The organism is Arthrobacter sp. FW306-1B-G06A (assembly GCF_058781765.1).
Map to the genome: position 1 here is coordinate 1 of NZ_JBYSXB010000022.1, position 55213 is coordinate 55213.

General features: G+C 62.0%; 57 protein-coding genes and 3 pseudogenes (1 of these 60 cut by a window edge). 34 read left to right on the top strand and 26 right to left on the bottom strand.

Annotation, left to right across the window (positions count from 1 at the left end):
* Positions 1 to 39: 39 nt before the first annotated feature.
* The 4 genes from AC3WJM_RS12665 to AC3WJM_RS12680 form a co-directional block, all read right to left on the bottom strand.
* On the bottom strand, positions 40 to 804 hold the full coding sequence (locus tag AC3WJM_RS12665) for an SRPBCC family protein (RefSeq protein WP_492272024.1): 765 nt from the start codon (positions 802 to 804) through the stop codon (positions 40 to 42).
* A 54-nt stretch (positions 805 to 858) separates the two neighbouring features.
* A complete protein-coding gene (locus AC3WJM_RS12670) occupies positions 859 to 1137 on the bottom strand; it encodes a hypothetical protein (protein WP_492272025.1) in 279 nt (92 codons plus the stop codon).
* 278 nt (positions 1138 to 1415) lie between these two features.
* Positions 1416 to 1937, bottom strand: coding sequence for a DUF6328 family protein (locus AC3WJM_RS12675; protein ID WP_307053972.1), 522 nt, complete (start codon positions 1935 to 1937; stop codon positions 1416 to 1418).
* A complete protein-coding gene (locus tag AC3WJM_RS12680) occupies positions 1934 to 2143 on the bottom strand; it encodes a hypothetical protein (RefSeq protein ID WP_284755563.1) in 210 nt (69 codons plus the stop codon). The genes AC3WJM_RS12675 and AC3WJM_RS12680 overlap by 4 nt, the downstream gene beginning before the upstream one ends.
* 72 nt (positions 2144 to 2215) lie before the next feature.
* Between AC3WJM_RS12680 and AC3WJM_RS12685 the strand changes: the two genes are divergently transcribed.
* The 3 genes from AC3WJM_RS12685 (at position 2216) to AC3WJM_RS12695 (ending at position 4609) form a co-directional block, all read left to right on the top strand.
* Positions 2216 to 2947: a DUF72 domain-containing protein gene (locus AC3WJM_RS12685; RefSeq protein WP_059389215.1), complete on the top strand. Its 732-nt coding sequence runs from the start codon at positions 2216 to 2218 to the stop codon at positions 2945 to 2947.
* Between the two features lie 60 nt (positions 2948 to 3007).
* The gene (locus AC3WJM_RS12690; protein ID WP_492272026.1) at positions 3008 to 3964 is read left to right on the top strand and encodes a cation diffusion facilitator family transporter; all 957 of its coding nucleotides are present in this window, start codon (positions 3008 to 3010) and stop codon (positions 3962 to 3964) included.
* A 201-nt stretch (positions 3965 to 4165) separates the two neighbouring features.
* The gene (locus AC3WJM_RS12695) at positions 4166 to 4609 is read left to right on the top strand and encodes a hypothetical protein (protein ID WP_306959745.1); all 444 of its coding nucleotides are present in this window, start codon (positions 4166 to 4168) and stop codon (positions 4607 to 4609) included.
* Positions 4610 to 4624: 15 nt separating this feature from the next.
* On the opposite strand, the gene AC3WJM_RS12700 is transcribed toward AC3WJM_RS12695, so the two are convergent.
* The 4 genes from AC3WJM_RS12700 to gad all read right to left on the bottom strand — a co-directional run bounded on the left by AC3WJM_RS12700 (position 4625) and on the right by gad (position 8187).
* The gene (locus tag AC3WJM_RS12700; protein ID WP_306959747.1) at positions 4625 to 5515 is read right to left on the bottom strand and encodes a helix-turn-helix transcriptional regulator; all 891 of its coding nucleotides are present in this window, start codon (positions 5513 to 5515) and stop codon (positions 4625 to 4627) included.
* Between the two features lie 116 nt (positions 5516 to 5631).
* On the bottom strand, positions 5632 to 5784 hold the full coding sequence (locus AC3WJM_RS12705; protein ID WP_172465612.1) for a hypothetical protein: 153 nt from the start codon (positions 5782 to 5784) through the stop codon (positions 5632 to 5634).
* Positions 5785 to 5873: 89 nt separating this feature from the next.
* Positions 5874 to 6740, bottom strand: coding sequence for a class II glutamine amidotransferase (locus AC3WJM_RS12710; RefSeq protein WP_284988148.1), 867 nt, complete (start codon positions 6738 to 6740; stop codon positions 5874 to 5876).
* 46 nt (positions 6741 to 6786) lie between these two features.
* On the bottom strand, positions 6787 to 8187 hold the full coding sequence (gene gad / locus AC3WJM_RS12715) for a glutamate decarboxylase (RefSeq protein ID WP_492272085.1): 1401 nt from the start codon (positions 8185 to 8187) through the stop codon (positions 6787 to 6789).
* 219 nt (positions 8188 to 8406) lie between these two features.
* On the opposite strand from gad, the gene AC3WJM_RS12720 reads away from it, so the two are divergent.
* The 5 genes from AC3WJM_RS12720 to pgsA all read left to right on the top strand — a co-directional run bounded on the left by AC3WJM_RS12720 (position 8407) and on the right by pgsA (position 13914).
* On the top strand, positions 8407 to 10005 hold the full coding sequence (locus AC3WJM_RS12720; RefSeq protein WP_492272027.1) for a S53 family peptidase: 1599 nt from the start codon (positions 8407 to 8409) through the stop codon (positions 10003 to 10005).
* 110 nt (positions 10006 to 10115) lie between these two features.
* Complete coding sequence (locus AC3WJM_RS12725) at positions 10116 to 10400, top strand: YegP family protein (protein ID WP_332602165.1); 285 nt, start codon at positions 10116 to 10118, stop codon at positions 10398 to 10400.
* Positions 10401 to 10645: 245 nt separating this feature from the next.
* Positions 10646 to 12655: a threonine--tRNA ligase gene (gene thrS / locus AC3WJM_RS12730; RefSeq protein WP_492272028.1), complete on the top strand. Its 2010-nt coding sequence runs from the start codon at positions 10646 to 10648 to the stop codon at positions 12653 to 12655.
* 28 nt (positions 12656 to 12683) lie between these two features.
* On the top strand, positions 12684 to 13292 hold the full coding sequence (locus AC3WJM_RS12735; RefSeq protein ID WP_059389209.1) for an HIT family protein: 609 nt from the start codon (positions 12684 to 12686) through the stop codon (positions 13290 to 13292).
* On the top strand, positions 13285 to 13914 hold the full coding sequence (gene pgsA / locus AC3WJM_RS12740; protein WP_284988145.1) for a phosphatidylinositol phosphate synthase: 630 nt from the start codon (positions 13285 to 13287) through the stop codon (positions 13912 to 13914). The genes AC3WJM_RS12735 and pgsA overlap by 8 nt, the downstream gene beginning before the upstream one ends.
* A 73-nt stretch (positions 13915 to 13987) precedes the next feature.
* Here pgsA and AC3WJM_RS12745 read toward each other — a convergent pair whose 3' ends face one another.
* Together AC3WJM_RS12745 and AC3WJM_RS12750 are read right to left on the bottom strand one after the other, a co-directional pair.
* Positions 13988 to 15787, bottom strand: coding sequence for an HNH endonuclease signature motif containing protein (locus AC3WJM_RS12745; RefSeq protein ID WP_492272029.1), 1800 nt, complete (start codon positions 15785 to 15787; stop codon positions 13988 to 13990).
* Between the two features lie 93 nt (positions 15788 to 15880).
* Positions 15881 to 16204 (bottom strand): hypothetical protein, encoded by a 324-nt coding sequence (locus AC3WJM_RS12750; RefSeq protein WP_492272030.1) that lies wholly within the window; start codon positions 16202 to 16204, stop codon positions 15881 to 15883.
* Between the two features lie 137 nt (positions 16205 to 16341).
* Between AC3WJM_RS12750 and AC3WJM_RS12755 the strand changes: the two genes are divergently transcribed.
* Positions 16342 to 16491 carry an ATP-binding protein gene (locus AC3WJM_RS12755; RefSeq protein WP_492272031.1) on the top strand — a complete coding sequence of 50 codons (150 nt, stop codon included), beginning with the start codon at positions 16342 to 16344 and terminating at the stop codon, positions 16489 to 16491.
* A 164-nt stretch (positions 16492 to 16655) separates the two neighbouring features.
* Positions 16656 to 17159 (top strand): mycothiol transferase, encoded by a 504-nt coding sequence (locus AC3WJM_RS12760; RefSeq protein ID WP_492272032.1) that lies wholly within the window; start codon positions 16656 to 16658, stop codon positions 17157 to 17159.
* 7 nt (positions 17160 to 17166) lie between these two features.
* Here AC3WJM_RS12760 and AC3WJM_RS12765 read toward each other — a convergent pair whose 3' ends face one another.
* On the bottom strand, positions 17167 to 18576 hold the full coding sequence (locus tag AC3WJM_RS12765) for an MFS transporter (RefSeq protein WP_306962258.1): 1410 nt from the start codon (positions 18574 to 18576) through the stop codon (positions 17167 to 17169).
* A 115-nt stretch (positions 18577 to 18691) separates the two neighbouring features.
* Between AC3WJM_RS12765 and AC3WJM_RS12770 the strand changes: the two genes are divergently transcribed.
* The 14 genes from AC3WJM_RS12770 to AC3WJM_RS12835 all read left to right on the top strand — a co-directional run bounded on the left by AC3WJM_RS12770 (position 18692) and on the right by AC3WJM_RS12835 (position 30212).
* A complete protein-coding gene (locus AC3WJM_RS12770; protein WP_059388091.1) occupies positions 18692 to 19240 on the top strand; it encodes a TetR/AcrR family transcriptional regulator in 549 nt (182 codons plus the stop codon).
* Between the two features lie 319 nt (positions 19241 to 19559).
* Entirely contained in the window at positions 19560 to 20393 is an 834-nt protein-coding gene (locus AC3WJM_RS12775; RefSeq protein ID WP_492272033.1) for a glycoside hydrolase family 25 domain-containing protein, read from the top strand.
* Between the two features lie 200 nt (positions 20394 to 20593).
* A complete protein-coding gene (locus AC3WJM_RS12780; RefSeq protein WP_307054056.1) occupies positions 20594 to 20905 on the top strand; it encodes a hypothetical protein in 312 nt (103 codons plus the stop codon).
* An 83-nt stretch (positions 20906 to 20988) separates the two neighbouring features.
* Positions 20989 to 22356, top strand: a complete 1368-nt coding sequence (locus AC3WJM_RS12785) for an MFS transporter (RefSeq protein WP_492272034.1) — start codon at positions 20989 to 20991, stop codon at positions 22354 to 22356.
* Between the two features lie 658 nt (positions 22357 to 23014).
* Positions 23015 to 23647: a hypothetical protein gene (locus tag AC3WJM_RS12790; RefSeq protein WP_492272035.1), complete on the top strand. Its 633-nt coding sequence runs from the start codon at positions 23015 to 23017 to the stop codon at positions 23645 to 23647.
* Positions 23648 to 24059: 412 nt separating this feature from the next.
* Positions 24060 to 24584 (top strand): hypothetical protein, encoded by a 525-nt coding sequence (locus AC3WJM_RS12795; RefSeq protein WP_307054059.1) that lies wholly within the window; start codon positions 24060 to 24062, stop codon positions 24582 to 24584.
* 8 nt (positions 24585 to 24592) lie between these two features.
* The gene (locus tag AC3WJM_RS12800) at positions 24593 to 24802 is read left to right on the top strand and encodes a response regulator transcription factor (RefSeq protein WP_307054060.1); all 210 of its coding nucleotides are present in this window, start codon (positions 24593 to 24595) and stop codon (positions 24800 to 24802) included.
* Positions 24803 to 25070: 268 nt separating this feature from the next.
* Complete coding sequence (locus AC3WJM_RS12805) at positions 25071 to 25457, top strand: hypothetical protein (RefSeq protein WP_306962270.1); 387 nt, start codon at positions 25071 to 25073, stop codon at positions 25455 to 25457.
* A gap of 177 nt (positions 25458 to 25634) precedes the next feature.
* Positions 25635 to 26075: a hypothetical protein gene (locus AC3WJM_RS12810; protein WP_148667453.1), complete on the top strand. Its 441-nt coding sequence runs from the start codon at positions 25635 to 25637 to the stop codon at positions 26073 to 26075.
* A 48-nt stretch (positions 26076 to 26123) separates the two neighbouring features.
* Positions 26124 to 26627: a hypothetical protein gene (locus AC3WJM_RS12815; protein ID WP_306962273.1), complete on the top strand. Its 504-nt coding sequence runs from the start codon at positions 26124 to 26126 to the stop codon at positions 26625 to 26627.
* Between the two features lie 180 nt (positions 26628 to 26807).
* Positions 26808 to 27413 carry a DUF1326 domain-containing protein gene (locus tag AC3WJM_RS12820; protein WP_306962333.1) on the top strand — a complete coding sequence of 202 codons (606 nt, stop codon included), beginning with the start codon at positions 26808 to 26810 and terminating at the stop codon, positions 27411 to 27413.
* 77 nt (positions 27414 to 27490) lie between these two features.
* Complete coding sequence (locus tag AC3WJM_RS12825) at positions 27491 to 28240, top strand: DUF2182 domain-containing protein (protein ID WP_492272036.1); 750 nt, start codon at positions 27491 to 27493, stop codon at positions 28238 to 28240.
* A gap of 46 nt (positions 28241 to 28286) precedes the next feature.
* Positions 28287 to 28703 carry an ester cyclase gene (locus AC3WJM_RS12830; RefSeq protein WP_059388081.1) on the top strand — a complete coding sequence of 139 codons (417 nt, stop codon included), beginning with the start codon at positions 28287 to 28289 and terminating at the stop codon, positions 28701 to 28703.
* A 117-nt stretch (positions 28704 to 28820) separates the two neighbouring features.
* Positions 28821 to 30212, top strand: coding sequence for an APC family permease (locus AC3WJM_RS12835; protein WP_492272037.1), 1392 nt, complete (start codon positions 28821 to 28823; stop codon positions 30210 to 30212).
* Positions 30213 to 30225: 13 nt separating this feature from the next.
* On the opposite strand, the gene AC3WJM_RS12840 is transcribed toward AC3WJM_RS12835, so the two are convergent.
* Complete coding sequence (locus AC3WJM_RS12840; protein WP_492272038.1) at positions 30226 to 31569, bottom strand: DUF2254 domain-containing protein; 1344 nt, start codon at positions 31567 to 31569, stop codon at positions 30226 to 30228.
* A gap of 108 nt (positions 31570 to 31677) precedes the next feature.
* Here AC3WJM_RS12840 and AC3WJM_RS12845 point away from each other — a divergent pair, with 108 nt between their 5' ends.
* A complete protein-coding gene (locus tag AC3WJM_RS12845; protein ID WP_492272039.1) occupies positions 31678 to 32217 on the top strand; it encodes a flavodoxin domain-containing protein in 540 nt (179 codons plus the stop codon).
* 103 nt (positions 32218 to 32320) lie between these two features.
* The gene (locus tag AC3WJM_RS12850) at positions 32321 to 32884 is read left to right on the top strand and encodes a YceI family protein (RefSeq protein ID WP_306962285.1); all 564 of its coding nucleotides are present in this window, start codon (positions 32321 to 32323) and stop codon (positions 32882 to 32884) included.
* 37 nt (positions 32885 to 32921) lie between these two features.
* Here AC3WJM_RS12850 and AC3WJM_RS12855 read toward each other — a convergent pair whose 3' ends face one another.
* A complete protein-coding gene (locus AC3WJM_RS12855; RefSeq protein WP_492272040.1) occupies positions 32922 to 33587 on the bottom strand; it encodes a response regulator in 666 nt (221 codons plus the stop codon).
* Between the two features lie 216 nt (positions 33588 to 33803).
* On the opposite strand from AC3WJM_RS12855, the gene AC3WJM_RS12860 reads away from it, so the two are divergent.
* The 3 genes from AC3WJM_RS12860 to AC3WJM_RS12870 all read left to right on the top strand — a co-directional run bounded on the left by AC3WJM_RS12860 (position 33804) and on the right by AC3WJM_RS12870 (position 36714).
* Complete coding sequence (locus AC3WJM_RS12860) at positions 33804 to 34661, top strand: ABC transporter ATP-binding protein (RefSeq protein WP_284991789.1); 858 nt, start codon at positions 33804 to 33806, stop codon at positions 34659 to 34661.
* A gap of 26 nt (positions 34662 to 34687) precedes the next feature.
* A complete protein-coding gene (locus AC3WJM_RS12865) occupies positions 34688 to 35542 on the top strand; it encodes an ABC transporter permease (protein ID WP_284991788.1) in 855 nt (284 codons plus the stop codon).
* Between the two features lie 65 nt (positions 35543 to 35607).
* Positions 35608 to 36714 (top strand): ABC transporter substrate-binding protein, encoded by a 1107-nt coding sequence (locus AC3WJM_RS12870; protein WP_492272041.1) that lies wholly within the window; start codon positions 35608 to 35610, stop codon positions 36712 to 36714.
* Between the two features lie 284 nt (positions 36715 to 36998).
* Here AC3WJM_RS12870 and AC3WJM_RS12875 read toward each other — a convergent pair whose 3' ends face one another.
* The 3 genes from AC3WJM_RS12875 to AC3WJM_RS12885 form a co-directional block, all read right to left on the bottom strand.
* A complete protein-coding gene (locus AC3WJM_RS12875) occupies positions 36999 to 37349 on the bottom strand; it encodes a hypothetical protein (RefSeq protein ID WP_492272042.1) in 351 nt (116 codons plus the stop codon).
* A 150-nt stretch (positions 37350 to 37499) separates the two neighbouring features.
* Entirely contained in the window at positions 37500 to 38474 is a 975-nt protein-coding gene (locus tag AC3WJM_RS12880) for an aldo/keto reductase (RefSeq protein WP_492272043.1), read from the bottom strand.
* A 140-nt stretch (positions 38475 to 38614) separates the two neighbouring features.
* Complete coding sequence (locus tag AC3WJM_RS12885; protein ID WP_492272044.1) at positions 38615 to 39160, bottom strand: hypothetical protein; 546 nt, start codon at positions 39158 to 39160, stop codon at positions 38615 to 38617.
* A gap of 209 nt (positions 39161 to 39369) precedes the next feature.
* Here AC3WJM_RS12885 and AC3WJM_RS12890 point away from each other — a divergent pair, with 209 nt between their 5' ends.
* Positions 39370 to 40305, top strand: coding sequence for a 2-hydroxyacid dehydrogenase (locus AC3WJM_RS12890; protein WP_492272045.1), 936 nt, complete (start codon positions 39370 to 39372; stop codon positions 40303 to 40305).
* 39 nt (positions 40306 to 40344) lie between these two features.
* Here AC3WJM_RS12890 and AC3WJM_RS12895 read toward each other — a convergent pair whose 3' ends face one another.
* Entirely contained in the window at positions 40345 to 40569 is a 225-nt protein-coding gene (locus tag AC3WJM_RS12895) for a hypothetical protein (protein WP_492272046.1), read from the bottom strand.
* A 137-nt stretch (positions 40570 to 40706) separates the two neighbouring features.
* Here AC3WJM_RS12895 and AC3WJM_RS12900 point away from each other — a divergent pair, with 137 nt between their 5' ends.
* Positions 40707 to 40871 carry a hypothetical protein gene (locus AC3WJM_RS12900; protein ID WP_492272047.1) on the top strand — a complete coding sequence of 55 codons (165 nt, stop codon included), beginning with the start codon at positions 40707 to 40709 and terminating at the stop codon, positions 40869 to 40871.
* Here the strand turns inward: AC3WJM_RS12900 and AC3WJM_RS12905 are convergent.
* The 5 genes and pseudogenes from AC3WJM_RS12905 to AC3WJM_RS12925 all read right to left on the bottom strand — a co-directional run bounded on the left by AC3WJM_RS12905 (position 40868) and on the right by AC3WJM_RS12925 (position 47083).
* Positions 40868 to 41101, bottom strand: coding sequence for a hypothetical protein (locus tag AC3WJM_RS12905; RefSeq protein WP_492272048.1), 234 nt, complete (start codon positions 41099 to 41101; stop codon positions 40868 to 40870). The two genes, AC3WJM_RS12900 and AC3WJM_RS12905, sit on opposite strands and share 4 nt — an antisense overlap.
* A 198-nt stretch (positions 41102 to 41299) precedes the next feature.
* Positions 41300 to 42931 (bottom strand): SIR2 family protein, encoded by a 1632-nt coding sequence (locus AC3WJM_RS12910; RefSeq protein WP_492272049.1) that lies wholly within the window; start codon positions 42929 to 42931, stop codon positions 41300 to 41302.
* A gap of 437 nt (positions 42932 to 43368) precedes the next feature.
* A pseudogene (locus AC3WJM_RS12915) lies at positions 43369 to 45016 on the bottom strand (IS1634 family transposase).
* Between the two features lie 240 nt (positions 45017 to 45256).
* On the bottom strand, positions 45257 to 45697 hold the full coding sequence (locus tag AC3WJM_RS12920; RefSeq protein WP_492272050.1) for a very short patch repair endonuclease: 441 nt from the start codon (positions 45695 to 45697) through the stop codon (positions 45257 to 45259).
* A 27-nt stretch (positions 45698 to 45724) separates the two neighbouring features.
* A complete protein-coding gene (locus tag AC3WJM_RS12925; protein WP_492272051.1) occupies positions 45725 to 47083 on the bottom strand; it encodes a DNA cytosine methyltransferase in 1359 nt (452 codons plus the stop codon).
* 65 nt (positions 47084 to 47148) lie between these two features.
* Between AC3WJM_RS12925 and AC3WJM_RS12930 the strand changes: the two genes are divergently transcribed.
* The 3 genes and pseudogenes from AC3WJM_RS12930 to AC3WJM_RS12940 all read left to right on the top strand — a co-directional run.
* Positions 47149 to 48564: an ATP-binding protein gene (locus AC3WJM_RS12930; protein ID WP_492272052.1), complete on the top strand. Its 1416-nt coding sequence runs from the start codon at positions 47149 to 47151 to the stop codon at positions 48562 to 48564.
* Positions 48564 to 49454 carry an O-methyltransferase gene (locus tag AC3WJM_RS12935; protein ID WP_492272053.1) on the top strand — a complete coding sequence of 297 codons (891 nt, stop codon included), beginning with the start codon at positions 48564 to 48566 and terminating at the stop codon, positions 49452 to 49454. The genes AC3WJM_RS12930 and AC3WJM_RS12935 overlap by 1 nt, the downstream gene beginning before the upstream one ends.
* 690 nt (positions 49455 to 50144) lie before the next feature.
* Positions 50145 to 50192: pseudogene (locus AC3WJM_RS12940) on the top strand (hypothetical protein); the annotation flags it as partial.
* A 420-nt stretch (positions 50193 to 50612) separates the two neighbouring features.
* On the opposite strand, the pseudogene AC3WJM_RS12945 reads toward AC3WJM_RS12940, so the two are convergent.
* The 4 genes and pseudogenes from AC3WJM_RS12945 to AC3WJM_RS12960 form a co-directional block, all read right to left on the bottom strand.
* A pseudogene (locus AC3WJM_RS12945) lies at positions 50613 to 51596 on the bottom strand (IS1634 family transposase); the annotation flags it as partial.
* 136 nt (positions 51597 to 51732) lie between these two features.
* Entirely contained in the window at positions 51733 to 52362 is a 630-nt protein-coding gene (locus tag AC3WJM_RS12950) for a hypothetical protein (protein WP_492272054.1), read from the bottom strand.
* Positions 52359 to 53162, bottom strand: a complete 804-nt coding sequence (locus AC3WJM_RS12955; RefSeq protein ID WP_492272055.1) for a hypothetical protein — start codon at positions 53160 to 53162, stop codon at positions 52359 to 52361. The genes AC3WJM_RS12950 and AC3WJM_RS12955 overlap by 4 nt, the downstream gene beginning before the upstream one ends.
* Positions 53163 to 53322: 160 nt before the next feature.
* On the bottom strand, positions 53323 to 55213 hold the 3' portion of the coding sequence (locus tag AC3WJM_RS12960; protein ID WP_492272056.1) for a type I restriction endonuclease subunit R. The gene runs 1244 nt beyond the window's last position; only the last 1891 of its 3135 coding nucleotides appear in the window; its start codon lies beyond the right edge, outside the window; it ends in the stop codon at positions 53323 to 53325.

The window sequence follows — 55213 nt, forward strand, 5'->3', positions numbered from 1 at the left end:
TCCGTGGGGCCGGCCAGCTCGTGGCCGACCCCACGGGGCTCAGCGGTCCGACGGACGAGGACCTGTTTCTGTGCCCGGACCGGCTTCCGTGGCAGGCCACGCTCCGGCGCCGCGTTCCACGGAAGGGTCACGAGGCGTTTCTTCCGTGGTGTAGTCGCCTTCGATCCGCTCGGCGGGCAGATCCGCGACCCGCTCCGTGCCGTAGTCGCCCTCGGTGTATTGTCCGACGCGGGTCGCGTCACCGCCGTCGGCCGCTTCCATAGCGGCAGGGGCCGTCAAATCAGGGTCGACGGCGGGCAGCTCCGACGTGGCCTCAACAGGGGTGGCTGCTGAGCCGGAGTCGTCGACGTCGCCGGCGGCCACGGAACCGCGCCAAGCGCCAGTCTCGTAGCCTCGCTCCTCGATGAATTTCTTGAACTTGTCGAGGTCGGCTGAAACCCGCATATCGTCGATGCCCACCATCGAGCCGGCCTTTTCGGCAAAGCCCTCCGGCTCCCATTCGATCTCCACACTCACGCGGGTACGGTCCGCGCCAAGTGGTTCGAAGCTTACGGTGCCGGCGTTCCTTGGTCCGTCGACGCTGGCCCAGCTGACCAGGGAATCCGGGACCTGCTCAAGGATTTGGGCGTTAAAGCCGCGCTTGACGCCGCCGACGTTGGTGGAAAAATGCAGGGCTGTCTCGTCGATTTGTTCGACCGCTTCGACGCCCTTCATGAATTCCGGGAACGACTCGAACTGGGTCCATTGGTTGTAAGCCACTGAAACGGGAACTTCCACGTCGATTGTTCGGTTGACCGTAGCCATGTTCATTCTCCTTGCTAGCGCTTGTTCCTGCGGATGTAGCTGGGCTTTGGCGATCTAGCCGGCGTCGAATGTTTCGCCGTCGTCGTCTTTCGGGGACTTATCCTCGGGCAGTCCTGTCGCATCGCCCTTCGGTTCGGATGAGAAGGAAGTCCCTGCCTTGCTTCCCTCGGAGTTCGACTCATCCAGCTCGGCGTCGGCCGATGGCACCGCGGCTGATCCGTTGTGCCCGCCCTGATTCGCCTGCCGGGCCCCCTGTCCTGCTGTTTCTTGTTCCGGCGTCGGAGTTCCGTAGCCTCCGGCTGCCTCTTCCTCGGCTCCATGCTGCTCGTCCATTTCCATGCCGTCCTTCCGTATTGGTTGAACTTGTTGGTGGAAAATCATGACCCGCTACCCAGGACGGCTTCCGTCGGTGACCGGAAGCCGGCCTTGGATGCAGGCCCATGGCCCCGGACAGAAGGCCTCCGGCCCTCTGTCGACGCCCGTTCAAGCCTGTTACCACATCGAAACTAGTAGGCCGGGAGGTCACTTGTCCATGGATTCGGGAAAATTGATCAGCAAACTTACTATGTCGATCGAGAAGGCCTAGACTAGGCCGGCGTCAGGGCCTCGAACTATCGTTTCTGCCCGGCCTTCCGGCGCCGGGGAGACCAGGAAAGCAGCGGGTACAGCAGCACGAGCGCCGCGAGGGCGACAAGGATGCTGCCGCCCGCGGCGAGGCCGGCCTCAGGCCCCACGGCAACGCTGAAGATCAGTCCGGCGCACCCGGCGATCAGCAGGGACACACACGCCACGACGGCCTTGACGATCTTGTCGCCTGCAGCCACCAGCCGGTACTTGACGTGATGCTGGAAGAGCCGCCGGTGCAGGCTTACCGGAACGAGCATGAGCCCGGTGGTCATGGTCGCCAGGACAACCAGCAGGAGAAACCACCATTTTTGCATCTCTGTGAGCGTGCCGAATCGCTGCTGGAACGGCAGGGTCAGCAGGAAGCCGCCGATAATCTGCACGCCCGTCTGGAGGACGCGCATCTCCTGGAGCAGCTCATTCCAGTTTCGGTCCATCCGTTGGTCCTCGGACTCGTGCCTGGTGTCGGGAGCCGGCCCGGGGAACAGGGGATCTTCCGGTCCGCTCACGACGGCCGCGGCAGTTCGCAGCCTGCCACGGGATTCAGTCCCATGTAGTTCAAGGGACCGGCAACAATATTCAGGCTAATCGTTGCGAACTGGGAGCACTGCGCCGGGACGGCGCTGAAGTAGCCTCGCTGTCCGGCCGCTACTGCTCCTATGACGAGCCAGATCACCACGATCAGCCCGAAAATCGACCCGAATCGCATGGCCATCGACCAACCTCTCATCGATTCCGAATATCAATCAGCTTACTTATTCGGCGACTTCGACCATAGGCTGGCCGGATGGCAACCCACGTAGGGACGTCGGGGTGGAGTTACGACCACTGGGACCACGTGCTCTATCCCGCCGGCACCCCCTCCCGCAACCGGCTCGATTACTACGTGCAGCAATTCGAGACCGTCGAACTCAACGCGAGTTTCTATCGTTGGCCGCGCGATTCATCGTTCGCCAGTTGGCGACGCCGCCTACCTGAAGGGTTCGTGTTTTCGGTCAAGGCGCCCCGTGGGCTCACCCATGGCAAGCGCCTTTACGCACCCGAAGCCTGGATCGGCAGGATCACCTCGGCGTGGCATGAGCTCGGGGACAGGCGTGGGGTCCTGCTGGTCCAGTTGCCGCCGGGAATGGAGCGCGACGACGGCCGGCTGGCCTATTTCCTTGGCCTCCTCCCCGAGTGGATCAAGGTCGCCGTCGAATTCCGCCATGACAGCTGGCATGACGAGGCTGTCTACGAGTTGCTTGAAAAGCACCGGACGGCCTATTGCATCATGAGCGGGGCGGAGCTCCCGTGCGTCCTCCGAGCGACGGCGCCGTTTGTCTACATCAGGATGCATGGGCCGGATCACCACCACCTTTATGGAGGTTCATACTCCGATCAGGACCTGCGCTGGTGGACCGACCGAATTGCGGAATGGGAGACGGCGGGCAAGGAGGTTTTCGTCTATTTCAATAACGACGGCGGCGGTAACGCGGTCCGTAATGCCCGCACCCTCCGTTCCTTCCTCGGCAACCACTAGGCGTGGACTCCATGGTTGTTGGGTACGGTAGTTTCCATGGTTGAAACCAAGAAGGTCAGGATGCCAGCTTCATCCCTCATGACCGTGATCTTGGCTTTTGCGGCAAACCTTCTTGTTGCGGTCGCAAAGACTGTCGCCGCCGTGCTTACCGGCTCCGCTTCGATGATCGCTGAGTCCGCCCACTCCTGGGCGGACACGGGAAACCAGGTCTTCCTGCTGGTGGCCGAGAGGAGATCCTCGAAGAAGCGGGACGTGGCCCGTCCGATGGGCTACGGCAGGGAAGCATACGTGTGGTCGATGTTTGCCGCCTTTGGCTTGTTCACCGCAGGCGCCGTTGTTTCCGTGATGCACGGCATCCAACAGCTTTTCGCGCCGGAGCCCGCCGGTGATTTCGCGGTCGCCTATATTGTCTTGGCGGTATCGTTCGTCCTGGAAGGGGGTTCGTTCGTCCAGGCATTCCGGCAGGCCCGCAAGTCCGCACGGGAGCTCGAACGCCGGACCTTGGAGCAAGTGCTCAAGAGTTCAGATCCCACCATGCGTGCAGTCTTCGCGGAGGATAGCGCCGCGCTCATAGGCCTGCTCATTGCCTTCTTGGGAATCTTCCTGCACCAGCTCACTGGATCACCACTTCCGGATGCGCTCGGATCCATATTTGTCGGCATTCTTCTCGGTGTCATCGCCGTAGTACTAATAGATCGCAATCGTCGCTTCCTTGTCGGCCAGGGCGTCACTCCGGAACTCGAGAAGTCGATGGCGATCAGGGTCATGGAACACCGCGAAATCGAGCGCCTGACATATCTTCACCTGGAGTTTGTCGGTCCGCGCAAGTTGTACCTCGTGGCCGCAGTGGATATCACCGGCGACCTCCGGGAACACGAAGTGGCCATCGCGCTGCGCCGCGTGGAACGGGAACTCGAGGACGAGGAGACCGTCGAGGAGGCCGTCCTGACCCTCGCTACCCCCGACGAGCCCTCGCTGTCCTTCGGCGTTCGGCGTCCGTCGCCGGCCGTGGAGTAAACCAGGACCGTCAGTCCGCTTGAACCTCCGGGGAAAACAAGTACAAGCTACTCGTGTCATGGTTCACACAAAGTTGTTGACTCAAGGGACCAGCATCCGCGCGCTGTCCGAGGACGCCGATCCCGGCTGGCCAACGGCAGGGTCGGCCGATCGATAACACCGGCGTTGCGGAGGCGCAGTCAATTTTCGAGGGGAGTTCCAATGGATGGTCAACTTTGGATTTGGATCGTGGTGGCGGTCGTGATCATCGCGGTGATCGTCGCCGTCGTCGTTTATGGGCGCCGCGCGAAGAACGCCGCTAACCGCAAGCGCGCTGCGGACCTCCGCGAGAAAGCCCGTGCCGACGCCCTCGGAGCTCATGAGCGCAGCGCCGAGGCCGCTCGGGCGGCCGCAGACGCCGCGCGCGCCGAGAGCGAGGCGGAACGCTTGCACCGGGAGGCCGCGGACAAGCAGAAAGCCGCCGAGCGCGCCAACGAAGTCTCGCAGGACAGGTTGCGGCGGGCAGAAGAGTTGGACCCGGATGCCGGCAAACGCTCGGATCCGGATAGTGCGGGAAGCCGCCGGGACCGGGACGACGACGAAATCCGACGGGAACGGGACGACGACCGAGGCGACGGGGAGGGGCGCCGGGACCCGAGACCATAGGCTAACCGGTTGCGATCACGCCCCACCTGCCGTAGGTGCGGCTTGAGGTTGCTCCGCCACTTCCTGGGTGGCTGCCCAGCTCGCGAGGAGGCGCAGGGCGTCTGCAGAGGGGGAGCCAGGTTCTGCAGGGTAGATGAACAGCGAGAGGCCGGTGTCCGCCGACAATTCCATTGCCTCGAAAAGTAGGCGGAGTTCACCCACCACGGGGTGGTGGAAATGCTTGAAACCGCTGTAGTGGCGGCGCACGTTGTGCGCGGCCCAGCGAGTGCGGAATTCATCGCTTCGGGTGGAAAGCTCTCCTACAAGGTCGCTCAGCCCGCGGTCGAAGGGGTCGCGGCCGGCCTCGGTGCGGAGGATGGCAACCATATTGTTGGCGGCGAGTTCCCAATCCGGGAAGAACCGCCGGGCCCGTTCTTCATCCAGGAATATGAAGCGTGCGTAGTTGGCGGGCCGGACTGGGTTGACGTACATCTCGGAATGCAAAGCAAGGCCGAGTTTGTTGGCGGCAAGGATGTCCATGCGGGCGTTGCGGACGAATGCCGGCGCGTCAGTAATGGCGTCAAGGGCGAACTGCACACTTGGCCGGACCTGCTGTGGTGCGGATCGACGCTGCCTCTTGCTTGTTCCGGCGGTACGCGCCAGATCGAACAGGTGCGCACTCTCAGCCTCGTCGAGTTGGAGGGCCCTCGCCAGTGCCTCCAAGACGCTCTCGGACACTCCCGCAAGGTTCCCGCGTTCGAGCCGGGTGTAATACTCAACGCTCACTCCGGCGAGGGTCGCGACTTCGCCGCGACGGAGCCCTGGTACTCGCCGATTGCCGCCCGACGTCGGCAGCCCTGCCTGTTCGGGGGTGATCTTCGCTCGCCGGGACGCAAGGAAGTCGCGAGCGTCGTTGCGGTTGTCCATGCGATCAACGATAGTGACCTCGTAGCGCCCTGAGGGAGTCCCTGACAGTACCTCTATCAACGACACCTCCCGGCAGCGGTGAGGACCCCGACGTCGTCCGGGATCCGGGCGTCGTGCTAGAAAATATGGAAATCGCCCGCATCGGCGTTCGCGGACGGATAGACCACGGGTTCCCGCCCCAACTCCAGCAGGACGTCGTTGATGCTCATTTGCCCGTCGAGTTGGACGGCCGGGACGAAGGCGGTTTCGGATTCGACTTCAGCGGTCATGGATCGATCTTATGTGCGGCAGGGCCCACGGGCGCGATGAACACGCGAGCTCCAGGCTAAGTCGCCGGGCGACGTTTTGTGTTCGAGGATCACGGTTTCTGGGATGCGGCCGCGGAGGGGGAGAGATCGGCCAGCGTAAGGGGATGTGCGGGAGCCTCCGGGAAGGGGTGGCTGATGGTCACAGCCAGATCCGGACTGACGTGGACCAGGGCACCACCGGGAAGCGCTCTCCACTCGGGGTTGTCATCCATCGGCTCGGTGGCGATGAGGACGTGTCCTGCACGCGAGGCCTCCCTACTGTGGGCGCGGATCCTGGAGCTCCGCGCGTCCAGGGGAGCCGCCTCGGCCGAGCGGGCAGGAAGCCGTTCCAGAATGTGAAGCTCATGCGTGTCCGGATACCTGACTGCCCAAACGTCGCTCGCCGTCGTCAGGATGAGGTTCAAGCTGAACACCGGCAGTTCCTTGGCGATCCAGCTGATCGCTCGGATGATACCTTCGCCGACGTCGCCATCCGCTCTTCTGCTCTCCGCGGTGATCAAGGCGAAGAGGCGCTCACTGTCTGTTTGGCCCTTCACCAGATCCGCGACACCGGACTCCGCCAGCCGCTGGTCCAACCGCTCAAGATCGCCGAAGGCACCGTTGTGGGCGAACAACCTCCCGTCCTGCTCGAAAGGGTGCGTGTTGACCATGGTGTGCGCGCCGGTGCTGGCATATCGCACATGGGCCAGGAATGTCGTGCTCTTCAGGACCCGTGCTTCACGTGCAAAGGCGTGGTCCTCCCATGCGGCGAGTGGCTGCTTGGCGACATGGGCCTTGCCGTCACCGTCAAAGGTGCCTATGCCGGCGCCGTCGGGCTCGCGCCGGCTCTGGTCAGCGAGGCTGTCCGGGGCGTCCAAAAGCCAGAAAGTGGCCCGGACTGCTTGCGAACCGGCATGCAAGCCGAACAATCGGCACATGGCACGCATCCTTCCTTCAATCGTCTGGCGGCGAAGCTGCTGCTGGCTAGTGGTGGAACGCCTGGGTCTGCCCACCGGCGGGCATCGGTGCCGTGAGGCCGTCCAGGTAGGCGACTTCTTTCTTGAGATCGGCCAGGAAACTGGATGCGAGGTCGCGGGTGAATCCGTTGCGGACAACGATCCGTTGGACTGTGATCTCGCTCAATCCTTCCGGCATGGGGTAGGCGGGGACGAGCCACCCATTCATCCGCAGCCTTTCGGACAAGTGGTGAAGGTTCCACCTCTCGGTGTAGCCGTCGGTGAGTTGCCAGGCAAAGACAGGAATGTCGGATCCGTCGCTCCACAAAGTAAACGCCTCCATTGCCCCTATTTCACTGGAGAGATAGAGTGCCACGTCCCGGGAGGTTGCCTGGACGGATTTGTATCCCTCGTATCCGAGCCGGAGGAACAGGTAGTACTGAAGGAGCACCTGGGCGCCGGGGCGTGAGAAGTTCAGGGCGAAGCTCGGCATGTTCCCGCCCAGGTAACTGACATGGAAAATCAGGTCCTCCGGGAGTGCCTGCTCGTCACGCCAGATAATCCAGCCGAGGCCGGGGTAGACCAAGCCGTACTTGTGGCCGGAGGTGTTGATCGAGGCAACCCGCGGCAGGCGGAAGTCCCAGACGGTCTCCCGTTGCAGGAAAGGTGCAACCATGGCTCCGGAGGCGCCGTCGACGTGGATCGGAATATCAAGGCCCCGCTTTGCCTGGATCTCGTCCAACGCCGCCGAGATCTTCTCGACGGGTTCATAGACCCCCGTGTAGGTCACGCCCATGATCGCGACAACGCCGATGGTGTTCTCATCGACGTACTTGTCCAGCTCGTAGCCGTCCAGCATTTGGTGTTCCTGCGACACCGGAACGAAGCGGGCCTCCACGTCCCAGTAGTTGCAGAACTTCTCCCAGCACACTTGGACGGCCGAGCTGAGGACCAGGTTGGGTTTGTCCGTGGACAGGCCGGCCGCCGTCCGAGCGTGCTGCCAGCGACGCTTCAAGGCAAGGCCGCCCAGCATGCACGCTTCGGAAGAACCGATCGTTGAGGTCCCGACTGACTTGGCGGGATCGGGTGCGTTCCACAAGTCTGCGAGCATCCGCCAGCAACGGGTTTCGATCAACGCCGTCTGCGGGTACTCGTCCTTGTCGATCATGTTCTTGTCGAACGTCTCGGCGTACAGCTTCGACGCTTCCGGTTCCATCCACGTTCCAACGAATGTGGCCAGGTTCAGGCGGGAGTTGCCGTCCAACATGGCTTCGTCGTGGACAACCTGATAGGCGGTCGACGGAAGGGACTCACCGTCCGGAATGGTGAAGCGTGGAAAAATACTGGATTCTCCCGGTCGGCTGAAGACGGGGTTCAGCTCTACTGCAGTGTCGGGTTCATGGGCTGATGTTCGGTGTGACCTATTGATGGTTCGCTCCTTTGACTCGCCGCTGCGCGAGCCGCTGCGGTGGCATGGCCCGCCAAGGCCCCACGCTACCGCGTGCGTACGCCGTACCCAAGCACTTTCGGGAGCCGCCATCGTTCAGATCGTCGCAGCCTGTGGCCTTCCAGGCCATGGTGCCAAAGTGACTCCTGGTGCATAATCGCAGGGGACGGAGCTCTGTCACCCTGAGGCTAGGAGGCACCAATGTCGATGCAGGACACTCCAGAAGATCGTCGGCCGGGGGAGACGCAAAGCGTTCCGCTGCCAGGATCGGACAGGGCTCCCGCCCCGGGCCTCCGGGACATTCTCGGCCCTGTCGATCCTTCCCATCGGATCGAAGCGACAGTCATCCTGAGGCGCCAGGAAGAAATGCCCGAGGTGCCGTCCGCTGTGCTTTCGCGGGACGAACTTGCCTCCCGATACGGCGCATCGGCCGCAGACCTGGATCTTGCTGTAGGCACTTTCACCAACCTTGGTCTCGACGTCGTGGAGTCGGACGCGGCCAGCCGCAAGATTCGGCTGGCCGGAACCGTGGAGCAGATGAGCAGCATTTTCGGGACATCCCTGGACGAGCTGACCAGCCGAAGCCCGGACGGTACCGCTATCACCCACCGGCACCGCACCGGAGGCCTCCACGTCCCTGCGGCCCTCGACGGCGTCATCGTTGCCGTCCTCGGCCTTGACGACCGGCCGCAGGCCCGCGCCCAATTCCGCGCCATTCCCCTCGCTGCGGCCGCTGCGAGCTACACCCCGCCGCAGCTGGGAAGGATCTACAATTTCCCTGCGGGAACGGACGGGACGGGCCAAACCGTTGCCATCCTCGAGCTGGGTGGCGGCTACGGGCAGCAAGACCTTGACACGTACTTCCTGGGCCTTGGTATCCCCACGCCAAGCGTCACCGCAGTAGGAGTCGACGGCGGGGCGAACCAGCCGGGGCAGGATCCGTCGGGCGCCGACGGGGAAGTCCTGCTGGACATCGAGGTGGTCGGCGCCTTGGCGCCGAAGGCCAACATATTGGTCTATTTCGCCCCCAACACCGACGCCGGGTTCCTGGATGCGATTATCGCTGCCTCGCATGCAACCCCGACGCCGGCCGCGATCAGCATCAGCTGGGGCCAGAGCGAAGACGCCTGGACCGGCCAAGCCCGGACGGCTTTCGACCAGGCCATGGCCGACGCCGCGGCCCTCGGCGTGACGGTGACAGCGGCAGCCGGGGACAACGGCAGTGCCGACGGCGCAACCGACAACAAGGATCACGCCGATTTCCCGGCGTCGAGCCCTCATGTGCTGGCCTGCGGCGGAACCAGACTTCAAGCGGACACCGCAACAGGTGTCATCAGGGCGGAAACGGTCTGGAACGACGGACCCAACTCGGCTACCGGCGGAGGATTCAGCGACGTCTTTCCGGCGCCCTCCTGGCAGTCGGGGATCCCGGGGCACGCCAAGCACAAGCCTGTGCCCAAGAAGGCCGGAAGGGGCGTCCCCGATGTCAGCGGCGTTGCCGACCCGCAGACCGGCTATCAGGTGCGCGTCGACGGGAAAGACATGGTGATCGGTGGAACAAGTGCGGTGGCGCCGCTCTGGGCGGCCCTCGTCGCCCGGCTCGCCCAGGCCACCAACAGGCGCTTCGGCCTGATCCAGCCGCTGCTTTACCAAAACGGCAAGCAACCGGCGTCGGGCTTCCATGACATCATCTCAGGCTCCAATGGAAGCTACCATGCCGGGATCGGTTGGGATCCCTGCACAGGCCTGGGCAGTCCGGACGGCAGTGCCCTCCTTGCGTTGCTCCAAGCCAAGGCTTAGTGGAGCTGCCGGAGCCATTGCGGCGGTCCAAAAACCCGCCACCACATGGCTTTGACTCGGTAAACTGGTTGGTGTCCTTTACAACCTCAGGTTTCAAAGGAGGCTCCACAATGGCTGGATACTTTGAGCTGGTCGATGGACCCAACGATGGGTACAGGATTGCACTGCGCGACGGTGAAGGCCAGATCCTGGCGATGTCTACGACCTTTGCCACCAAACAATCGGCTGTCCGCGGGATATCCACACTCCGGGAGATCGCCGGAACGGCCCTCATCAAGGACAGGAGCCACGGACGGTGGACGCCGTCCCTTGAGCGTCAGGCACTCCACTTGCATCTGTTCCACCAACCCGCATGGCGGAAGCACGAAGTGAGAAGCGCAGCAGGCCGCTTGTAGCCCTGCGATAGCGCGGGTTCGCAAACCGCCCCGCACTCCAGTTCCCACAGGGCCCTCCGTTACGGATTGAACGGGCTGCAATGACGCATGCCGAAAATGCCGTCCCGCCAAGTGTCCTCAGGGGAAAACGGCACGCCTGCGCCTGCTTTGGCTGCCCCAGCCCGAGCGGATACGATGGACGATGGCTGGCTGTGGTCCCCGTACGCCACAAGCTATGAAGCCTTATCAATGAATAGGAGACACCCGTGTCAGATGCCCAGCAGATCACCCTCATCGTCGATGGCGAAGAGACCAAGGTGACGGAGGGGACCACCGGCGCGGAACTCTTCTTTGAGCGCCGCGACGTCGTTGTGGCCCGAGTCGACGGCGAACTCAAGGACCTCGACCAAGTGCTGCCCGAGGGTGCCCAGGTTGACGGCATCACCATCGACTCGCCGGACGGCCTGAACGTCCTCCGCCACTCCACCGCGCACGTGATGGCCCAGGCTGTGCAGCAGCTTCGTCCGGACGCCAAGCTCGGAATCGGTCCCTACATCACAGACGGCTTCTACTTCGATTTCGATGTCGCCGAGCCCTTCACTCCTGAAGACCTGCGGCAGCTTGAGAAGATGATGCAGAAGATCATCAACCAGAACCAGAAGTTCGTGCGCCGCGTCGTCACCGAGGACGAAGCCCGCGAGGCCATGAAGGGCGAGCCTTACAAGCTTGAACTGCTGGGCAAGAAGAACGACGCCGCCGACGCCGGAGAGGGCGTCAACGTCGAGGTGGGCGCAGGGGACATCACCATCTACGACAATGTGGATCGCAAGAGCGGCGACAGCGTCTGGTGCGATCTCTGCCGAGGCCCGCACCTGCCCAACACCAAACTGATCTCCAACGCTTTCGCCCTGACCCGCTCCTCGGCGGCGTACTGGCTGGGCAGCCAGAACAACCAGCAGTTGCAGCGTATCTACGGCACCGCTTGGCCCACCAAGGATGCGCTGAAGGCGTACCAGGAGCGCATCGCCGAGGCCGAGCGCCGAGATCACCGCAAGCTCGGCGCGGAACTTGACCTGTTTTCCTTCCCGGATGAGCTGGGCTCCGGACTGCCGGTGTTCCACCCGAAGGGCGGGATCATCCGCAAGGCGATGGAGGACTATTCGCGCCAGCGCCACGTGGACGCCGGATACGAGTTCGTCTACACCCCGCATATCACCAAGGGACACCTCTACGAGGTCTCCGGCCACCTTGACTGGTACAGGGAAGGCATGTTCCCGGCGATGCACATCGACGCGGAACTGAACGACGACGGCACCGTGCGCAAGCCCGGCCAGGACTACTACCTGAAGCCGATGAACTGTCCGATGCACAACCTCATCTTCCGTTCGCGCGGCCGCTCCTACCGGGAACTGCCCCTGCGGCTCTTCGAATTCGGCTCTGTGTATCGCTACGAGAAGTCCGGTGTTGTCCATGGTCTGACCCGCGTGCGCGGCATGACACAGGACGACGCCCACATCTACTGCACCCGCGAACAGATGAAGGACGAGCTCACCACCACCTTGAACTTTGTCCTTGGCCTCCTCAAGGACTACGGACTGGACGACTTCTACCTTGAACTGTCCACCAAGAACGAAGACAAGTTCGTTGGGGAAGACGCCGCCTGGGAAGAAGCCACACGCACCTTGGCAGAAGTAGCCGAGGCCTCGGGGCTGGAACTTGTTCCGGATCCGGGTGGAGCCGCGTTCTACGGCCCCAAGATCTCCGTGCAGGCGAAGGACGCGTTGGGCCGCACTTGGCAGATGTCCACCATCCAGCTGGACTTCAACCTGCCTGAGCGTTTTGAGTTGGAGTTCCAGGCTGCCGACGGCACACGCCAGCGCCCCGTCATGATCCACCGCGCGCTGTTCGGCTCGGTAGAGCGTTTCATGGGCGTCCTCACCGAGCACTACGCGGGAGCTTTCCCCGCGTGGCTCTCGCCCGTGCAGGTGGTCGGCATTCCGGTGGCTGAGGCGTTCAACAACTACATGTTCGACGTCGTTGGCCAGCTCAAGGCTGCGGGTATCCGTGCCGAAGTGGACATTTCCTCGGACCGCTTCCCAAAGAAGATCCGCACCGCGAGCAAGGACAAGATTCCGTTCGTCCTCATTGCCGGCGGAGAGGACGCAGAGGCCGGTGCGGTGTCGTTCCGCTTCCGTGACGGCAGCCAAGACAACGGTGTGCCCGTTGCCGAGGCCGTCCGAAGGATCGTGGACGCCGTCAAGAACCGCGAGAGCTGACGAGTCGGACACCGCGGGGGCCAGGAAAATGCAGGAGAACACGGGCGTGACAGCTGACTATCCGGGCGATGCCGAAGTGACTGACGACTTCGGCCTGGCAGGTGTTCCTGATGCCTTCCAACGCCTGTGGACTCCGCACCGCCTGGCCTACATCAAGGGTGGGCAGAACCAGTTCAAGAACGAGGACGACTGCCCGTTCTGCGTGGCTCCGAGCCGCACGGACAAGGAATCCCTCATCGTGCGCCGCGGCAAGACGTGCTACGTGGTCCTCAATTTGTTCCCTTACAACCCCGGTCACTTGCTCGTGTGCCCGTACCGGCATGTTCCGGACTACACGGACATTACCGTGCAGGAAACGGCGGAAATGGCGGAGCTCACGCAGACCGCGATGCGGGTGCTGCGCAAGGTGGCCAACCCGAGCGGCTTCAACCTGGGCATGAACCAAGGTGTGGCCGGCGGGGCGGGCATCGCAGCCCACCTGCATCAGCACGTAGTTCCGCGCTGGGGCGGGGACGGTAACTTTTTCCCCATCATCGCCCAGACGAAGGCTGTCACCCAGACCCTTGACGAGGTCCGCCAGCAAGTGGCCGACGCCTGGCCAGAAGAGTCGGATCTGTCCGGGGAGCCGGATGCTTAATCGGCACGCCCGCGGGTTCTTCACCGGGCTGTTCTCGCCCCTGGCCCGGTTCCTGCTCAAGGTGGGGGTCTCGCCCGACGCCGTTACCGTCGTCGGGACCGCGGGCGTAGTTCTCGGGGCCCTGATTCTCTACCCCCTGGGCCAGCTCTGGTGGGGTTCGCTGCTGATCGCCGTTTTCGCGCTGTCCGACGTCGTGGACGGCATCATGGCAAGGGAACAGGGACGCAGCGGCCCGTGGGGAAACTTCCTCGACTCCACGCTGGACCGGCTGGCAGACGGCGCCATTTTCGCCGGCGTCGCAATCTGGTTCTTCACGGGAGGCGGGAACAGCGCGATTGCTATCGCGTCCCTGGGCTGCCTGGTGCTCGGGATGGTGGTTTCGTACGCCCGCGCCAAGGCTGAATCATTGGGCTTCTACGCCAATGTGGGCATCGCCGAGCGCGCTGAGCGGCTTATTTCCGTGCTCCTCGTCACCGGTCTGACCGGGCTGGGGCTGCCCCCCGTCGTCTTGCTGGTGACCCTTGTCATCCTCGCCGCCGCAACGGCAGTCACCGTCGTCCAAAGGATGGCCGCCGTCCGCGAACAGGCAATGGCAGACGTCGACGGCGGGACGCCCGCTTAAGCGGTGATTAGCCCGTAGCAGGCCCTGCTTTTGCGCGACGGCGGTCAACCCCCGTGTCTCATTCCGGGCGGGTTTATGTCCGGGTGGGTCTGAAGTGGTGGTTGCGTCGGGGTGTTTGGCGGGGGTCGAGGTGGGGTGGTGGTTTGAACCATGCGGTGCCGTTGTCCAGGGTGATGGTCCAGTGTTCTTTGTGGATGACGTGGTGGTGGTGGCTGCAGAGCAGGGTGCCGTTGTCGGTTCCGGTGGTGCCTTGGTTGGACCAGTAGGTGATGTGGTGGGCTTCGCACCAGGGTGCGGGGATGGTGCAGTCGGGGAAGGCGCAGCCTTGGTCGCGGGCGATGATGGCTTTGCGGATGTGGGGCGGGAAGATGCGGGTGGTACGGCCGATGTCCAGGACGCGGCTTTCGCTGCCGAGCAGGACGGGGATGATGTCCGCGTCGCAGGCGATCTTGCGGATGACCGTGGGGTGGATGGGGCCCTGGAACGTGGACGCGCCGCTGCTGAGGCGCGGGCCGGGACCGGTGGCGGTGCGCGTTTCGTGTTCGAGGTGTTCGAGGTGTTCGAGGTGTTCGAGGTGTTCGAGGTGTTGGAGGCGGCCGAGGAGGTCTTGGTAGTCGATGGTGACCATGACCTGGGGCCGGAGGCCGCCGTTGGCGGGCAGTTGCCCGGTGGTCAGGGCCGCTGCGCAGGCGCCGGTGAGTCCGTCGAGGAGTTTCTGGGCCCGGGAGCGGCGGTCCAGGGCGGTGTCGGCCGCGCCGCCGTCGTCGGCTGCGTTGGTGTCGGTGGTGTGCTGGAGGCGGGGGTTGGTGGCGGTGTTCATGGCGGTGGCGAGGGTTTCGTATTGTTCGGCGGTGGCGAAGACTTCCAGGTGGTGCAGGCCGTGGCGGGGTTTGCGGATGAACGCTCCCTGGCGGTGGCGGAGTTCTTCTTCGCCGGGTTCGGTTCCGTCCTGGTCGATGGCGTCGACCCAGCGTTTGGCCGTCCGGTGCACGAAGTCGGGATCGCTTTCCAGAGCGGTGCGGGTGAGGGAGTGTTCCATCTGCCGGGCGGTGTCCGGGTCGGCGTGGTGGCGTACCTGCTCCAGGGCCGTGCTGATGATCGTGGCCGAGCGGGTCGGCACGGCTGCGGTGGACAGGGCCGCGGCGAGGACTTCGTGGCGTGCGGGGAGGTCTTGTCCGGTGAGTCCTGTCTGCGGGAGCACGCCGGAGGCCAGGGCGAGCCGGCGCCGGGCTTCGCCGATGCCGATCCGCAGCCGGGCGCGCAGGAATTCGGCGGCGTTCCGGTAGCCGTCGTCGACCGCGGCCGCTGCCGTGGGGCCGGGCGCGGACCCCGGCGCATCCGCCGCGTCCGGCGCGTCTGCCGGAAGTCCCGCGTCCGCTGCTGCGATTCCCGTATCGGTAGCAAGTTCGGTAGCAAGTTCGGTCCAGCCGGTCCGCCAGCCCGGCGCCGGGGACGGCCGGCGGGAGGCCTGGGCTTCGCTGCGGGTCCGTTCCACGGCGTGGGCCGCGACGAGCTGCAGGAACTCGACCGTCCGGGAGATCTCTTCGACCGTGCCGGCGAAATCCGCGGCATCAAGGAAACCGAACGAGCGGGCGTCGGCGACGGCGGTTGAGCGCAGTGCATCCATCGCCGCGACCGCCAGGTCAAGGCCACCCGCGGCGGTCGGCACGGCGGCCGGGTTTTGGAGCCGGGAAGGGTTTTGGAGTCGGGAAGGGTTTTGGAACTGGGAAGGGTTTTGGAACTGCGCTGCGAATTGGAACTGCGCGTGCCGGGCGGGGACGGGCTTCAGCCGGCGGGACAGGCGTCCCGGCGACGGGATTCCGCCGTCGGGCGCGGCCGCCCGAGGTGCGACGAGTTGACCGATGCCTTCCATGAATAAACCCTGTCACGGGGGTCGGACATTTTTACCTCCCGCACGGCCGTTCGGCGTCGCGAAAAGCGAAACAAGGAAAACACGTGCCAAGAATCAGGTGCTGAGCTCCCAATGAACCCGGATCGCCTCGGCGATCGGGCCGGCGGTGACGTCAACTTGGAAGGCCACGGGGGCGGTCCCTGTCGCTTCAATGACGGTGTCGTGGTAAACCCGGCCGCAGGACGGACACAAGGTGTAGAGGTCCTCATCGTCGGGCCACGGGGCGAGTCCGGCGGGCATGGGCTTGTCGGCCCCGGCGAAAACAGGGACGCCCTGCGAGTTGGCCTGAATCAATCCCTCTTTGCTGACGGTGTTTCCGCACAGGCAAGTGATCGTCGCGACATCATGACCGATGACATCAGCGAATTCAGTGTCCATTTGAGCTCCCCGGCGTCGGAAGAGACGTTCTGCTTGTAGCTTATGCCCGCGGATCGCCTCCCGTCGCTGCATACGTGGTCATTTTGAATACCCGGGCAGGGTGCGCCCGATCTGCCGCCTAGACTCCTTGGATGGCTATGGACCTTGAGAGTGTTTTCCTCAACGGCACGGTTGGTGCCGGCAAGACGACCACCGGCGAAGCCTTGCACTGGCTTCTCGCCGACGACGGAATCAGCAACGCCGTGATTGACCTCGAAACAGACACGAGCCGAACAGCCAGGAGCTGACCTGGCACCTGGATCGCAGCGTGGAGCTCGGTGAAATCCTGAGCGAGACCCAAGTCGAAACTCATGTGGTGCCGACGGGATCACGAACCCCACAACAGGTTGCCCAGGCGGTTCGGGCTCTGATTGGGTGGTAGGCGTAGCCAACGCACCACTGAAAGGACGCGATGAGATCCAACGAACTGCTGCTGGATTCCTTTGGCCGGATCCGTGACGTCGTGGCCGCAACGCTGGAAGGGGTCGACGACGAGTCCTTGATCCGCCGGCCCGCCGGCAGCGGAAACTCGATTGCGTGGTTGATCTGGCACCTCAGCCGCGTGGAGGACGTCCAAGTCGCGTCCGCCGCCGGCGTCGAACAGGTGTGGACTTCGCAGGAGTTTGCCGGCCGCTTCAGGCTGCCGCTACCCGAACGCGACACCGGCTATGGCCACTCGAGCGATAAAGTCGATGCGGTTCAAGCTCCGCCGGAGCTGTTGCTCGAATACTACGACGCCGTGCACCGGCAGACGGTTGCGTTCCTGAAAACGCTCGGTGACACGGACCTTGATCGCATCGTCGACACCCGCTCGGATCCGCCCGTCACTCTCGGCGTGCGCCTGGTCAGCACGATTGCGGATTGCCTTCAGCATGCGGGTCAGGCCGCCTACGCCAAAGGCCTAGGCGGCCGGTAAAGACCGTTCATACAGCTTTCCGGGGTTTGAAGATCAACCCCAGGACGGCTGCCAGCGCGAGCGCGGACAGGACAGTTGCAGACCAGAACCCGGCCCGCCCGCCGGTCAGGAAGTCGCCGGGGATCGCGAAGGCCGCGTAGATCGAAGCCACGATGGCCAGGCCGACAGCTCCGCCCAGCTGCTGCATCGTCTGGAAGAGTCCGGACGCAGACCCTGCGTGCTCGGGTTCGACGTTGCGCAGCGCGAGCGTGGTGAGCGGCATGAACGTCATCCCGGCCGAGATTCCAGTGCCCAGCAGTGCAAGCAAAACGAGGGCGAGCGGGGTGTCCGTGTTCAGTTGCGTCAGCGGCAGGAAGGCGACGACGCGGAGAGCGGTACCGAAGATGACCAGCCGGACGGCCCCGAAGCGCTCGAGCAGGCGCGGGACGATGCGCGACATCGCGAAGATGCTGAGCGGCATCGGCAGGAACGCCAGTCCGGTGACCATCGGCGTGAGGTGCAGATCGTCTTCGAGGTACTGGACCATGAGGAAGAACATGGCCAGCATCCCGCCGTAGGTTGCTGCCATCGCTGCCAGCGCAGCCACTCGGCTCGGGCTGCGCAGCAGTTGCGGACGAAGCAGCGGGTGGGCCACCCTCCGCTCGGTAACGGCGAGAATTGCGATCAGTGCGGCCCCGACAACCAGGCCGCCGATCGTGCGCGGGCTGGACCATCCGACGTCGCCCGCTTGAATGAGACCCCACACGATGGCGATGGCGCCGCCCGTGGCGGTCACGGCTCCGAGGATGTCGAAGCGTCCGGGCCGCCGGGGAGTTTCCGCGACGAGGCGCGGCACCGCAATGAGGACGACGACGCCGATCGGCACGTTGATGAAGAGCGTCCACCGCCAGCTGGTGGTGTCGGTGAGGAGCCCTCCGAGGATGAGCCCGAGCGCGCCACCCATTGAGGCAATGGCGGAGAACAGGGCGAGCGCCCGGTTCCGCGCGCCGTCGTCCTTTGCGCTGGTGGTGATGAGCGCGAGAACGCTCGGGGCGGCGAAGGCGGCGCCGAGGCCCTGGAGTGCGCGTGCGATAACAAGGAGGAGGGGCGAGGTGGCGAGGCCACCAAGCAGGGAGAAGAGCGTGAAGGCTGCGACGCCCACCAGGAAGGTGCGACGGCGGCCCATCACGTCTCCGATCCGTCCGCCGAGCAGCAGGAGGCCGCCGAAAGCGACGGCGTAGCCGTTCAGGACCCAGCTGAGCTCGGCCCGGTCGAAGTGGAGGTCGGTGGCGATGTGGGGGAGCGCGACGTTAACGACGGTCGCGTCGAGGACAAGCATGAGTTGGGCCAGCATGACCAGCCAGAGGCCAATGCTGCCGGCGCGACGGCCGGATGTAACGATCCCGGCTGGGGCGCGTGTGGCGATTGTGGGTGTCATGGGAGGTGTCCTGTTCTAGCCGAGGGGGCTGACGTACACTAAGAGGAGAGTTGCTCCGTTTAGAACTATACGGAGACACTCTCCGTTTTTCAAGGGTGAATCGAAAGGTGTTTCTGTGCGCGCTGACGCTCAACGCAACCGCGACCGGATCGTGGAGGTTGCGCGTGCACTCTTCCGCGTCAAAGGCTTCGAAGCCGTTTCGATGGACGAAGTCGCCAAAGCGGCCGAGGTGGGACCCGGCACGCTCTACCGGCACTTCCCCACCAAGGAGTCGTTGTACGACGCCGTCCTCGAGGCGTGGGCAGAGAAGGTCCGCACCGCCGTCGACCGGGCCCTGTCCCTCGACGCCCCCGCACGGGAACGGTTGTTGAGCTGGCTAACCGACTATGCGTCGATGCTGACAGAACACAAAGGGGCCGCCGCTCGGATCACCGCAGCGCTGGGCGACCCCGGATCCCCGTTTGCCGCGAAGTGCCAGACCTACCTCGGCGCCAATCAGCGCGTGATCGAGGCGTTGGACTCGGCCTTGCGCCCCGGAGTCGATGCGATGCAGATCAGCAGGCTCGTCGGCGGCGTGGCCGCGGTAGTGGACAACAGCGAACTTCCCGCCGACGCGGCAGCATCAATGCTGGCGGTAGTCGCAGATGGACTCGTCGCTTCCTGACCGAGGTCTGGCGCAGAGCTGAGTACTCCGGCGTCTGAGCTGTACTCCAAGTGCACCACGCCACTTACTCGCAAATTCGTTAACCAAGTCCAGTAGAGATCACTCAAGGCTGCCCAGAAGCCCGTCCGTAGGATCCGTAGTGAGCCGAAGATGGCTCACTGCCATTGCTTTTGGGATGCAATGTGCGGCAGTACCAACCCCGGCAGGGCCCTGAACCATGCCAAGGACGCACATCATGAAAACTGCAAAAATCATGGCCGTTGCTTGCCTCTTGTTAGCTACGACCGCCACACCATTATCCGCCGCTAATGCCGCTCCCATGGAAGTTTCTGGGATCTCCTTGGGCAGCGACATTTCCTGGCCCCAATGTGGTGGCGGACTTCCTTCCGGCCAGGCGTTCGGAATTGTCGGCGTGAACGGCGGCCGTCCGGGCACCGCGAATCCCTGTTTCGCCGAGCAGCTGGGCTGGGCCAGCGGCTCGGCGGGCGGGACAAGCCAACCCGCAGCCGCTGTGTACGTCAACACCGCCAATCCCGCGGGCTATGGCGCGTGGTGGCCCGGATCCGATGCGGAGGTGGGTCTGGCCGGGCCCAACCCGTATGGGAGCTGCGACGGGTCAGCTTCGGCGGCGTGCGCCTACCTTTACGGTTACGGAATGGCCTTCGACGCCGTCACCCGGTACGGCGTGCCCGATCCCGCCAAGCGCCTGTGGTGGCTGGATGTGGAGACCGGGAATGCATGGTCTTGGGACGCCGTGGCCAACGCCGCCGACATTGAAGGCATGGCCGCGTTCCTGCAAAGCATCGGCGCCCAGGTTGGCATCTACTCAACCTCGTACCAGTTCGGGCTCATCGCCGGCCAGCTTCATCCCGATAGCAATCTGAACGGACTTAAGAGCTGGCTTGCCGGAGCAACATCACCAGAGACTGCGGCGGAACTCTGCTCGGCCCCGCCCCTGACTGCTGGCGGCGTGGTTGTGCTCACCCAATTCACCACGGACTTCGACTACAACTACTCCTGCCTTCCGCCCGTACCGCCGCCACCACCACCGGCACCTGCTCCCGTAGTGGCCCCGCCGAAGCCTCCGGCCCCGACGCTGACCCAAGACGCCAGCGGCAAAAAGAAGCCGGTACTGTCCGTAGCGCAGAGCTGAGGGCCCGGCATCGAGGGTCCGGGGCTGGACTAGCGCAGCACCACAGCAAGATTTCCCGAAGATTGACCTAGTTTGCACCGTCGGCAGCGGTAGCTAAGTAACTTCGATCGGGGGGACGAACGACGGGGCCGGTAAACGCGGTTGACGGGCGACTCCCGACATTGCTATTCGCAGCGACAAAGCCGTCGAAAGGTCTCGAAATGTCCCAGCCAAACTACAACCAGCCTTACCAATACCCGAACTACCCGAACGTCCAGCAGAACAACTCCCTTGAGCACTTTCAGGGGAGCAAGTTCAAAGAAAAGTCGATAATCTTTGGGGTCATCGGTTTCTTTTTCCTGGGCATTGTTTTCGGGCCGCTGGCGATTTCCAATGCACGAAAGGCCGAAGCCCTGCACCATTCGGCAACCTTGGGGAAGGTCCTGGGTTGGGTCGACACAATCGCTTCCGTGTTGGGGCTTCTGGTCTTCCTTCTCCTTTTCCTTCCGGCGGCGTTCCGCGGGGGACACTAACCCTGCGGGCCTGATGGCCCGGCAGCGAGGTTCGTGACGCGCCGTTTCGTGACCTCAGGCAACGATGGACCAGACTTAGGGACGTGACCAACAAACCCCGCCCCGGCCTAGCGATCGCTGCACTGAGTCTCGGGACGGCGCTGAATCCGCTGAACTCGTCGATGATCGCGGTCGCACTGGTGGTTCTGCGCCAGGACTTCGCGCTCGACGTCGCCACCGTCACCTGGGTGATCACGTCCTTCTACCTCGCCTCGGCGGCTGGCCAGCCGCTCATGGGCCGGCTCGCGGACCGCTTCGGTCCGCGAAGGTTGTTCACCTTCGGTATGGCGGTGGTCGCCGTTTCCTGCCTTCTGGCGCCGTTCTCGCCGAACTTCGCACTGGTCTGCGTGGCCCGCGCGCTCATGGCGGTAGGGACCGCGACGGCGTACCCGTGCGCCGTCGTCATGGTCTCGACGCTCAGCCGGCAGGCGAACATCAGCTCAACCCGACCCCTGGGGCGGATCCAGATGGCGAACACGTCGGCAGCGGCGGTGGGACCCGTCGTCGGCGGCCTCCTGGTGAGCCTGGTCGGCTGGCAGGCGCTGTTCGCGATCAACGTGCCGATCTCGCTTCTGGCCCTCATTGTGGTGCAGCGGGTGGCGCCGCCCGACGTCGGGCGCGAAAGCGGTAAGCTCTCCGCCCTCCTGCGCGATTCCGACATTCCGGGCATCTTGGCGTTCATCGCCTCACTGACGCTCGCGATGATGGCGCTGCTTAACGTGATGCCGGCTTATCGTTGGTGGTTCATCGCCGTCGCTGTTGTCCTTGCGGGGCTGTTCGCGTGGCGCGAGTTCCGGTTCAGTCCGCCGTTCCTGGACTTGCGGCTGCTCGGCCGGAACCGGCCGCTGCTGCTGTTGTACCTGGGTTTCGCGGTGTTCAGCGCGGTCTACTATTTTGCCTTCTTCGGGCTTCCGCAGTTGCTGCAGCAGGCGGGAAAGTACGACGCCGGCGTGGTCGGCCTGCTCATGCTTCCCCTTGCTGCCATGTCGGTATTCATCACGCCGGTGACGGTACGGTTCATTGAGCGGTTCGGCGTCCGGTCCGTGATGATCGCCGGCGTGGTGCTTTTGGCGCTGGCTTCCGGCGCGCTCGGGGTGCTGACCCTGTCCTTCTGGCCACCGATGGTGCTCGTGCTCACTGCGCTGATGGGTGTTCCATATGGCGTGGTCAGCACGGCCTCGAACCAAGGCCTGTACGTGTCCGCGCGGCCGGAGGACAGGGGAGTGGCTGCCGGGATTTTCCAGACGTGCAGATACCTCGGGGCCATCACGGCAACGGTGCTCATTGGCGTGCTGTACGGTCCCGGAGTCAACCAGGCAAACTGGGGGCTCATGGTCTTGGTGATGCTGGGGTTGAGCGCGGTGGTGTTTGTGTTGGCGCTGGCTTGGCGGAAGCCGGGGGCAGTGGGTTAAGTCCCGTCGAGCGGCTCCGAAACCCGCTGCGGCTCTCGAGAGACCCCTATACCTACTCCGACCCACCTTGCCCACTCATTTTCAGTGCAATGCACACTGAGTGATCATTTTCGCCCGTTGCGTTGGATAGATTGTCAGGCTAGGGCTCTGGGGGCGCTCTCCGCAGATTTGGAAGGCCACTAGGCTCTCACATTTCAAAGCTGCGTTAGGAGTTGGGAGTTGTTCGAAGAGGAAACCCGACGGGCACTCGACTACGTGTCTCGCGGCGTGAGCGTACGGATCGTCGGCGGCCCCGGAAGTGGAAAATCAACGGTCCTGCAGTCGATCGCCGCTGGCTTTGAAAAGGCCGGTGTCACGGTCTACAGCCTCTCGGGTTCGCGGCTCCTGAATGAGACTCCGTTCGCAGGGATTGGCGCACTCGGACTGGAAGGGCGCGGGCAAGAGAATGGGCCGCTAGGAGTCGCGAACGTGCTCGCCGAACAGTTGGCTCGGCGAGGCCGCCGGGCACTCGTTGGTGACAATGGACGATCCCCCAGTGCACTCAGGGGGCTCTGTGTTCACGCCTGCCCGATGGCCGGAGGCAACGATACGACTCTGTCCTCTTCACTACGATCAAGTCAACAAACTCCTGGCCCAGACGCTCGGGTCGCCGCCGGACGTGGACTTGACCACTGCCGTGCTGATGAAATCCGGTGGCAACCCGCGGCTCGTGGTCAGGATCGCCCAAAGCGCGGAGCTGAGCAAGCAGCTTGAACTCCATAACGGACAGTGGAGCATGAGTGGGCACACACTCTGGAATGAATATCTCCAAAGCACCGTGCAGGCGCTCCTTCACGGAGTAAGCGCCGATGAGCGGAGGGCTTTGCATACCCTGTCCGTGGTGGGAACCCGGCCGCTGGGGTCCCTGAAGCCGGTAGTTGAGGCAGATATCCTGGACAGGCTCGAGGTGCGGGGGCTGGTTGCGCTGACCGAAGACAGCGGCGGAGCCATATGGGTAAGCGTCAGTCCGCACGTTGGTGCCGACTATTTCCGGGACCCTTACGTGCGATCCTCCCGCAGGGTGCTGGCGGATCGGAGTAACCGGGTGATCGATTCCCCCTCCCGGCGGGTAAAGAGTCCCTCTCTTGAGCTTCTGGCCGCGTTGATCAGAGACCTGCGGAGTGAAGCCGGCGACGGCACGGCTGCGACGCTGCATTTCCAGGAACAGCTACGGGAACTGGAGGAATCACAATTCAGCGTCTGGGAGTCCGAAAAGACCATGTCCAACGCAGCGTTCCTCAAGTTCTACTGAGGTGGGCCGATCGATCCCTCACGCATCGAACAAGTCTTCAGCGAAACTGAGGCGGTAGGAGCTGATTCCGGCGATCACTTCTTCTTCGCCATGACCCGGGCGCTGTGGGCCATAGTCAACGGCGGCCAGTTAGCTGTGGCGACGGACATACTCCAGGCGATCGGCCAAGCTCACCCCGATTGGAAAGCAGAAGCCCAGGCGTTCGCACTCTACTTGAAGGCGTCGTTTGACCGAATGCCTTTGAACCTCGACGAGACCCTGGACAGGCTATGCAGCCGCCACCCCAAGAGTGGCGTTCTGCCAGTCATCAGGGGCATTCTGGAGCTCTACCGCTTCGATGCGCAGGCCGCCCTCCGGGCCCTTGATTCAGCAGATGGCTTCGACCTTGCCGCTGGCATGGAGCCGTTTGTCCGTGGACTCGCTCTCCAGCAAGAATGTCCACTCGCTGGGGATTCAGGCGCGCAAAGACGTCGCCGACATCGGGCCCCTGCCTGGAACCGGAAAAGCAGTCTATGAGCTCGTTACCCGGAAATACGCCGATCCAGCCGAATTTGATGAAAAGGCTGCCGACCTTCTGGAACAACAACTAGACCGGGGTTACATCACCGAAGCCGTGTATGCCTCACTGTTCATGCTTTCCCTCTATCCCGGGCATAAGATCCTGGAGATCACGCAACGGTTACTGCAAGAGAACGCGGTGACATCGCATGCCAAGTTCATCGCCATCGCCGGTGCCGTCCGTGACCGCGACCACCAACTGCTAAAAATCCTGTTGGACCAATATGAAGCCGACTCCGACCTTCCCGCGATCACCAGGCTGCTGAAAGGCGTGGTGAAGGATCACCTCCTCAAACGCCACCGGGGAGTGGCCAAGACCTTTCATCAGATCATCTCGACTTTCGAAAACCGCTTCCCGGCACAAAAGGGGTACAACTGACCCTCGACATGGGAGGGCATCCCCAGGGTCTGACTCCTTGCGAGAGGGAAGTTGCCCTCCTGGCAGCCAGCCAACGCACCCCAGAAATCGCTGCCCTCCTGGGGATCAGTCCCCGGACCGTGGAAAACCACATCTCCAGGGCCCTTGCCAAGACCGGAACCACTACGCGCCAGTCCCTTCATACGCACGCTCGAAACTCCCAAACAAACGGCGGATAATTGGACGCCCGGCTGTAGCTCCTCGGCTGCGCCCGCCACGGTGAGTACGGGCCCTGCCTGAGTTGGGGCTTGACTCACTCCCTATCTGCCGGTGTCAAGCGTTTTGCCTTTAATGAGTGGTGAGTACTCGAAATTGAGTATGTAAGGACCTCAAATTGAGTGGTCCCAAAGCCGGAATTGAGTATTAGCGAAGCCCGCACGGACGCAATAATCAATTCTGGTTCTGACCTTAAAATTAAAGTCCTCCATCGGCTATTGATTTTTTATATTGATTGCAAATATTGTTGATGAACAAGCTTTTGGCTTACCTTTTTGGGGGAGATTCGTTATGTTCAATTTCCGCAAGACACTTGGCTCAATCGCGCTTTCTTCAGTGTTGGCCTTTTCGGGCACCAGCGTCGGTATCGCCACCGCCGCCCCGACTACGGGCTTTGCTGGCGCCGTTGTGGATGCAACCATGGAGCCGCAGGTTGCCCTTGTTTGGAACGTCTGGCAAGACAACTTCTACAGTAAAGAGACGTGTAAAAGGGCTTCCTTCGCAGTCCTGAGCATGCACGGCTATATTCGTGACTATGACTGTCTTCAGAATCGTCCCGGCACCTTCAACGCCGGCCGCTGGTCGCTCTGGGTGTTGGTTCCTGATTCCGTGCGGTAACTACGCCCTATGAATAGAAACAGATCATCAAACAGCGGCCAGCAATTGCTTTCTGTCCAAGACGGAAGCTTGGTCGAAGCGCGCGGTCGCCTGTTCACGGGAGCCGACGGACGTGCTTATGTGCGGCCGAGAATGCACCCCGATGAACCGCATATCGGTTTGCCCGAGCAGGCTCAAATGGACACAACAACACTAAGAATCAGGGTCACGGGCCTTGAAACTGGTGAATCCGTGCTTGGTAACCTAGAGGGTTCCTGGCATACCATCCGAGGCGTTCTAAGCGGGATGAGGATCGAAGTAACTGCTGTGCTCGATACCCCTGCGCAATGGCTCGACTCGTGGGAGGAAGCGGACCCAAGATATGCAGAGTCGAAGCCTGATGCGCCGTCGGAGTGGTTCCTTAGTCCAGACCGCCAGAAGCTTCTGGAAGGAATCTTTGCCAGCTTTGATGAGCACAAGGACTTCTATCCCCTTATTTCATTGGGACTTAACGGCACCTACGAAGGCACCTTCCGCGCCAAGTTGTACATGCTTGCGATCAACGAGAGCTTCGCATTGTGGGCAGAGAATTACAGTCCCGGTGATCTCCTTGTTAGATCGTTCGTGAGGGCCTTGTAGCTGGCGGGTGTTGTGCGTTGGAGAAGCAATGCAGGCATAGTTTCAGCGATGCTGATCTGCGGAGACGCGTTGACTGCGTGCGACAAGGGTGTCCAACGTCATGCCGGCTCAATACGAGTTACGGATCCGGTCCAGATTACCGAAGCGGCACCGCAGGACGGGGCGCTGGCGTCAGCGGCAAGCCTCCTCACCAAAGAGTTGAGCGGCGACCCCAACTTCGGGTCAGTCGCCCTTGGACAGGGGAAGCTCGTCATCACGTGGCACGGCCCGGAGAACGACCGCATCGCACTTTTGCGCGACCAACTCCCCGGCGTTGATATCTCGCTCCGTTCCGCAGCGTGCGTTCCGGGAACTGCCATGGACCGGGCGGGAACCCTTTTAGCAGAAGATGTAAGAGTCAGGGTCGTCGGGATGGCCAATGACGGATCCCATGTGGTGGCCACTGTTTCAGAGGGCGCAGACAGCAGTGCCCTTGCCGCCGCTTACGAAGCCCGGCTCGGCTACCCGGTCCGCCTCGAAACAGGGGGCGTGGTCCCGGCCACGGGGAACTGAAGGGCTTCTTTGAGACGCTCGCGTTGTGGCTTAGCAGAGCTTGTTGACACCCCTATCCGGTGGGAATAATCTCGGCCTTACGAGGTTCGTGGGTCTCATAGTGAGTGTTTTCGGCGCTGCCTCTGGGGGAGCTCCGCTAGTCGAATGAACTAGCGAGGAGAGTCCTCAATGTCTTGGGAAATGTCCGGAAAATATGTTGCCAATTGCAGTTGCGCTTTGATCTGTCCCTGTCCGGTGGACGGCAGACCCAACAGTGCCAACGGCGAATGCCGCGGCGTGGCAGTGTTCCATGTTGCGAACGGGAAGCTCGATGACACCGACCTTTCGGGTGTCGACTTCGCCTTCGTCAATTTCTTCCCGTCGAACCTCACAGCGGGCGGCTGGAAGATCGGCGTCGTCGTCGATGAAGGCGCTTCCGATGGGCAGACGACCGCCCTTGAAAGCATCCTGCACGGCGAGGTCGGCGGACCGTTCGGGGATCTGGCGGCCCTGTACGGCGAATGGCTGGGCGTGCAGCGGGCCGCTGTCGCGTTCTCGGATGGCGATAACCCGTCCGCCTCGGTGGGAGACAGTGTGAACTACGCACTGGAAACGCTGCCCGGACCGGGTGGCAGCGTCACTACCGTCAAGAACGCGATGTACGCCTTCGCGTCCGACTACATGATCGGGAAGGCGCCCGGTCACTCGGATCTCTTCGGCCTGGACTTCGATGGGATCTACGGCGAGAGCGGAGAGTTCGCCTACGCAAGCGAAATGGCTGAAGGCGCCCCCAAGGGCAGGGCATGACAGCCGGGAACCTGCCTCGTAGAAAGTTGATTCGGGGAGCTGTGGCGGCCGGTACGCCGCGAGCCACAGCTTTCAGGATGGATCCACGCGAAGCCGGTCTGGTTGCTGTATTGCTGATCCTCGCGGCCGTGAGCTGGATCGTTTCTGCGGCGCAAACGTCCGGGATGGACATGGGGCGCTGGACAGATCCGGGACCGCTTGGCTTCTTCCTCACCACCTGGGTGGTCATGTTGGCGGCCATGATGTTTCCGTCGGTGGCGCCCATGGTGGTTGCTTACGCCCGGATCACCCACCACCGTCGGGAGACCGGACGCTATGCCCCGGCAGGTTCCACGGCAGTCTTCGTGGCCGGCTACCTGATCTCCTGGACGATCTTCGGCCTCGCCGCGTACGCGCTCCACGCGATGGTCGCGTCCCTCGTCCCCGGTTTGTTTTCCTCCGATCCGGGCGGTCGCTACTTGGCGGCCGGAGTGATTTTTGTGGCGGCCGTCTACCAACTCACGCCAGCCAAGAACGTCTCCCTGATGAAATGCCGGACGCCGATGGACTTCATCCTGCGCCGCATCCGCTATGGACGGTTTGGCGCGCTGCGTCTTGGACTCGAGCACGGCGCATGGTGCGTTGCCTGCTGCTGGGCGCTGATGGTGGCACTCTTCGCGCTCGGCGTGATGAGCGTCGGCTGGATGGCTGTGGTGGGGGCATTCATTGCCTTGGAGAAGATGCTTCCGTGGAGACGGATCGCCAACCGATTGGTCGCCGTCGCGCTGGCCCTGATCGCGGTGGCGATCGCCGTTGCAACGGGGACGGTGCCCGGCGTCGGGATGTAAGTGCGGGGGAAAAAATGGGACGGTCTCGTTCATTAAGGAGACGGAAATGACTGATGGCACTGGACTGATCGGGCGCTTTTACAAGGAAATCATCGAGGGTGGAAACCTCGATCTCATTGATGAACTGGCCACGGACAACCTGGTGGACCACGAAGAGGCTCTCCCCGGGCAACCGCCCGGGAAGGAAGGCGTCCGGTTCTTCGTCACCGCCATCCGGGCGGCGTTCCCGGACATCAAGGTCAAGACGATAGAGCCGTGGCTGACTGACGGACGATTGGAGGCGTGCCACGTGGTGATGACGGGTACGCACCGCGGGGACATGGCGGGCGTTCCGGCGTCGGGCAACACCGTCGAATTCGGCGGGACCGACATCATTCGCGTCGAGGACGGCAAGGTTGCCGAGCACTGGGGATCTACTGACACCCTCAGCCTCATGCAGCAGATCGGCGCTATTCCCCAGTAGCGATTCCGCGATAGCGTCTCCCGCCCGCGCTCCTAGCTGTGGGCGGGAGGCATTCGGAGGTGAGCCGGGAAGTCTGGTCGGCAGCTCGATAAGGCTGTCATGGAACCGGAGATCCCAGTGAAAATTCCGAGCGGAACGTCCCCCGGAGGTGGACTGGGAAGAGGCCTGCGTTCCCGCACCGCACTTCTCTTGGCGTTTGCCTTCGCGGTCATGGCCGACCCCGTCTCCTCCGTGGCGTACGCCATCGAAGCGGCCCTGCGCGCCCTGGACGGCGATTTGGCGTTGCTGGTCCCGGCGATGGTCCTGGTGGTAGCCATCGTCGCCTTGGTGATCGTGAACTACCGGCAACTCGTCGCGCGCTACCCGAGAGGTGGCGGGGCGCCGGCCGCGGTGGGTGAGGCCTTCGGAGACGGCTGGTCCTTCATCCCGATCGGCGCGCTGGTGGTGGACTTCCTGCTCACCATCGCGATCAGCGTCTCGGCGGGATCCTCGGCGGTGATCGCCTATTTCCCCGCCCTTGCTCCCTGGCGTTTGTTGCTCGGACTCGGCTTGGTGGTCCTCGTCGGTGCGGCGACTTGGTTCGGTCACCTTGGCAGGTTGGTCTTCGCGGCGATGACAATGGCCTTTATCGTCGTTTCCTTTGTCGTCCTTCTCTACGGCCTGGGCGCAGCACCTAAACCGCTCAGTACGATCGCCGGCGCTCCCGGGCATCCACCGGTCCTTGCCGTGGTGCTTGCGTTCCCGGTCGCCATGGCGATGGCCACCGGTGTGGAAGCGGCGACCTCGGCGGTTGCCCAGCTCGGACAGCTCGACAATGACGGGAAGCGACGCTTCGGCCAGCTCACTCTCTGGCTGACCCTCGGCATCGTCGGCTCCATCACGCTGGGCCTCGCCGTGGAGGCCGCGCAGCTGCACATCGGCATTCCGCCGAAGGACAGCACACAGATCGCCGAACTCGCCCGCCTCGCTGCCCCGGCGCCCGTGTTCGCCGCTTTCCAACTCGTCACTGCCCTGCTGCTCCTCGCGGCCGCTTCCTCGGGTTTCCAGGCGGGACCGGGATTGCTCAAAGCCCTGGCGCGCCACATCAACCCCCACGGTGAGACCGTCGGCGTCCTTCCGCTCTCCCTAGGCCGTACCAACCACCACCACACGCCCTATTGGGGCGTGGCGGTATTCATCGTCCTGGCCGGTGCAGTGACAGCCATCGCCGGCGGCGACGACCAGGAGCTTGTCCTGTTCTACGCCGTCGCGGTCTTCCTCAGCTTCCTCGGCGGCCTGGTTTCCATGGCACTCTTGGCCCGGAGGGACCGCCAGCCGGGAGCCGTCATCCTCAACACCGTCGGAGCCTTCGCTGTGGCCTTCACCCTCGTCGCCAATCTCTCCCGCGGCTTCCCGATCGTCAGCCTCGCCGCCGCCCTCGCCGTCGCAGGCCTCCTCTACCGGCTCTGGACCAAAGCGGGACGCCCCCGAGGCATCCGCAACGTAGCCGCGGAAGCAGAAATCGAGTGACGCCCGCACCGAGCTAGCTGCCGGCGTCGCCCGCGTTGCCCGTGCCGTCCGCGACGTCGAACGCTTGGAGCAGCGCCGCGCCCTCCGCGAGGAGGGGTTCGCGATCGGCGGGCTGGGCCACGAGCCGGGTCACGTCGCTCATGAGGGTCTCGACGTAGCGCCGCACGACGGCGTGGTGGGCCGCGTCGCCGAACCACACGAGCTCACGGCACACGCGCAACAGGGCCCTGACGACGCGAGGCTCGTTCGCGCCGTACCGTCGCACCTGTCCGAGGGCCAGATCCACGAGATAGGCGAAATCGCGGCCCGGGACGTGCAGCCTGACCGTGCCTTGCGCGTCCGCCACGGCCTGCGGGCCGTGCTGCCGGAGTGAGAGGGCGGCGAGGATCGAGCCGAGGTGGTCCACCGCTTGGTTCGCGGTGTAGGGATCGTTGATGGCGGGCGAGAGCGCTTTGGACGCGACGTCGGCGAGTTGCCGGATCCCGAAGGCGACGTCTTGCTCGAGGGTCCGTTCGTAACCGATCCGCACGCTCTGGGCGAGCGCCCGGCGCAGTTCAGTGCCGCCGTCGGGGGCTAGGGGACGCACGCGCTCGCCGGTGGTCTCCCACACCCAGGCGAGCGGGGAACCCGCGACGACGTGCCGGCCGATCATGGGCACCATCAGGGCCGTGAGGCCCCGGCTCGCGAGCACTTCGACGAACGCCTCGGCATGGAATGCCTGGACATATCCGGACTGCGGCACCAGCAAAGCGGTGGCGCCGGGCGGCGGGTCTGGCATGCTGATTCCGGGATCACCAGGGACGAACGACCGCGCGATCACCTTCAGCGTGGCCTTCTCAACGCCCTTCATGACTTGGTCCACCTGGATCGAGTGGGACAGATGGTGGGCGAAGAAGACAAGCATGACCATGCTCACGAACAGCAGCAGGAGTGCGCCGCTCACGGCGAGGCGAGGGTAGTCCTGGGTGCGCTGTCCGGCGGCGATGCCTACCGTGTAGAGGCCCGCCGTGCTGTATGCGAACGTGGCCACGAAGGCGCTGAGGGTTACCTGGTTGGGTATGTCGCGCAGGAAGTTCCGCAGCAGCCGCGGGCTGAATTGCGTCGACGCGAGCTGCAGCGCCACCACAGTGAGGCCGAGCACGACGGCGATGACCGTCACCATGGTGCTCGCGATCCCGATGAGCAGGTTCCGCGCGTCGTCGGATGTCCCTTGGAAGAGGAGGACGGCGAAAGGTGACGTAGTGTCAAGCTGCACCGCGGAAAGGCCAGCACCCGCGATGATCGCGACGACGACGGCGCAGGTCGGCATCGCCCACAGGGCACTTGCCAGATACTCCCGAACGGCATCACGCCTCACATGTGACACTCTCTGCCGACGGTGCTCGCCAGTCAAGGGGAGGCATGTTGAATATCCGGAGGACCTTGGACCCTATAACGGCCGCCCGGAGCCGGGACAGACTGGCATATGGCCAACATCTACATTGCTTTCGGGACCGTTGAAGGACAGACGGCCCAGATTGCTGAATATATTGCCGACGTCGCTCGTGGCCATGGCCACGAGGTGCAGACGGCGGACATCAAGAAGTCCGGGGATACCTTGCCGGACGGTTACGACGCCGTCCTGGTGGGGGCGTCCGTCCATGTGGGCAAGCACGAGGGCTATGTCCGGGACTTTGTCCGGAAAAACACGGCCGCGCTTCAGCACCTTCCCTCCGCCTTCTTCTCGGTCAGCCTTGCCGCCCAGGGCGATGAAGTGAACGCCGAGGGTTATGTGGAGAAGTTCGAGACAGAGACGGGGTGGCGTCCGGCCCACGTGGGTCTCTTCAGCGGCGCCCTCCTCTATACCCATTACGGTTTCCTCAAACGCGCCATGATGAAGAAGATCGCCCGCGACAAGGGCAGCCTGGACACGGATACCTCGCGCGACTACGTCTACACCGAGTGGGACGGGGTGAGGCGGTTCACCGAGGACTTCCTGGCTGGATTGGCTACACACGTGGCTTAGGCAAGGGCCGGATCGCACCAGAATCCTTGACTTCATGCCGAGGCTCAACAAGGGTGGAAGGGATCGATCCACGCGAAATTCTTTCGAATCAGGAGATCCAAAAATGACTCTTCCCGCAGGTTTGACTTCAGGCACCTGGTTGCTGGACATGTCCCACAGCGAGATCGGCTTCAGTGTCCGGCACGCGGGCATCAGCAAGGTCCGCGGCCGCTTCACGGAAGCGAGCGCCGAGGCCCGCGTGCGCGAGTCCCTGGCCGACGCGTCCCTCCACGCAACCGTCAAGACCGCGAGTTTCGACTCCGGCGATGCCAACCGTGACGGCCACGTCCGCGGCGCCGACTTCTTCGACGTCGAGAAGTTCCCGGAGATGACCTTCCGGGCCACCAGCGTAGAGGGCGACGGCGAGGACTACACCCTCACGGGCGACCTCACCATCCGGGGGATCACCAAGCCGGTGGAGCTGGAAGTTGAGTTCACCGGCGTCGCGGTTGATCCTTTCGGCGCGACCCGCGCCGGGTTCTCCGCCGAAACCGAGATCAGCCGGAAGGACTTCGGGCTGACGTGGAACGCAGCGTTGGAGACCGGCGGTTTCCTGGTGAGCGACAAGGTGAAGATCAACCTCGAGGCTGCCCTTGTGAAGCAGGCCGAGCCCGTAGCAGCCGAGTAGTCAGCACCAAGTAGTCACAAGGTAGCCGGCCGTCCGCTCAACTCACCGTATAGGAGTTGAGCGGGCGGCCGGTGCCGCCATACGTGAGGTCCAAAACGAGAAGACCTTTTTGCTCCAGGACACTGAGGTAGCGCTGCGCTGTCGGGCGGCTGACACCGAGCTGTCCGGCGATTTCAGCGGCGCTGATGGGACCCCCGGCGGCGCGGACGGCGTCGAACGCTTTCTGCATGGTGGGTTGCAGGCGAGGCGCCGGGGCCGCGGGCCTGACCCCGGCCGAGCGCGCGTTGTAGAGGCTATCAATAGTTGTCTGGTCGGCAGTTGAAGCGGAATCCAGCTCCTGCCGCCAGTTCCGGTACGCCTCCAATTGCGTTCGGAGCCGGTCAAAGCTGAAGGGCTTGACCATGTAGTAGACCGCGCCGCTTGTCATTGCCGACTTGACGGTGGCCAGGTCCTGGGCCGCGGTGATGACGATGCAATCTACCTCGGTACCGGCGGCCTGCAGGGATCGCAGCATCGCGATCCCGTCCTCGTCCGGCAGGTGTACATCCAGCAAGAGCAGGTCCGGGTTGAGGCGCTCGATCGCCTCCCGCGCGGCCGCAGCGGTGTACACCTGACCGACGCATTCGAAACCGTCAACCCTGGCCACGCGGGCGGCGTGGATTCCGGCGACCCGGAAATCGTCGTCAACCACCAATGTCCTCATCAACGTTTTGGGCTCCTTTCCCGGGCATTTCCTCAGTAGGTGAGGCGACAGCAGAAAACGCACAAAACGTGCACTTTTGCGGCTAAGGCGCACAACTTACTGAAGACTTCTGGGCCTGATGATCGCTTCCTAAGCTTTACATAGTTTCAGTGATCCACATCACGAATTCGTCGGACTCCCAAGGAAGGGATCCGTAAGACAGAGAGGTCTTAGCAAATGAATGCCATCCACCCCAACCGGCCGCCCGGGGCCCCCGAGAGGGCTGATGACGCCGCGGGCATCGACATTGTCGGGTTGACCAAGCGTTACCTCACTCCCAAGAACGAGACATTCACTGCCATCCGCGATGTGACGCTGAGGGTCGAACCCGGCGAGTTCTGCGCGATCGTCGGGCCCACGGGCTGCGGCAAATCCACCACCCTGGCCCAGGTTTCCGGACTCGAGCGGCCGAGCGCCGGCTCGGTGAAGGTCCACGACCAGATCGTTGACGGCATCACCAACGGCGTCAGCTACATGTTCCAAGCGGACGCGCTCTTTCCCTGGAAAACCGTTCTCGGAAACGTGTTGATCGGCCCGGTCCTGCTCGGGACACCCAAGAAGGAAGCCACGCTGCTCGCAAGGGATTGGCTGCGCCGCGTGGGCCTGGCCGGCTTCGAGGACCGTTACCCGCACCAGTTGTCCGGCGGTATGCGAAAGCGCGTCGCCATGGCGGCGGCGCTGATCAACAACCCGCGGATCCTCTTGATGGATGAGCCGTTCGGCGCACTCGACGTGCAGACCAAGGCCATCATGCAGAACGAACTGCTGCAGCTCTGGGAGGAACTGCGCCCCTCTGTCCTCTTCATCACGCACGACCTCGACGAGGCAGTGGCGCTCGCGGACAAGGTGGTCATCATGACCAGCAGCCCCGGCACCATCAAGGATGTTTTCGAGATCGATCTGCCCCGGCCGCGTGGAGATGTCCAGAAGATCCGGCACGAGGAGCGGTTCCTGGAGTTGCAGGGCCAAATCTGGGAGTCCTTGAAGGACGAAGTTACCCGCGCCTACAAGCAATCGGCGGGTGTAGCAGCATGACAACCACAATCAGTAGGGGTGCTCCCGTGCAAGAGCAAGAAAAAGCACAAGCGAGTGAGCTTAAGAATTCCGCCCGGCGTGCCATGAACCGCCGCACCACGTGGGTTTGGGCCGGCCGCGCCATCCTCGCGGTCATCGTGATCGGCGGCTGGCAGTGGTTCACGACCGCCGGCTGGGTGGACAAGTTCTTCTTCGGCCAGCCGTCCGAAATCTGGAACAGCCTGGTGGATCTCTTCACCAAGGGCACGGCATTCGGCACCATCTGGGAGAACCTCTGGGTCACCATGCAGGAAGCCATCTACGGATTCGCGCTCGGAACGCTGGTCGGCGTCGTGCTCGGAATCCTCCTCGGCTCGAACAAGTACCTGTCCGAAGTTGTGGGCCCGTACATCCGGATCGTGAACTCGATCCCCAGAATCGTCCTCGGCTCGATCTTCATCGTGGCGTTCGGCCTCGGCGTCTTCCCGAAGGTGCTGCTCGCAGCGGTCCTGGTGTTCTTCGTGGTCTTCTTCAACGCCTTCCAGGGCGTCCGCGAAGTGGACCAGAACCTGGTCGGGAACGTCCGCGTTCTGGGCGCATCCCCGCTTCAGGTTGCGATCCACGTGACCATTCCCTCGGCCATGACCTGGATTATCGCCAGCTTGCACACGGCGTTCGGTTTCGCGATCATCGGCGCCCTTGTTGCTGAAGTGCTCGGTGCCCAGCAGGGAATCGGCCTCATCATCAGCCAGGCACAGGGAACTTTCGATCCCAACACGGTCTTCGCCTGCATGGTGATCATCGCAGTCATCACGCTCGGCGCGGAATACCTCATCGCCCTGCTAGAGCACACGCTCCTCAAGTGGCGGCCACCAAACCGTTCCGAAGCACAGGCGATCTGACGCTCGCCGTCTCCGTTCAACTTACCCAACGCTCGAATCCTCACAATAGAAGGAAAAGCACAACCATGATGAAGAACAAGATCTACGCCGTCGGCGCTGCCGGAGTGATCGCCCTGAGCCTCGCGGCCTGCGGCACCAGCACCGCAAGCAGCAACAGCACGGCAAGCGGTGGTGCTTCCGCGGACACCGCCTCGATGCCCACCGTGAAGCTCATGGTCGGCGGTATCGACAAGCAGATCTACCTGCCGTACCAGCTCGCAGAGCAGCTCGGCTTCTACCAGAAGTACGGCGTCAAGATGGAGCTTTCCACCGAGTCCCAGGGTGGCGTGGGCGCCGAGGACGCCATGGCATCCGGGCAGGTGGACATGGCCGGTGCGTGGTACGTCCACACGGTCGACTTCCAGTCCAAGGGCAAAAACGTCATCAACCTCGTGCAGCTCTCGAGCGCCCCGGGCGAACGCATCATGTGCAACCCCAAGGCGAACGTGAAGACGGGCGCAGACCTCAAGGGCAAGACCGTGGGCGTCACCGACCTCGGATCGGGAACCGATGAGCTCACCCAGTTCATCGCGGCAAAGGCCGGCCTCGCGAAGAGCGATTACCACACGATCGCCGTCGGCGCCGGTGCAACCGCAATCGCGGCAATCCAGCGCGGATCCGCTGACTGCGTCATGACCACCCAGCCGACCGTGGGCGCCCTCGAGAACAAGAACCTCGCCGTTTCCGCGATCGACCTCGCCACCTCCGACGGAGCCAAGGCAGCGCTTGGCGGCACCCTGCCGTCGGCCGGCCTCCTCGCCCAGTCGGACTGGGTCAAGACCCACGAGGACGCAGCCCAGAAGGTAGTCAACGCCCTGGTGGACACGATGCACTGGATCAGCACCCACTCCGCCCAGGAGATCGCGGACAAGCTGCCCCAGTCCTACGTCCAGAACAGCACCATCTCCAAGGACCAGTACGTCGCCGCACTGAACCAGGACAAGGGCCAGTTCCTCCCGGACGGCATCATGCCTGCAGGTGGCCCCAAGACGATCTTCGACGAAGAGAAGACCATCGGCGTTGACACCTCCAAGGTCAACATCGCCGATACGTTCACCCAGAAGTACGCCCAGGCCGCGCTGAAGCTCGAAGGCTACACCGCCGCCACCACCCCTGCCGGCAACGACGGCTAATCTCTTCTAGCTCCCAAACAATCGGCCTGCGTGGTAATCCACGCAGGCCGATTGTTTTGGTTTCTCAGGCGATCTTCATCTTGGTTGGGATCTTGTTCTGCTGACCGTCCAGACAGCGACCCAGAGCAGAACGACGACGATCAACGTCTCGGTCCCGTTGGGAGCAACACCGAACAGTCCCCAGGCAACGTATGGGACGACGAACACAAGTATCCCCGTTGCCACTGCGGCAAATACAACAGCACGAGTAGTCATCTTGCAGACCTCTCTTGCGGCCGTTGATGCTAGAGCCGGCGCGTGCTGCTTCGATCCCTCTTTTGCCATTCCTCGGATCTGAAGAACTTTTCTAGCTCCGATCCTGCATTCTCCGAGACACGTGCGTCGTCATCGGTCACGTCGAACAGGGGAAGGTAGCCTTTTTGCTCCGCTAGTTCATTCGCTATTACGAGTGCCGACTGATCCTCTGTGGACACAGACTCGCCGCTGATCACTCGCTCCGCAATGTGCTCGCACCCGGAAACTTGCATTATGACCATGAGGTCGAAGTTTCTTAGCTCATGCTCATGCCAGATGCTCTGTAGTTGAAGAGGCCCGAAGGTGGTCCTGTCCCCGGCTCTGTTTTCATGGCTTGTCATGGGACCACCGCCATGAACAGAACCGATTTCCTTACGAGGCGCATCTTCATCTCCAGCGGGAAGGTGGGCATTCCAAAACAGGACGAGCGGTCTGTTTAAACTAGGCCACAACGCTCCCGAGGGTCAACCCTTAGTCGAAGGCCCTTGGACTTAGGTGTCGATGCTGGCCATGTTGGGATAGCGGGATCCCGCAGCGGACCCTGCCGGGGCCAGTTCGTCGAGGCGCTTCAGGTCCTCTTCGGAGAGTACGACGGCGGTAGCCCCGAGGTTCTCTGCCAGGCGTTCTCGCTTCTTGGTGCCCGGGATCGGGACGATGTGCTCGCCCTGTGCCAGCAGCCATGCGAGGGCCAGCTGCCCCGGGGTGCATTGCTTCTGGTCGGCGAGTTCCTTCACCCGGTCCACGAGCTCGAGGTTGCGCTTGAAGTTGTCGCCTTGGAACCTGGGGGAGTGCCGCCGGTAGTCGTTCTCGGCGAAGTCCGCCTCGCTGCGCAGCTGTCCGGTCAGGAACCCGCGGCCCAAGGGGCTGTACGGAACGAATCCGATGCCCAGCTCTGCCAGGACTGGGAAGACCTTCGTTTCGGGCTCCCGTTCCCAGAGGGAGTACTCGGTCTGCAAAGCGGTGATGGGATGTACTGCGTGGGCGCGGCGGATGGTGTCCGGCGCAGCCTCGGAAAGGCCCAGATGCCGGACCTTTCCGGCCTGGACCAGTTCGGCCATGGCGCCCACGGTGTCTTCAATGGGGACGGTCTTGTCCACCCGATGCTGGTAATACAGGTCGATGTAGTCGACGCCGAGGCGCTGCAGGCTGGCGTCGCACGCGGAGAGGACGTATTCGGGCCTGCCGTTGACGCGCAGGAAGGATCCGTCCTCGCGGCGTTCGTTCCCGAACTTCGTGGCCAGAACGACGTCGTCACGCCGACCGGCGATCGCTTTGCCCACGAGCTTTTCGTTGGTGAAGGGCCCGTACATGTCGGCGGTGTCCAACAGGCTGCCGCCAGCGTCGAGGAAGGCGTTGATGGTGGCGAGGGACTCACGGTCGTCACCCTCGCCGTAGAACTCACTCATGCCCATGCAGCCGAGGCCGAGGGCAGAAACGGTCAATGAACCAAGCATGCGGTTTTCCATGGGGTTCTCTCCTGTAGGTGGCAGAACGTGCTGGACGGCAGGACGGTGCTCAGAGAGGGGTGCGGGTAGGGCCACTATAGGCACGTCGGGCGAAGGGGGACAACGTGGGTTCGAGTTCAATGGAAGGCGATTGGCGTCGACTATCGGCCGAACAGTTCTGCGTCGAGTTGGTCTAGGGCTTCGGGATAGCCGGCAACGTCGATCGGTCCGTACGTGGTCTCGAGTGAGACCACTCGGAACCCTGGGCCGAAGTTGACTGCCGCGAAATCCGACAGCTCCAAGTGCCCGCGGTCCAAGGGCATGCGCCCATTGACCAGGAAAGTAGCCGGACCTACCCATGAACCGTCGCGGGACTCATTTGTTACGAAGTCAACGAGTGGGGCGCGGACGGAAAGCAGGCCCCTCACCCAGCCATTGGCTACGCCTCCGGGCAATGGTTCGGGCGAACGAATCCAGAATTCCGTCCACCCGCGCCGTCGCCATAGCTTGAATCTGAGCCGGTTGATCACGCGGGCTAGGGCTGACCCCACCACCCATGTGGCCACCAAAGTGATAAAGAACATGGGAAGTGACTTGGGTTTTTCCCAGCCGATTGAAAGCAGAACGATCCAAGCAAAAGACGCGCCAACGGCATAGCCGAGGACGATTGAAAGCAGATGCTTGATCCTGGCTTTCTTCCCGGTCATGCCACACTATAGGCCCGGGCCCCACGCGTTGTCCCGGACTTGGCCCCACGGGTGCTGATGTCCGAACGGGCCGCGGACCGCGGCGGAAAGTAAATTGGTGTTGGACCACGACATGCCGTCCGGCCAAATCGACCGGCATAAGGGAACAGGAATAGGGAAATGAGCGAAATCGCGCTGCGCACTGCGAACGTCAACCGGATGGCGGCGCAGTGACGGCCAGGCTGCGGGTGTGCCTGCCCGATCAGAAACTTCTGGACGCGATGGAACCTTCCGCCGACGTCGACTTCGTGGTGTGGGACCTTGCCGGTCCTGGCCCGGCAGATGGCTTCGACCTGCTGGTGCCGCCCTACATGGGCCGTCCAGATGCGCTCGCGGCGCTGGATGGCGTGCCGGTCCGGCTGGTGCAGAGCCAGTCGATCGGGTACGACGGCGTCGCTGACGTCTTGCCGTCGGGTTGCGTTTTCGCCAACGCGGCGGGCGTCCATGAGACGTCGACGGCGGAACTCGCCTTGGGGATGATGATCGCCAGCCAGCGCGGGATTCCGGACTTTGTGCGTAACCAGGCGTCCGGAACGTGGGGCTACGGCCAGCGCGCCAGCTTGGCGGACCGCCGCGTTCTCCTGCTTGGCTACGGCGGAGTAGGCAAAGCCATTGGAGCCAGGCTGCTTTCGTTCGAAGCACTGGTGATGCGGATGGCAAGCCGCGAACGGGACGATGAACATGGCCGGATCTACGGCATCGACTCGCTGTACGAACAATTGCCGCTCAACGAGATCGTGGTGGTTAGCGTGCCTTTGTCCGATCACACCCGTGGGCTGGTGGACGCTCGGTTCCTCGCCGCGATGCCGGACGGAGCATTGTTGGTGAACGTGGCGCGGGGTCCGGTTGTGGACACGGAAGCCTTGCTGCGAGAGACGTCTTCGGGACGGTTACGTGCTGCTTTGGACGTAACTGACCCAGAGCCGCTGCCGGCCGACCATCCTTTGTGGACGGTGCCCGGTGTGCTGATCACGCCCCATGTGGGCGGGGCAAGCTCGGCGATGTTCCCCCGGATGGTTCGGCTGATCCAGAAGCAGATTTCCTTGCTGCTGGCTGGGGAGGATCCGGTGAACGTGGTGCTGGGTACGGAGTCAGTGGCAGGGTAGGCGCCAGCGGGTGCATCGCTCGTTGTTGCCGCCATGGGGTTAGTGCTGGCCCACCGGTTCCTTGACTTGCGGCTCTGACCTGCGGGATTCCTTCCGTCCGGGCGGGTAGGCGTGGCGCTTGCCGTTCAGCGTGATGACGAGTGCGACGACGACTGGCAGGGCCGCGGCGACGGGCACCATGAGCGGGCCGGCCAGGACCAGGATGGCGGAGCCGTAGAGTGCCGATGGTGATGCCGAGTTGGATAGGGAGGCTATTGGCGGCATCCCGATAATCGCCCGCGGCGCAGAGGATGGCGGCCTGGTTATAGATGCCGATCGCGCCAAGGCCGGGGTCCCAGACGGTCATGAGGACGACGGCACCGGCGATGGTTCTGCTGCCGAGCCGCAGAAGGAGCATCGCGATGGCGATTGGCGCCGTCGTGGTGATCAGCGAACGGCGTGGCCGGGAGTCAACGGTGATGCCCGCGATCCAGTTGCCGATGAGGCCGGATGCACCGAGGACGGTGAGGGAGAGACTGACGGCGTATTTGGGCAGGCCGCCTTCGCGGATGAACGGCGCGATCTAGGTGAAGAGCGCGAAGTGGGCGAGCACCAACAGGGTCCATGCGATGGCCGCGGATTTCACGCCGGGCTGAGTGATGGCCATACGCATGGAGGGGCGGACGGCGTCGGGGATTCGTCGGACTTCGGGGAGCAGCCAGAGAGCTAGTCCGGTCTGCAGCAGGCCGAAGCCTGCCAAGAAGAGGAAGGCTACGCGCCAGCCCTGGCGCCAGGCAGGGACCACGTTGGACGCCACAAGTCTCGCAACACCGCCACCGGCTTCCCCAATCTCACGACTTACACCACTGCCCCAGGCACACCGCCGGTGCCGAACTGTTTCGCACAGGAAGGTTCCGATCTTGATTAGTCACATCTGCGATGACCCCTATGCGACGGTCCCGGCGGCTTGCGATGGTGCCGGCTCTCTTGTCGCGATCACCACTCCCTTGATACCTCATCCGTCCAAGTAGTGGTCCTCCGAGTCCCATCCAAGCTCCTCAAGAGCATCCTCCAGTACCGACCAGATTTCCGAGGACTTTTGAGGCCGTTCCTCCCTGGCAACGGCCAGTAGTTGTTTGCGAAGACTCCGTTCTTCGTCACTAAGTCCTTCTGTATACAGTGGGGCGAGTAGGTAGGAATGGCTGTCTGACGAAAACGCTCCGATGGCATCGAGGAATATCTCTAGCCCTCGACCCGCTGCCGAAAGCGCAGCGGCAGAGTCTTCGTCGAACTGTGCCCGCCTATTCGCGGCGGCGACCGATATAAAGTCGAGCTGTCCCTGCCAAATGTGCCGCTTCGAGTCATCTGCGTGGAGACTCAAGACCGTGCCGAAAGGTCGACGTTGTTCTAACCTTTGCTTCGGCAGTGCACGCCGCACATCATGGATGATCTCGTGAAAATGATCGTCTTCTAGTCCAAAACCGACAAATAACATGTGGTGGGTAACGAGGTGTGCTTTGACCAATGCAGAAAGGGCTTGGCGATTGGTGTTGTGGTCTAAGTAGTCGTCGCGAGTCAAAACGATTGATTCCGGTTTGCTCACTGTCCCGTGGAGTTTGAGCAACCAGCGATCACCCGCAACTGGGTGATCGTCGGGAATTACTGTCCGGACAAGTTCCGCATCGCGGCAGGCGTTCTCGAACAGCGCATCGTAGTTCAAGGTGATGGCCCCCGACGATGGCATCGTCGCAATCAGCGCTGGCGCAAGTCCGTATCGGCTCCGCGTTACTTCAGCGCATACGGCATCTCGAAAGCTGCGGGATATGGTCTTTTTCTGGAGCGCGAATAGTCTTTCAAGTATTCCAGCTTGGTCGAGAAGTGGAAGTTTCTCGAATACTTCGGCATCGATTTCTCCAAGATCGACGTATGCCGTTAGCCGCTGCAGGAGCGTTCTCCAGGAGGGAGAACCGGCGCTAACGCTGACGCCAGCGCCCAAGAATGGGACGAGTCCACCTTTCTTAGCTTCCTCGCCAAGTTCAGCAGCACGGGATAGTTCCGCGGATTGGAGAGACCCCCAGTAGTTGTCCCTTTTAGCGCGCCGCAGCTTCTGTGCCAACGAGTACGCAGACTTGTCTCGAAGGACAACAACAAAATCCACTGTGTAGGTCTTACTGGCTGAAGAGGCTGCTTCGAGTAGCGCTGTCAGCATCGCTCCCAAGTGGCGATCAGCGCCTCCGCCTGCTGTCCCAAAAAAGGGAACGGCCAACAAAGGTAGCGTTCGATTGTACTGCCTGGTTCCGATGGCGTCAACGGCTTCCTCGGCGAAAGCATGAATCCGGTCTTTCAGGGCACCACTTGGCCAAACATTGTCCACGGTAACGGAGGTCAACACTGGCAGCGGAGAATCGTCGGTCCACCCGATGATTGCTTGGGCAAGCCTGGAACCGTCGCGAAAGTCAGGGCCGGCCGATTCCTGGGCCAGGTCGTCCAGAGTAGGAATGTCCGCAGTCCAGTTTTCGCGAATCCTCACTTGCGTACTAGTCGGGAGGAGCCAGGCGTCACAATTCAGATGCAGTATATCGGCCATTACAACGAACACGTGAGGAAGCGGCGCCAGAACCTCAGGTCGACTGGAATCTCTGTTCATGTCTGGAATTTTACAGTGAGGCGTTGATCATCCTCGTTGTGGTAGCGGTCATCATAATTACCAACTGGTGGCGTCCAAAGGCAAGGATTCCCGTCCGATGGTACGTTAGTCGGGTAAATTGAAAATGACGGTGGCAGCATCCGGGCGCTGGTCAGTAGGCTCGATCAAGTCCTGTAGCTTCTGGCTTCGATGAATGCGTAGAGAACATCCATCACAGCAGGGCTACGAGCCCGTCAGCTTTAAAGACACGGAACTCGATTCACCATCAACCGCGAAGAGCCCGTTTCAGCACTTGATCAAGACTCGGATCCTCCGGCTCGGAGGCTGGCCGCTCCTTGACTCTAGATGAATGTTTAGAGAACATGGATCGCAGCGGGGCTCCGAGCCCTTCAGCCTCAGGACGCGGATCCTATTTCACCTGACTTCGGTCATTTGGCTTAGTGCCTGGCCCGCGGGTTCCGGATCGCGTTGAGGACTGCTTGTTTGTGGTCGGGGATGGCGGGCTGGAATGTCTGCTCGGTGCCGTTGATCGCGATGGTGGCTGAACGAAGCGGCCGTAGTTGGCGGATCAGGTTGCGGATCGCGAGCCCGGTCCGGTTCTGTGCTTCGCGGCTGAGTGCCAGCGCGGTGAACACGATGGTCAGGTGGGCTTCGATCGCATCCTTGGTGCGGTGGAACATGGGCCGGGCCCGTAGGTCGGTCTTGGACATCCGGAAGGACTGCTCGACATGCCACAGGTCGTGGTAGCTGGAGATCACCTCGCCGGCGGGCATCACGCCGATCGGGATGTTGGTGACGTAGCCTTTCAGCCTGACCAGGCGTCGTGCACGCGCCAGCGATGCTTCATCGAGTGAGCGGCTGCCGTTGCTGGTCTTGATGAACCGTGGCGCCCGGGCGGTTTTCTCGCCTGCGATGACTGCACGGGCCTTGTCTTCCTGCAGTGTGAGGGTCGTGTTGTCCCGCGCTGCCCGTTTCGCCGAGTACGCCCACACCGCGCGCAAGGACCCTGGGTGCTGCTGGGGGTCCCAGACTGGTTCGGCTTTCACATACGGATCGCTTGCGACGCCGCCGCGGCCATTGCGCGGGGTGATGGTGTCGATGATCTGCCCGTCGGTGAACGCGTCTCCGTGCCAGCGGAAATGGGACTCCAGATCAACGGGAGCCTTGGTCACCCGGGATCCGACGATGAACCTCAAGCCCGCCTCATCGAGCTCTTTGAGGTTGGATGCGGACAGCATCCCCGCGTCGGCGACCACGACCATGTCGGCCAGGCCGTGCCGTTCCTGGAAGGCCTGGATGATCGGGACGATGGTGGTGGTCTCTGCCGTGTTGCCCTCGAAACAGCCGATCTCAAGCGGGAAGCCGTGCCGGTCGACCAGCAGGCCGACCACGACCTGGGGGGTCGACCCGGCGTTCCTTGGAGTAGCCGACCTTGCGCAGCTCGTCCTCTTTCTCGGCCTCGAAGTACAAGGTGGTGACGTCGTAGAGACACAACGAGACATCCCCGCGGGTCACCGCATGGTTGAAGCAAGCGGCCGCGATGAGGTCCCGATAGCCGCGGCCGGCGCACCGGCTCAGCGTGCGGCGCTTCGTCTTCTCGCTGGCGGGCCTCTGACCCAGGTCGCTCAGGACCCGTCCGGTGTCCAGGATCGAGGTCGGCTCCACGATCCTGGCGATCACCAAGTCACGGAACGCCTCGTCCTCGACCACGGCGAACCCCAGGCCGGAGTAGACCTCGGCAAGCACCTCGTACAACAGCAGGGACGACGTACCGATCACCTGCGGGGCAGCCACCCGCGGCTGCTCGACTCCCCGGCCAGTCAGACCAGGGTCGGCGAACAGCGCCGGGACCGCCGTGGGCGCGACCATCCGGGCTTTCCTCGGCGCGGCTTCCAGACCCAGATCGAACTCGTCCTGGCCGGCATCGAGAAGCATCCCGCGGGCCTGCTCCAGCAAGAGCCCAAGCTCGGCCTCCGTATGCGCTGACCCGAGATGAGCCACGATCCGCCGCCGCCCATCGACGTACTCCGCGATCTGCACAGCCGTCGCGCCCGAGGCAGTCCGCACCCGCCTCACCCACGCCATAACCCGAGTCTAGGACACCAATTAGTGCCTCAATGGCCCATCCCCTGAGGCATCGCCGCAGATCAACGCCCCAAACCCCCTCAACCCGAGACAAGGTGACCAAAGTCAGGTGAGAGGCGTCGATCCGCGATAGGAGGGAGGCCATTCGCGTGGTTCGTTCGTTTGTGTTCGTCGTTTTGGGACCCAGGTGATCCCGTCCGTAACAGAGGGTCGGACATTCTTGGGGAAGCTTTTGCCGCTTTAGATTCCGGAATGTTCTACCCAGAGCCGCCGAATAGACACGGCCTCCTTGATAGCAAGTGCTGCCACTGTTGCATCCTCGTGCGACCACACGCGCATGACGGTCCATCCGGACGATTGGAGAAGCTGAGTTATCTGGCGGTCACGCTGAACATTGCCAGCTATCTTTGCGTCCCAGTATTCCGTATTTGACTTGGAAGGTTTGTAATGAGCAATGCAGCCATGCCAAAAGCAACCGTCTACGAAGACTGCCAACTTGATTCTTGGGAAGGCGATGTCGATCTTGCCTTGCACGCTGGGGAGCGGACGATACTGTACGTAGTAGCGGAGGCCGAGTTTGAAGAGCTCATGCCGAAGGGTCAGCTCTGGTTTCGTATCCCGCGAGCGGTTTCCCTGCATGACCCTTCTGGAGGTCGGGGTGCTCGCCCAAGACTCCTTCATTGACTTATATTATCGACTGTACAACGCCTAAGAGTTAACCCGCCTCATCCTTGGAGCCGGTTGTTGTTCTTTGATGCCACCCATCGCCGCCAACGCCTGCGTGGCGTTCATTCGAAGAAGACCTACGGGTCCAAACTCTTGGGCTGTCGCTTCAGCCACTTGCGATATGCCGAGGCTGGCTAGCAGTGACCTGGCTGCAGCTTTTGCAAGGGGTGGGGGCACGCTGTTTCCCACCTGCCGATGGCCGTGCCAGTTCGTGGTGTGGAAGCGAAACCAATCCGGATAACCGTGGATCCGTGCGGCCTCTCTAACTGTGATAACTCTGGCCTCAAGTGGGTGGATCGGCCGCGGCGAAGTATGCGCCCCCCTCTCGGTTCCCGAACCTGCTCGGAGAGTTCGGGATGGCGCGTCCAGGGCGAGTCGGAAGAGTCTGCTTTTCGGTTCGACCGTGCCGGATAAGGTACGAACAAATCGTTCAATAGATCGATCCGTGTGAACGGTTCGACGTGAGTTCGTGATTATTCTCGAATCGGACGGTCGAGGCCTCGAGAAGTCATCCGGGGACCTCTCCAATCCGGCCAAGAGCCGCGCGTAAGGACTTGTCGTTCCGGAGCGTCGCGAACGGTCGGCAGTTGTTAGACCAACTTCGTCTAATGTCAGTAACTCTGGATATTCGCCGATTGATGGCAATCCATCGAGTGCATCTGAAACAGTGAAACGCTCAGTGGTTTGTTGCAGATTTTCTGGAGCCTCCGGCCCCAGGGCGCCGAGTATAACTAATCGACGGCGAATTTGCGGAACACCAAAATCTTGGCTGTTGACGGTCTGATGCTGCCCAGAAATGGTATACCCGGCGGACGAAAGCTGTCGAAGTGCCTTTGTCCTTATTTGGTCGAATTTGGTTTCTAGTAGCCCGGCAACGTTCTCCAAGCAGAAGACTCGAGGACGCACTTCGAGGACAAGGCGCACGAACTGTAGTAACAGATCGTTGCGTTCATCACTTGGCTGCCGTTTCCCGCCCGTCGAGAACCCCTGGCACGGTGGACCCCCAATTATCGCGTCTACCTCACCAGGCCAAGCACGGTTGGGGTAGAGCCGGTTGTATCCCTTCCGAGCCGCTGAAACTAGTGCCTCGGCGGTCAGGGTGCTTGCATCGCGACACAATACCTCGCAGTCAGGAAAGTTGAATCGATGGGTTGCAGCATGGACGGCGTCGTACTCTACTGCTGCCACGACGTCGAATCCGGCCTGCTCAAACCCGAGGCTGAGACCGCCCGCGCCTGAAAACAGGTCGATTGCAAGGGGACGCCTGCGGATTGCATTCGCAGGTGTCGTCAGTGGCGGCGGGCAGGATGAAATAAATGGCACTAATGAACGATCGCACACTTAGCCCAAAAATGCACGGTACCGGGCTGTGTTATGTGAGGAAAGCCAGGACGCGATGAGGCATGATGGCAACCATGCAGAGTTCACCGATCGATCACACCATCGAAGCGGGCGCCGAGAAGCGCTTCTTCATTGAGATGCTAGTGAAGGACATCGAGCTGTTGCCAGCCATCGTAGATCTGGTGGACAACAGCGTAGACGGTGCCCGAAACGTCTCAGACGGCGGTCCTATGGACGGGCAGTGGGTGAGCATAACCGTTGGGCCGAGCGAATTTGTCATCGAAGATAACTCCGGGGGCATCTCTGCGGACATTGCTCGCCATTACGCCTTCCGGTTCGGGCGCGCCAAGGAATTTGTTGGAGTCAAACGATCTGTTGGCCAGTTCGGCGTTGGGATGAAGCGAGCGATATTCAAGCTTGGTCGTTCCTTCAGCGTTAGGTCTACGTTCCGCGGAAACGGTTCCGGTTATGGTTCGAGATTTGCGATGAGCGTCGATGTGGAGGCGTGGTCTAGATCGACGGAGTGGACGTTTCAGTTCGAAACTGTCGAAGAGGGGCTTGATATTGATGAAACTGAAAACGCGGGAACGAAAATCATCGTAGACAAACTGCATCCTAGTGTCGGGGACGACTTGGCGGATGCCGCAATTGTGCAGCAATTGAAGACAGAGTTACGGATTCGCCACCAACAGTCCATTCAGGCTGGACTCGAACTTCGACTTAACGGCGAGCGGTTGACAGCATCTCGCCCAGCGCTCCAGTCGTCGAATCTGATACAGCCAATCGTCAAGAATTTTACCGTTGAATCCGATTCCGGCTCGGTCGACGTGAACCTCTATGCCGGCACCGTTTCTCCGCCCAGAAAAGATGGCTCACCCGATCTTGCGGACGAAGGGCAGGCGGAGAACTTCCAAGATGCTGGCGATGCCGGCTGGTACCTTTTTTGCAACGACAGGTTGCTTTTGGTGGCGGACCGGAGCCCCCTGACCGGATGGGGCAGTCCAGCCGCCTCTTATCATCCTCAGTATCGTCATTTCAGAGGATTCGTTTACTTGTCTGCCGACGATGCTTCGCTGTTGCCGTGGAACACGACCAAGACAGCTGTTGACCGTGATTCCGAGATATTCAGAGGTGTTCAATCTGAAATGAAAACTGCGTTGGTAGGAGTGCAGGCGGCGATTAACAGGGTTAAGGTTGAGCGTCAACGGTCTCTGGAAGAAGAGGACAAGCCGGTCATCGTATCGGCCTTTGATGAGACCGCTGATCGTCCTATCAGCGAGCTCGCGCATTCGGACCGAATGGTGATACCGCCGGCACCAACTCGTCCCAGCATTGTTGTGCCGGCGGCAAGAATTCAACGAATTCAATACTCGGTCGACCGGGACAAGTATAAAGAAGTGGAGGCTGCTCTCGCGGCAAGCTCCGGGTCTGAAGTGGGGCGGTTGACCTTTGAGTACTTCTATAACGAAGAGATCGCCTAATGGCTCGACAATACGAGTTTCGGCCCGCGAAAGCGGCTCAACGGCGGATGATTGTCGACGCGTGCCGTAGGCTCACTGCCGTCGCTCCGTTGGAAGATTATCAGTACGTCGGCTTCGGCGGCCTTGAGTTCATTGATTTTGTCGAATTCCATCGGGCGCTAGGCATCCAAGCCATGACGAGTATTGAACGATCAGTCGATATTAATCGACTTGAGTTTAATAAGCCCTATAAGTGGATAGAGCTGCTCATAGGGGAAGCCAGGGACATGCTTAGCCAAGTAGATTGGAATAACCTGTCCATAATTTGGCTCGATTATACAGACTTACTCACGAGGGACATTCTCAGGGATGTCGAATACGTGGTCCGATCCTGCTTGCCGGGGAGTATCGTCATTGTAACCGTAAATGGAGCTTCAACTGGGATACCTTTACCGCTTCGTCTGCCAAAGCTAAGAGAGAACCTGGGTGACGCGGTATCAGGAGCCCTCACGGATAGCGACATGACTGGGTGGGGGCCCGCACGGGAACAACGACGCATTCTGAATGAGCGTGCCCACACCACAGCCCGTGAGGCTCACAACGGGTCATTCCGGCAATTGTTTAACTTCGAATACGCCGACGATGCAAAGATGCTGACATGGGGCGGTGTGGTCTTGAGTCCGGCGCTTGCAAGGACAGTCGACGGTTGCCGATTTGAGGATCTGTCGTTTATCAGATCGGAGGTCGACTCCTTTGAAATAAAGGTCCCTTTCCTCACTGACCGGGAAATGGCATATCTCGAATCAGAGCTGGGCGGATCTAACGCGGCTCGTCCTTCGCTGAAGGGCGTGGATCGATCTGACATCAGGGCGTTTGCTGACATGTATCGCTGGCGCGTCGGCAACCGCTGATTCCTTGAAGAATCAATTGTGCCCCTGGTTGTCTGTCTGTCCAGCTGGTTGGAGCGCTGTCAGGCACTATCGCATGCTATTTCAGAGCAGGGCATATCGATTCCGACCGCGTCTCCCCGACAGCACGTCGCTGCAATCCGTCGGCGGCCTCTGTCCCGATGGCGCCCCAGGCCGATTACCGGCTCTCCATGCAACGGCCGGCGCTCAGTTTTGCCCGTGGCCCGCCAAGTAATGCGCTTCGGTCAAGGTGATATCTGGGTAGCCGTGAACCGGGCACGCTCAGCTCAGTAGCCCCACCGGCCGCCTGAGCAGGAAGTAGCCCTGGGCAGATCAAGCTCACTCTACTATTTGGAAGCATCGTCGCTACCAATTCAAGAGGCCCCGACGCTGCGACTGCATCAGGACACGCTCCTGCCCCTGGCGTTAGAGGCTCTTCGTGGTTGGTGGGGAAATGAGTTCGTGTCGTTGAAGACAAGGGGGCCCGTGGCCCTGCTGGGATGAGTGTGTCTAAGCATTCAACCTGGAACAGGACCACGAGCCTTGAACGAGCCTACCGGGGTCGCAGCTGAGGCTGCCACCAGCATCTTCAACCTGCCCGATTACCGTGTCATTTCCACCGGCGTGAGCTCCGATGGCGGCCGCCGGGTCATTGTCGAAACCGACCAGCCGCCGGGCTGCCCCACGTGCGGGGTGGTTGCGTCGCGGCGGAAGGAACGACGCTTCCAGCGGATCCGGGACATTCCTGTCGCCGGCCCGGTGGAGGTCCTCTGGTCCAAGTACCGCTGGTATTGCGAAGAACCGGCGTGCGAGAGGCTCTCGTTCTTTGAGTCCACTGCCCAGGTCCCGCGGCGTGCCCGCTCGACCGGCCGGCTCCGGGACCAGCTCGTGGGTGCGGTCATCCGTTCGGGCCGGGCCGTCTCGGAGACTGCTGCCGCGTTCGCGGTGTCTTGGTGGATGGTCCGTGTCGCGCTCAATGAAGCCTGCTTTCTCACCCTTCCGAATGTGGACCAGCTGAGTCCAAGAATGCTGGGCATCGATGAGCACCGGTTCCGGTCCGTGCGCTACTTCCAGGACCCCGAATCCAAGGCCTGGACGCGGTTCGAGCCCTGGATGACCACGATCGTTGACCTGGACACCGGCCAGGTGCTGGGCGTCGTGGACGGCCGGGACCACAAGGGCGTCGGTGAACGCGTCGCCATGCCAGCGGAAGTGCGAGGCCAGGTCGTTCGGGGCCTTCGTCATCCGGGAGCCAACGATGAAGCGCAGGTTCGCGTCATCCAGCTCGCGCAGGTTGGACGCCGAGAGCATTCCCGCATCGGCCACGACAACCATGTCGGCCAGGCCGTGGCGGGCCTGGAACTGCTTGATGACCGGGACGATGGTCGCGGTCTCGGCCTTGTTGCCTTCGAAGCAGCCGATCTCCAGAGGGAATCCGCCGCGATCCACGAGCAGACCGACGACGATCTGCGGGTCGACGCGGCGTTCCTTGGAATACCCGACCTTGCGCAGCTCGTCTTCCTTCTCGGCCTCGAAATAGAGCGTGGTGACGTCGTAAAGCACCAGGGAGACGTCCCCGCTGGTGCTGGCGTGCTCGAAGCACCAGGTCGCGATCCGGTCCCGGTACTTGCCCGCAGCAGCCCGGCCGAGAGTGCGTTTCATCGTGGCGTAGCTGGCCGGTGCCTGGCCCAGGTCCCGCAGGATTCTGCCGGTATCCAGCAGCGATGCGGGTTCGACGACCCGGGCGATCACCAGGTCGCGGAACACCTCGTCGCCGAGCCCGTCGAATCCCAACGCCGTGAATACCCCGGCCAACGCGCCGAAAAGGATCCGCGAGTCCGTGCCCACCACGCGTCCGGGACCGTCACGCCCCAGAGGTGCCACCGTGCCCGCAATGTCGAACAATTCCGGCCCGGCAGGCACGACCAGGTGCTTCACCGGAGGCTCGGGCTCGACGCCGAGCTCGAGGACGCCCTGGGCAGGGTTCTCCAGCAACTCGCGGGCCCGCTGGAGCAGCACGCCGAGCTCGGCTTCCGTATGCGCCGAGCCCACGTGCTCCACGATCCGCTGACGACCGCGCACATACTCGGCGATCTGCACTGCCGTCGCCCCGGAAGCTGTCCGAACCCGCCTGATGAACACCACACCGGCGACACTAGAACAAATCCTGTTAGTGCGTGAAAAAGCACCAATCCGAACACATCACCGCAGGTCAGAGCCCCGGTCGACCGCGATGCCGCGACCCGTGAGCCAAGTCAGGTCAGAGGGTCTTGACGATGTCTTAGATACTTTCTAAGAGCGCCAGAGCCTCCGCCTGACTGACAGTTTCGCGTCTCGCTGTGCCGGGAGAAACCTTGGCGGAGCGGGAGAGAATTAGCGGGCCTGACGCGCCGGCATTCTCATCAGGAATACCCACAACAAAGGTAACTGTAGGCCTCTCCAGAGGTTCGGATTCGTGGACGATACGACTCGGAATCGTGTAGATTTCACCCTGTCGGACGATTCGATCAGTTTGGGGTAAAAGGTCGTATCGGCCCGCGGCCTCAAATCCATTTGTCTCTCCATAGCGAACTTGTACCGCCGCGAGTGCACCACGTGCATTCGCAATTGGCAAGAAGGTCTGATCTCTCAGGGACCCAGCCAGGACCACGCTGGTTAAGTGCCACGTGTGATCGTGGATATTTCCAGCGGGATCTGGAGACGCAATCTCCCTGTCCCACATATGAAGTCTCGCAAAACCTCCAGAAGGAAGGTTAGCCAGGTGGCTCAAGTCATAGTGCACGAACCCGAGGGGGTGTTTGGTCACTGGAATTTGAGGCATTGATTCGCGAATTTCCGAAACCAATACATCGCGAAAACCTTTTGTTATCTCGCCCTTTGACAGGACAATTTCTACGAGTCGAGAAATCACGTGCTGCGCCCCTTGAATACCAGCTGTCGAATTTCTTCCAATGATTCCGTGGATAAATCAGGAGATTCACACAATTCCCGAAGCGTTCCATCTAGTCCTTTAACTTTGGATGATTTGAGAATAGATTCCACGTCATTAGAATTTAGCATTCGCCAGTCTGAAGGAAGGGAATCTGTGCTATCGAACTGAATTTCGGAAGAGCGCTCACAATGTTGATTGAACTCATCTCTAAGAGATTCGTAGTACCAGGAAGAATCGGGGATGAAAAGTCCATTCTGAGATTTGTCTGAAACGGTAACAGCGACCATTGTTGAACTCATGTCCTGACGGAGCGGACTGTATGTCTGTGTGAGATAAACACGGGCGGCGATTCTTGTCATCCTTGAATACCACGCGCATGCGACGATGCAAGCTAAAATTTCATTTCGGACCGTCTCAGCTGTGCTTACTGATCCATCAACTCGGTGTTTATTTCGATACTCTGCATATTGATTACACAAATTCGGTTCCGTGGGATCCAGGATCAGCATGTTGTAAGGAACAGTTCGGCTTTTTTCTTCCGCGAGCTGTGGCAGTACACGCTCCCGCTGCCACCTTCCCGAGCCCCCTCGGAAGGACCACTCCTTGGCTCCATTCAGGGACTGAGCAAGCTCTCCGGAAATCTTTTGTGCGATTACGGTATAGGGACTCTTGGAGTGAACTAAATCCGTAACACCCTGGCTGATTTCATCGGTGTCTTTTCGCACTCTTCTTTGGGTGCGCCAAATCTGATAGCTAAAAACAGTTGCTACTGAAAACACTGTGCATAATATTGACACGATGTTGTCTGCGACTATCTTTGATCCAAAGATCCCTATCATTCCTAATGGAACGAGAATTGCTACGACTACAAGGGAAGCGATCGTCTCGCCCGCTCCGTCGAAGTGAGACTTAACCCAGTTCTGGAACCTATTTCTGAAATTAACTTCTGAACGAATCAAATTTTCTCCCGCTATTGTTAAGGCTGACCGCGCTGCTGGGTGCCTGCAACTCCTCATATACCAGCTCGCTCAACATCATCAGCAAGGCCTTCATCTTTGTCTTGTCTCCTAGCGCCTGCAGGCTCAGGTTGTAATGGCTGTCCATCGAGTTCGACACCGCATCGGTGACGGCCTTCTCTAGGTGGGGACTGCCGCCGAAGTGGCTTCGCGAGTTGTTCTGTGCCTGCTTCTGCAACGTCTCGTTCTTCACCAGCTCGCGTCGCACGCCTTCCACGAAATGCGCCACTGCATCCAGTTCCTCGCCCTCGAACGGCAGGTTGGCCTGCTGGATGATCTCTTCCCATGTCGCAAGGACGGGATCCTTCGCCTGCCCGGTACCGACCTCAGTCGGCGGTTTCAGTAGCGCATCCTCGCCGGAGAGCTGAAGCTGGGCCAGTCCCTTGTCCTTGAGCGCGTACCTCGCAAGCACCACGTCGGAGAGGTCCAGCGCCACCTTCGCGTCGTTGACGCGGAGAACAGGCAGGAGGTGCTTGTAGTAGATCGAGCGCTTCTCCAGGTCCGTGTCTGCGAAATCGACGATCTGGGAGAGGAAGTCGTAGGCGCGGACAAAGGATCCGAGATCCTTGCGGAACAGGTCCAGTTCGTCCTGCGCGGCCTTGTCGCCCTCAGCCACCGCGGCATTGTAACGGGTGTTGAAGCGGGACTTCGCCGGGGCCACCCAGCCCGAGAGGGCGTTGTTGCCGGCCTCCAGGACGTAGGACTTCACCAGACCGTCCACCTCGGACTCAAGGTAAATCTGCGCGACGTCGAGCTTGTTCTGTAGATCGTGGACCACATTCGGATCGGAGACGCCTTCTAGCGAGGCCTCGCGGAAGTAGGGCTGGAAAGAAACCAGAATTTCGTCCGGATCGTTGACGAAGTCCAGCACAAACGTTTGGTCCTTGCCGACGGCGGTCCGGTTCAGCCTGGACAAGGTCTGCACGGCGGAGACTCCAGAGAGTTTTTTGTCCACGTACATCGCCACGAGCAGCGGCTGGTCGAAACCGGTCTGAAACTTGTTGGCGACCAGCATGATTTTGTACTCGTCGGTGGAAAACGCCTCGGGAAGCGTGCGCCCCTTGAGCCCGGGATTCATGTTGAGCTCGGTGAACTCCTCGGGGCCGGATTCGTCGTCGTTCACTTCACCGGAGAAGGCGACCATGGTGCCCAGGCCGGAGTAACCGGCGTCGTGGATGTACTTGTCGATTGCGAGCTTGTACCGGACCGCTTCCTTGCGGGAACCGGTGACTACCATGGCCTTGGCTTTGCCGTCGAGGCGCCAGGCGACGTTGGCGCGGAAGTGCTCCACGATCACCTGGACCTTCTGGCTGATGTTGTAGGGGTGCAGCTTGACCCAGTTCATCAGCGACTTCAGCGCCTCGGATTTCTCCACCTGCGCGTCGTCCGAGTCGTAGTCCCGGCCCTCGTGGGTGAGCCGGTAGGCCACCTTGTAGCTGGTGTAGTTCTGCAGCACGTCCAGGATGAAGCGCTCCTCGATGGCCTGCTGCATGGAGTAGAGGTGGAACGGCTGCGGCAGCCCGTCCGGGCCCTTGCGGCCGAACAGCTCCAGGGTCTTGGCCTTGGGCGTGGCGGTGAAGGCGAAGTAGCTGATGTTTTTGGCATCGGCACGCTCGGCCATTTCGGCCGCCAGGTAGCTTTCGACGTCGAACTCGCCTCCGTCGTTGACATCCGCCAGTTCCTCCGCGGAGAGGACCTTCTTCAGTTTGTTTGCGGTGGATCCGGTCTGTGAGGAGTGCGCCTCGTCCGCGATAATGGCGAAGTTCCGGCCCTTCAGCGCCTGGGATTCCGCGATGGCCTTCAGCGCGAACGGG

What these genes read in the sequence shown, in the direction of transcription:
- AC3WJM_RS12665 (WP_492272024.1), bottom strand. Translation starts at nt 804, where the DNA reads ATGGCTACGGTCAACCGAACAATCGACGTGGAAGTTCCCGTTTCAGTG.
- AC3WJM_RS12670 (WP_492272025.1), bottom strand. Translation starts at nt 1,137, where the DNA reads ATGGACGAGCAGCATGGAGCCGAGGAAGAGGCAGCCGGAGGCTACGGA.
- AC3WJM_RS12680 (WP_284755563.1), bottom strand. Translation starts at nt 2,143, where the DNA reads ATGGCCATGCGATTCGGGTCGATTTTCGGGCTGATCGTGGTGATCTGG.
- AC3WJM_RS12685 (WP_059389215.1), top strand. Translation starts at nt 2,216, where the DNA reads ATGGCAACCCACGTAGGGACGTCGGGGTGGAGTTACGACCACTGGGAC.
- AC3WJM_RS12690 (WP_492272026.1), top strand. Translation starts at nt 3,008, where the DNA reads ATGCCAGCTTCATCCCTCATGACCGTGATCTTGGCTTTTGCGGCAAAC.
- AC3WJM_RS12695 (WP_306959745.1), top strand. Translation starts at nt 4,166, where the DNA reads ATGGATGGTCAACTTTGGATTTGGATCGTGGTGGCGGTCGTGATCATC.
- AC3WJM_RS12700 (WP_306959747.1), bottom strand. Translation starts at nt 5,515, where the DNA reads ATGGACAACCGCAACGACGCTCGCGACTTCCTTGCGTCCCGGCGAGCG.
- AC3WJM_RS12705 (WP_172465612.1), bottom strand. Translation starts at nt 5,784, where the DNA reads ATGACCGCTGAAGTCGAATCCGAAACCGCCTTCGTCCCGGCCGTCCAA.
- AC3WJM_RS12710 (WP_284988148.1), bottom strand. Translation starts at nt 6,740, where the DNA reads ATGTGCCGATTGTTCGGCTTGCATGCCGGTTCGCAAGCAGTCCGGGCC.
- AC3WJM_RS12720 (WP_492272027.1), top strand. Translation starts at nt 8,407, where the DNA reads ATGTCGATGCAGGACACTCCAGAAGATCGTCGGCCGGGGGAGACGCAA.
- AC3WJM_RS12725 (WP_332602165.1), top strand. Translation starts at nt 10,116, where the DNA reads ATGGCTGGATACTTTGAGCTGGTCGATGGACCCAACGATGGGTACAGG.
- AC3WJM_RS12735 (WP_059389209.1), top strand. Translation starts at nt 12,684, where the DNA reads ATGCAGGAGAACACGGGCGTGACAGCTGACTATCCGGGCGATGCCGAA.
- pgsA (WP_284988145.1), top strand. Translation starts at nt 13,285, where the DNA reads ATGCTTAATCGGCACGCCCGCGGGTTCTTCACCGGGCTGTTCTCGCCC.
- AC3WJM_RS12745 (WP_492272029.1), bottom strand. Translation starts at nt 15,787, where the DNA reads ATGGAAGGCATCGGTCAACTCGTCGCACCTCGGGCGGCCGCGCCCGAC.
- AC3WJM_RS12750 (WP_492272030.1), bottom strand. Translation starts at nt 16,204, where the DNA reads ATGGACACTGAATTCGCTGATGTCATCGGTCATGATGTCGCGACGATC.
- AC3WJM_RS12755 (WP_492272031.1), top strand. Translation starts at nt 16,342, where the DNA reads ATGGACCTTGAGAGTGTTTTCCTCAACGGCACGGTTGGTGCCGGCAAG.
- AC3WJM_RS12760 (WP_492272032.1), top strand. Translation starts at nt 16,656, where the DNA reads ATGAGATCCAACGAACTGCTGCTGGATTCCTTTGGCCGGATCCGTGAC.
- AC3WJM_RS12765 (WP_306962258.1), bottom strand. Translation starts at nt 18,576, where the DNA reads ATGACACCCACAATCGCCACACGCGCCCCAGCCGGGATCGTTACATCC.
- AC3WJM_RS12775 (WP_492272033.1), top strand. Translation starts at nt 19,560, where the DNA reads ATGGAAGTTTCTGGGATCTCCTTGGGCAGCGACATTTCCTGGCCCCAA.
- AC3WJM_RS12780 (WP_307054056.1), top strand. Translation starts at nt 20,594, where the DNA reads ATGTCCCAGCCAAACTACAACCAGCCTTACCAATACCCGAACTACCCG.
- AC3WJM_RS12800 (WP_307054060.1), top strand. Translation starts at nt 24,593, where the DNA reads ATGGGAGGGCATCCCCAGGGTCTGACTCCTTGCGAGAGGGAAGTTGCC.
- AC3WJM_RS12810 (WP_148667453.1), top strand. Translation starts at nt 25,635, where the DNA reads ATGGACACAACAACACTAAGAATCAGGGTCACGGGCCTTGAAACTGGT.
- AC3WJM_RS12815 (WP_306962273.1), top strand. Translation starts at nt 26,124, where the DNA reads ATGCTGATCTGCGGAGACGCGTTGACTGCGTGCGACAAGGGTGTCCAA.
- AC3WJM_RS12820 (WP_306962333.1), top strand. Translation starts at nt 26,808, where the DNA reads ATGTCCGGAAAATATGTTGCCAATTGCAGTTGCGCTTTGATCTGTCCC.
- AC3WJM_RS12825 (WP_492272036.1), top strand. Translation starts at nt 27,491, where the DNA reads ATGGATCCACGCGAAGCCGGTCTGGTTGCTGTATTGCTGATCCTCGCG.
- AC3WJM_RS12830 (WP_059388081.1), top strand. Translation starts at nt 28,287, where the DNA reads ATGACTGATGGCACTGGACTGATCGGGCGCTTTTACAAGGAAATCATC.
- AC3WJM_RS12845 (WP_492272039.1), top strand. Translation starts at nt 31,678, where the DNA reads ATGGCCAACATCTACATTGCTTTCGGGACCGTTGAAGGACAGACGGCC.
- AC3WJM_RS12850 (WP_306962285.1), top strand. Translation starts at nt 32,321, where the DNA reads ATGACTCTTCCCGCAGGTTTGACTTCAGGCACCTGGTTGCTGGACATG.
- AC3WJM_RS12855 (WP_492272040.1), bottom strand. Translation starts at nt 33,587, where the DNA reads ATGAGGACATTGGTGGTTGACGACGATTTCCGGGTCGCCGGAATCCAC.
- AC3WJM_RS12860 (WP_284991789.1), top strand. Translation starts at nt 33,804, where the DNA reads ATGAATGCCATCCACCCCAACCGGCCGCCCGGGGCCCCCGAGAGGGCT.
- AC3WJM_RS12870 (WP_492272041.1), top strand. Translation starts at nt 35,608, where the DNA reads ATGATGAAGAACAAGATCTACGCCGTCGGCGCTGCCGGAGTGATCGCC.
- AC3WJM_RS12875 (WP_492272042.1), bottom strand. Translation starts at nt 37,349, where the DNA reads ATGACAAGCCATGAAAACAGAGCCGGGGACAGGACCACCTTCGGGCCT.
- AC3WJM_RS12880 (WP_492272043.1), bottom strand. Translation starts at nt 38,474, where the DNA reads ATGGAAAACCGCATGCTTGGTTCATTGACCGTTTCTGCCCTCGGCCTC.
- AC3WJM_RS12885 (WP_492272044.1), bottom strand. Translation starts at nt 39,160, where the DNA reads ATGACCGGGAAGAAAGCCAGGATCAAGCATCTGCTTTCAATCGTCCTC.
- AC3WJM_RS12895 (WP_492272046.1), bottom strand. Translation starts at nt 40,569, where the DNA reads ATGCCGCCAATAGCCTCCCTATCCAACTCGGCATCACCATCGGCACTC.
- AC3WJM_RS12900 (WP_492272047.1), top strand. Translation starts at nt 40,707, where the DNA reads ATGGCGATTGGCGCCGTCGTGGTGATCAGCGAACGGCGTGGCCGGGAG.
- AC3WJM_RS12910 (WP_492272049.1), bottom strand. Translation starts at nt 42,931, where the DNA reads ATGAACAGAGATTCCAGTCGACCTGAGGTTCTGGCGCCGCTTCCTCAC.
- AC3WJM_RS12920 (WP_492272050.1), bottom strand. Translation starts at nt 45,697, where the DNA reads ATGAAGGAGTCTTGGGCGAGCACCCCGACCTCCAGAAGGGTCATGCAG.
- AC3WJM_RS12930 (WP_492272052.1), top strand. Translation starts at nt 47,149, where the DNA reads ATGGCAACCATGCAGAGTTCACCGATCGATCACACCATCGAAGCGGGC.
- AC3WJM_RS12935 (WP_492272053.1), top strand. Translation starts at nt 48,564, where the DNA reads ATGGCTCGACAATACGAGTTTCGGCCCGCGAAAGCGGCTCAACGGCGG.